Below are 57671 nucleotides of genomic sequence, written 5' to 3' on the forward strand. Positions count from 1 at the left end.
TTGCAAGCCTTTTTCTTTTCACTTTCGTTAATCATTTTAGGAGTTGGATTTTTAAAAGCCAACATTTCTTCAATAGTAGGAGCACTTTATGAAAAAGAAGATATTCGAAGAGATTCCGGTTTTACTATTTTTTATATGGGAATTAATTTGGGTTCGTTTGTTGCGACTTTGTTATGTGGATGGTTAGGGGAAAATTATGGCTGGGGATATGGTTTTGGAGCTGCCGGAATAGGAATGATTATAGGTTTAATAACGTTTATTTATGGGCAAAAATATTTAATGGGCAAAGCTGAGCCTAAGAATCCTGAAATTTTAAAGAAGAAAGTTTTTGCCGGAATTTCAGTTGAATGGTTGATTTACATTTTATCAATTGCCAGTTTGTTTATCATCGCTCAAATGGTACAGCGTCATACTGTAGTAGATTGGATGTTGAGGATAACTGGAGCAATTGCTTTATTAATGATTATTTTTTACAGCATTAAAGAAGAAAAAATTATTCGTGAGCGATTGTTGGCTTTGACAGTTTTGATTATTTTCTCAGTGGTATTTTGGGCTTTGTTTGAACAAGCCTATACTTCTATGAATTTATATGCAGACCGTGTGTTAGATCGTGAACTATTTGGATGGACAATTCCCGGACCGTGGTTTTTAAGTTTAAATGCATTATTTATTATTATTTTTGCTCCAATAGTTGCTAATTTATGGGTGAAACTAGGTAAATATAATCCAAATACAACTGTGAAATTTGCCTTTGCTATTATATTGGTAGGATTAGGATTTGGAATGTTAGTTATTGGTGCAAATGTAACCGCAGATGGAGCTAAAATTGCTATGATTTGGTTAGTGTTAGCTTATTTTCTTCATACAATGGGAGAACTTTGTTTATCGCCGGTAGGTCTTTCGTCAGTTACAAAATTAGCTCCTCAAAAAATAGTAGGCTTTATGATGGGAGTTTGGTTTTTAGCTACAGCCAGTTCAGAATTCATAGCTGCTGTTTTAGCCAATTTAGCCAAAATTGATACAAAAGGAGGAGAAGTTACAGATATTACAGTTGCTTTAACTAGTTACACCGATTTATTCTCAAAATTATTCTGGGTAGGATTAATCTTTGGAGGAATATTATTGTTGCTTTCACCACTTGTTAAAAAATTAATGCACGGAATTAAATAAAAATTATGGAAACAAACTCAACCGATCAATTTTTCAAAAGCACAGTTCTTGGTCATCCCGCTGGACTTTTTGTATTGTTTTTTACCGAAATGTGGGAACGTTTTTCATTCTATGGAATGCGTTCGTTACTCGTATTATTTTTTATGGCTTCACTCACTGATGGTGGATGGGGTTGGGATCAAGCGACTGCCTCTTCGCTTTTCGGTTCTTACGTTGGTTTGGTATATTTATCTACCATGCTTGGAGGTTATTTTGCTGATAAAATTATTGGTTACAGATGGGCTGTAGTTGTTGGAGCACTATTAATGACTTTAGGTCACTTTGCAATGGCTTTTGAAACACAGTTTACAATTTATTTAGGTTTGGTTTTATTGGTTTTTGGTAATGGATTTTTTAAGCCTAATATGACTTCAATCGTATCTGAGATGTACAAAGACAGACCGGAGAAAAAAGATGGAGCGTACACCATTTTTTATATGGGAGTAAATGCCGGAGCCTTTTTTGGTATTTTATTGTGTGGTTATTTAGGCGAAAAAGTAGGATGGGGTTACGGATTTGGATTAGCCGGAATATTTATGTTTTTAGGTTTAGTTCAATTTTGGTTGTCTCAAGATATTTTTGGAAATATTGGTTTAAAACCGGTTAAAAAAGATCAAATTGTAGTTGATGTTAATGATACTGATATCAGAGTTCCGTTTTCCAATTGGCAAATGGGTATCATCGCAGCATCAACTTTATTGGGATTATTATGGATTATTAATGCTCCGGCTTCAAAAATTTCTAAATTATCAGGAGGATCATTTGATGTATTTGGATTTTTAGGTGAAAACGGGAATAATATAGCCATTTTAACTGCATTAGTACTTTTTATAATTCTTTTGGTTTACAGATTACTACAGTATTCCAAAACAACGCGTGAGAAACTTATTGCTGTAACTTTCTTCGCATTTATCACTATATTTTTCTGGGCAATTTTTGAACAATCGCCTAACAGTTTGACAGTTTTTGCAGAAAAATATACCAATAGAATCTTAACAGGAAATTCAAGTATTATTTTCTTGGTGGTAAATTCACTTTTAACGTTAGTTCCTTTATTAATAATTAATTGGGTAATGTATCTTTTGTTCAAGAAAACGTTTGCAAAGTATTCTGTGGCAAACATTGTTCTCAGTATAAGTTTTGTAATTGTTTGGATTATTGCTATTTGGATGTTAGTGAAAGATTATTACACCGCGGGTTATTTAACTCTTTCCGATAGTACGTTAGAATTTTTAAAAATCGAAAAAACAACCATTCCACTTACTGAAGTGCCGGCAACATGGTTTTCAACACTAAATTCATTATTCATTATTACATTAGCACCTTTATTTTCTAAAATTTGGGAAAGTAAATATAATCCAAGTGCGAATGTAAAATACGGATTAGGGATGATTTTACTCGGATTAGGAATGGTTGCCGTTGCTTTTGGAGCAGATGGAATTGCACCCGGAGCACAAACTGCCTCAGTTAGTATGATTTGGTTAATTTTAGTATTTTTGTTTCATACGATGGGTGAATTATGTATCTCTCCTGTTGGATTATCCTATGTGAGTAAATTAGTTCCTGCCAGAATGATTGCTTTTATGTTCGGAGTTTGGTATCTTGCCGTAGCAATTGGTATGAAAGGGGCTGGTATGTTTGGTGAAGAAGTTGAAGCAATTGCAAATGAAAAAGGAATTAGCTATTTCTTTTGGATGTTAGCAATTATTTCCTTCATTTTAGCAGCTTTTTCTATAGCAATGGGGCCGGTCATCAAAAAACTAATGCACGGTGTTCGATAATTTTCGGCATCATTTTTGAAAATAAAGAATTTAAAATAATTTAATATGAAAAAGGTATTCTTGCTTATTGCTTTTATAACGGTTTCTTTCGTACAAGCACAAGAAATTAAATGGATGTCATTTGATGAAGCAATGGCTTTACAAAAGAAAAATCCAAAACCAATTTTTATGGATGTATACACCGATTGGTGTGGGCCATGTAAAATGTTGGATAAAAATACGTTTCAAACCAAAGAATTTGCAGACTACATCAATGCTAATTATTATGCTGTAAAATTTAACGGAGAAGGCAATAACGAAGTAAATTACAAAGGTAAAAAATATGCCAATCCGGGCTATGATGCTAATAGAAAAGGAAGAAACAGTATGCATGAATTTACCGGATTTCTAAAAGTTGAAGGATATCCTTCAATGTATGTTATGGATAAAAAAGGTGAAATTGCCAAAGTAATTGTAGGTTATTATCAAGCAGATCAATTATTAGCAGAACTAAAAGAAGTTAAATAATGAAAAAGGCGATTTTATTTTTACTTTTTCTTTGTGCAGTAAACACTGTTTCAGCACAAGAATTAACTTGGCATACAGATGTGAATAAAGCCATAGAAATATCATCTAAAACCAATAAACCAATGCTTTTGTTTTTCACAGGAAGCGATTGGTGCGGATGGTGTATCAAACTACAAAAAGAAGTTTTCTTTAAACCAGAATTTAAAGAATGGGCTAATAATGTTGTGTTGGTAGAATTGGATTATCCTCGTAAAACAAAATTAGAACCGGCATTGGCTCAACAAAATGCTCAAATGCAGCAAATTTTTCAAGTTTCAGGATATCCCACAATTTGGTTAGTTTCGCCTCAAAAAATCGGAGAGCAAATCAATCTTCAACAGTTAGGAAAAACAGGTTATGTAGCTGGCGGACCAACAAAGTGGATTGAAGTTGCCAATCAGTTTTTAGTAAAATAATAATTAGTCTAAACTAATTCGATAATATCCCTTTTCGCTGGTAGAGTGAAAAGGGATATTTTTTTTCTGACAGGTTTTCTCCCAATATTCAATTAACGTTTTGTAATTACTACCGTCTGCAATAATTATTTTAGGGTCTAGTTCTATAAGCAATCGCTCAAAATTAATTTTTGGAGATTGTGTTAGCAAAACGATTTCCGGTTTATAAGGAAGTTTATAAATGCCTTTTTCATCAATAACTAAAATCTTCGTTTTATTAATCCAATATACATTTTGAAGGGTTGAAACACTGTCAATTTTACCAAAATTGTTTTGGATATAATTTTTAATCACATAATTTGAGTTTATCAAAGAATCGTTACTATGCAATATAATCTCATTATTTTCCTTACTCGCCAGAATGGTCTTTTTTGGATATTGAAAAATGATAAATTCGTTTTGATTTTTATGAAATTCCATCGAAACAATAATTGAAATTTGAAAAATAAAAACAGTCATCAACGCCAAAATAATTCCTTTTGAAGTTGGTTTTTTGATATAAAGAATGATACAAATAATTGCCAAAAGTGAACTTAGTAAGATGTAATAATTAAACGGAATATCTTTTATAATAAATTGTTCAAAAGAGGAAACTAAACTCACATAGCCATTCATAAATCCTATTAATCCTGAAAGAAATTCAACCAAAAGCGAAAAATAAATCCCAATGGCAGATAGAAGAATACTTACCATTCCTGTCATCAATATTAACGTTAGCAATGGAATGATAACCAAATTGGTAACAAAAAACAAACCAGGAAATTGATGAAAATAATAAATGCTTAACGGCAATACTCCAATTTGAGCAGCAAATGAAACGGTTAGAATATCATAAAAATACCCAACAATTTTATTTTTAGGAGTCCATAATTTACTCAGTAAAGGTTGAATAGTTACGATAGAAAAAACCGCACAATAACTCAATTGAAAACCAACATCAAAAATAAAATTGGGTTTAAATAGCAGCAAAATTAGAATTGACGAACCTAATGTGTTGTAAATATTCGTCTCTCGGTTCATATACATGCCGATACTCACAAACGTGAACATTGTTACAGCTCTCACAACTGAAGCCGATAAACCTGAAAGCATTGCAAAAGTCCACAATATGACAATTAAAAGAATTGGCGTAATAATTCTTCCATGCCTAATTCGTTCGACTGGTTTTAATAATGCTTTAAAAAAATAAAGTAAGATTCCAATATGTAAACCCGAAATAGCTAAGATATGAATGGCTCCAGATTTAGAATAATTATCTAACGTTTCTTGTTCAATGTTTTGTCGTTGTCCTAAAAACAAAGCTTTGATGATGTTTATTCTTTCGGTTGGAATGTTTTCATTTTCAAAAAAAGCAACGACTTTGTTTCTTGTTCTTTCTAATAAAAAATTCAGGTTTTCCTGTTTGGCAATTACTTTATAATTCTGATTTTCTAGATATAATTGATCAAAAACATCTTTCTTTTCCAAATAAGCAGCATAGTCAAATTGATACGGATTGTGCGGTCTGATGATGGGTTTCAGTACTGAATTGGCTAAAATTTCATCACCAATTTCAAATTCTTTTTCCGCATCTTTCTTATTCAAAATAATTAAAAGTTTTCCTTTTGTTTCTTTTTTATTGACGGATTCAACTTCCATAAAATACTTAAATGAAAATTGATTGGGTTTTAGCTTTTCTGAAATCACACCCTTAACCAGACACTTTTCAGAAGAAATATAATTAGAATTTGAATAATGAGAAGCTTGATTTTTAGGATAGTGCAATGCAAAAAGAAAAATTCCAATTGTAAAAGCTAAGACATAAGATGAGATTCCGAAACTTAATCGAAATTTCAAATTTGTTCTAAGAAAAAAGTATAAAATCAAAAACGGAACTAATGCAACTAAAACAATTAGCAATGCCAAATACACATCCGGTTTGATTTCATTAGAAACTAAAATTCCTAAAATCAAACAGATAGTAATAACAATAGTAGGAAATTTTATCACTTTCATGGAAACGAAAGTAATAAAAAATTTAATTAGTAAGAAAATTTACGGTAAAATTTTAGAACTAAAAATGTTCTTCAGATAAAACCCGATTTGCTTGGGCAAAAGTTCTTTGATAATAGGCTTCTTTGGTAGAAGAAATAATCACACCTCGTTGAACAGAAGAATGAATAAACAAAATTTCATCGTCACGTACTTCGGTAACTAATCCAACATGATTAATAACGCCGCGACTGCTGGTTTTAAAAAAGACCAAATCGCCTTTTTTAACGTCTTTTAGCTTCAATTTTTGACCCACTTTAGACATGTCAATGGAACTTCTTGGTAGTGAAATATCATACGTTTTAAAAACAGTGCTTACCAAACCGGAGCAATCCATTCCGGCCGTTGTAGTTCCGCCACCACGATAGCGAACACCTTCGTATTGCATTGCAGAACTGATGAGCTGCTTTACAAAATAGGAGGTATTGTCGTCATCCGGAACAAAATCTTCATCGTCTGATTCTGTAATTCTGGATTTTTTTGAAGTTTTTGCAGTTTCAGTAGTTTTTCGCGTGTTTTTTGCAACAGCTTTCGAATGTTTTGGAGCAGTGTAAATACCTTTTTTCTCGGCTTCACTCTTACTGGTAACAATGCTGGAGGAGGTGGATTTACATCCCACCAAAAAGAACAACAAAAAAGATATAATGACTGCGTTTTTCAAAAATTTTGATTTTTACAAAGTTAAAAAATAGAATGTTTAGAATCAAGAAATATGTGCAACAATTAATTTAGCTACTTTTTCACTTGCTCCTTCGCCACCTAATTTTTCTTCTAAAAGATGGTATTTTTCAATTAAATTCTGGCGGTAATTCTCATCCAAAATTTTACTTAGTTCAGTTTTAATATTTTTTGAATTACATTGACTTTGAATCAACTCGGTCACCACTTCTTCATCCATAATTAAATTCACAAGCGAAATGTATTTTAATGTAATAATTCTTTTAGCAATTTGGTACGAAATCCAATTTCCTCTGTAACAAACCACTTCAGGTACTTTGAATAATGCTGTTTCCAAAGTTGCTGTTCCTGATGTAACCAATGCAGCATGAGCAAAACTCAATAAATCATACGTTTTATTCGAAATAAAATGAACAGCTTTGTTGGTCAGAAATTGCTGGTAAAATGAATAATCTTGTCCAGGAGCTCCGGCAATCACAAATTGATAATTCGGAAAATCATTCACAATAGCCAACATTTCATGCAAAAGTTTGCTAATTTCCTGTTTTCTGCTTCCTGGTAAAAGAGCAATTATGGGTCTTTCGTCTAAATTGTGTTCTTTTCTAAAGGTTGATTCGTCCACTTTTGTTCGGTTATGAATCGCATCAATCAACGGATGACCAACAAATTCAACCGGAAAATGATGTTTCTTCTCATAAAAATCTTTTTCAAACGGAAGAATCACATACAATTTGTCAAAATCACGTTTGATATTTTTAATTCGATTTTCTTTCCAAGCCCAAATTTGCGGAGAAATATAGTAATGAGTGGGAATTTTTTTCTTCTTAGCCCATTCGGCAATTCGCATATTAAAACCGGGATAATCAATAAAAATAATTACATCGGGATTAAATTGCTCAATGTCTTTTTTGCAAAAAGTGATGTTATTTAAAATGGTTTTTAGGTTAAAAATCACTTCAGCAAAACCCATAAAAGCTAGTTCTTTGTAATGTTTTACTAAAGTTCCGCCAGCTTTTTGCATCAAATCTCCACCCCAAAACCGAATGTCAGCTTGAGCATCTTCTTTATGAAGAGCTTTCATTAAGTTTGATCCGTGTAAATCGCCCGAAGCTTCGCCGGCTATAATGTAGTACTTCATTTTAAACAAATATAGTGACAATAGTTAAAGCAATTGTTGCTAAAACAACTCCGCGAGCCATCAATTCTTTGTTGTATTTTAATAGCACAAAGAACAAAATTACGTTGATTACGGCTCCGAGAGCAATTAATTTCCCTAGGGAATTCTGTGTTTTTAAAGCAATTATTCCATCGGCAAATTCAAAATCTGTTGCTAATGAAATGAAAAGAAATACACCAATAAAAGCACCAATAATTCCTAAAATGAATCCGATGAGTAAATCTGTTTTTTGCATTATAAATTGAATTTATACGTATTTAATTTTTGAATAGCATGGTGAGCTGTCAAGTCAAATTGAACGGGCACAATTGAAATGTATCCATTTTCAAGAGCCCATTCATCAGTGTCTTCACCTTTATCTTGGTTGATAAATTCTCCTGTGAGCCAGTAATAATCTTTTCCTTGAGGAGTTTTACGTTTGTCAAATTCTTCTTTCCAAAAAGCTTTGGCTTGTCGGCAAACTTTCATTCCTTTTAAATCTTTTTCTTTTAATTTTGGAAAGTTAACGTTTAAAATCACACCTTCGGGCAATCCATTTTCCAAAACTTGTGAAGCAATTGTTTTGATTGAATTTTTAATCGGTTCAAAATCGGCATTCCAATCATAATCTAATAATGAAAAACCAATGGCTGGAATTCCTTCGATTCCGGCTTCAACAGCTGCACTCATCGTTCCTGAATAAATGACATTTATCGAAGAATTTGAACCGTGATTCACACCAGAAACACACAAATCCGGCTTTTGTTTCAAAATTTCATTCACAGCCAATTTTACACAATCTACCGGAGTTCCGGAACAACTGTATTCTTCTTTTACATCCGAATCAAAATTTACTTTATTAATAAAAAGTGTGTTATTGATGGTGATGGCGTGACCCATTGCACTTTGAGGACTGTCGGGAGCAACTACCACAACATCGCCCAATTGTTTCATTACATCAATCAAGGCTCTGATGCCTGGAGCAGAAATTCCGTCGTCGTTGGTTACTAAAATTAGAGGTTTTTTACTCATTACGAATGATTAATTTTGAATTTATCTTGAATATAAACCACAAATTTAGTTTTATCATATCCTAAAGAAAACAAAATTAACTCTTTTTAAGATTTTGAAGCCTAACAAATTTCATAACTTTGTTTGGTTAAGTGATTTTTTTGAAATTAATTTACTTAAAAATTGAACCTATAACAGAAGTGGCATAATTTTTATGACTACTTATAAAGAAAGATAATGAAAACTATATTGCTATTTATGAAAAGAAACTTAAAATTGGTGTTATTGACAGTTGTTTTGTCGGTTGCACTGTTGGCATTTAATGCTATAGATTCAAAGAAAAGTGAGAGCTCCGATCCTGAAAAAGATAAACTTTTAATAGATTTATTGACTTTTGTAATAGAACGTGGCCACTATGATCCTGCTGCAATTGACGATAATTTGTCAAAAGGGATTTATAAAGATTACATTGAGGCATTAGATCCTTCAAAACGATTTTTTCTGCAATCGGATATTGATGAGTTCTCAAAATATGAGACGTTAATTGATGATCAAATTAAAAACAAAGATTTGTCATTTTTTGATTTGACATACAATCTTTATTTAAAGAGAATGCAAGAAAGTCAGAAGTACTATAAAGAAATTTTAGACAAACCATTTGATTATACTGTTGATGAAACCATCAATACAGAATATGAAAAACTTCCTTATGCTAAAAATACGGCTGAATTAAAAGAACGTTGGAGAAAGCAAATTAAACTATCTACTTTGTCATCTTTAACAGATAGAATTAAGTTGCAAGAGGACGAAAAGAATGGTGTTATTGATGAAAAAATCAACGATATTGATGATGAAAAGCTGAAAGAAAAATTAAAAGCAGAAAAGGATAAAAAGAAAGAGGAAAAACCAAAAACGCTTGTAGAACTTGAAAAAGAAACTAGAGAAAGTTCTTTAAAATCGTTAGATGATTACTTTACTTTCATCAAAGAATTGGATAGAAACGATTGGTTTGGCGTTTATGTAAATGCCATTGCTTCCCGATTTGATCCACACACTAACTATATGGCTCCTGATGATAAAGAACGTTTTGATGTAAGCATCAGCGGTAAATTTGAAGGAATTGGAGCTCGTTTACAAAAGAAAAACGATTTAACCGAAATCACCGAATTAATTTCTGGTGGTCCGGCTTGGAGAGGAAAAGAATTAGAACCGGGTGATATTATTTTAAAAGTAGCTCAAGGTAGTGAAGAGCCGGTTGATGTGGTAGGAATGCGATTGGATAACGTAGTTAAAAAAATCAAAGGTCCAAAAGGAACTGAAGTTAGATTAACTGTTAAAAAAGTAGACGGAACAATGAAAGTTATTTCATTAATTCGCGACATGGTTGAAACCGAAGAAACGTATGCCAAATCAAGTGTAGTTGAAAGAAACGGAATGAAATACGGTATTATTTATTTACCTAAATTCTACATCGATTTTGAAAACCAAGACAGTCGTGATGCCGGAAAAGATGTGGCAATTGAAGTGGAACGTTTGAAAGCCCAAGGTGTAAACGGAATCATTATGGATGTTCGTGATAATGGCGGTGGTTCACTAAAAACAGCAGTTGACATTACAGGATTATTTATTGAACAAGGACCGGTGGTTCAAATTAAATCGGCAGGAACAAAAAAAGAAGTTTTATACGATAGAGATCCAAAAATTCAGTGGGACGGACCTTTAGTAGTGATGGTGAATAATTTCTCTGCTTCGGCTTCAGAAATTTTAGCTGCAGCAATTCAGGACTACAAAAGAGGTGTTGTGATTGGTAGCAAACAAACCTACGGAAAGGGAACGGTTCAAAATGTGATTGATTTAAATCAATTTGTACGTGGTAATAATGTTGGCGATTTAGGAGCTTTAAAAACAACTACTCAAAAATTCTACAGAATTAATGGAGGTTCAACACAATTAGAAGGTGTAACCAGCGATGTTGAAATGCCGGATCGTTATTCCTATATCGATATTGGTGAAAGAGATTTGGACAATGCCATGCCATGGACAAAAATTGACCCAGCTCCATTTACCATTTGGGATAAACAAACTAATTTTGATCGTGCTGTTCAAAATAGCAAAGCAAGAATGGCTCAAGACGAACATTTTCAATTAATTGAAAAAAGTGCACGATGGACAAAAGAAAGAAGAGATGCTTCGGTTTATAGTTTAAAATTAGATGCTTTTACGGCTGAACAAAATAGTTTGGAAGAAAAAAGCAAACAATTCAAACCGATTTCAGATTATAAAAATGATTTGGTATTTAAACCAATTCCGCAAGATTTTGAATTGATGAATAAAGACGAATCTTTTAAAGAAAAAAGAGAGCGTTGGTTTGAAAGTCTTTCAAAAGATATTTATGTTGAAGAGGCTTTAAATGTGTTGGATGATTTACAATCGAAACCGGTTGTAAAAGGAAAAGTAGATTTAAAGAAAAAAATTGTAAAATCATAAACGGCAAATTGTATCTTTGAGCAATAGTTGAAAAATAAACTAATGTCCAAAAGTAATCAGTCGTTAACTAATATAGCACTTCAAAAATTCCGAAAGAATTTTTGGGGTGTTTTTAGTTTTGCTTATATCGTACTGATGATTTTTTTGGCACTATTTGCGTATGTTTTGGCACCGAATAATTCAGAAAATGCTAATCAAATGCATCTGTCTATTCATTCAAAATCGCCTGGTTTTGAAGTGCAAATGTTAGCTGTTCCATCTGAGAAAATTGCTTCCAAAACCTTAAAAGGATACTTTTTCGGTCATCCAAATCAAGTAACAGAAATTCCGATTTTGGAATATAAGATTATTGGAAATTCAATTCAATATACAGAATATACCGAAGATGCTGAACTAAAACAAATCAAAGAAATTAGTTTAGATAAGTTTATTGGTTTTTCATCGATTCAAGAAGTTGAAAAAGAGTTGATTACCACAAAAAAATTCCACCTCGGTACAGATAAATACGGTCGTGATTTGTTGAGTAGAATGTTGGTTGGCTCACGTGTTTCCATTTCTATCGGCTTTGTTGCGGTTTTAATTTCAGTTATTGTTGGATTGTTTTTTGGTTCTCTCGGCGGATATTATGGCGGAAAAATTGATGCCATGGTCATGTGGTTAGTGAATGTAATTTGGTCTATTCCCACACTTTTATTGGTTATTGCCATAACGCTTGCTCTCGGAAAAGGATTTTGGCAAGTTTTTGTGGCGGTAGGTTTAACCATGTGGGTGGAAGTTGCCCGTGTAGTTCGTGGTCAAATCATCAGCGTAAAAGAAATGCAGTACGTCACCGCGGCAAGAGCATTAGGTTTTTCGGATATTCGAATTATCTTAAATCATATCATTCCAAATATTATGGCTCCGGTAGTTGTAATTTCTGCGGCTAATTTTGCTTCTGCTATTTTGGTTGAAAGCGGCTTGAGCTTTTTAGGTTTAGGAGCACAGCCACCCATTCCAAGTTGGGGCGGAATGATTAAAGATCACTACAGTTACATCATTTTAGGAAAACCCTATTTGGCATTAGTACCAGGGACAGCCATTATGCTCATCACGTTGGCTTTTATGATGACCGGCAATTCGCTGCGAGATGCTTTGGATGTAAAGCAATAAAAAAACCACGCTTTCACGTGGTTTAATTTGTTAGTTTCTAACTTTTGATAATTTTTGTTGAGCACTTTCAACGTCCATTTCAAGTTCTTTGATCTTGATTTGTTGTTTACTGATTTTGATGTTTTCTTTTTCAACCTCAATTTCAGTCAATTTTCCTTTTCGTTTCTTTTTTTCAAATCGCTCCATGTTTTTTTGAAGTGATTTTTTCTCTCTTGCTACCCTGTCATTAGCTCTCGAAACACTTTTTTCTGCTGAGGCAACTTTACTTTGTTGTCTTTCAAATTGTCTAACCTCTTTTTCATGTTTTCTTTGATCTTTTGCCAATTGTTTAGCCTCTTTATCTGCACGATTTTGAGCTTTTTCTGCATCTCTAACTGCATTTTCTCGTTCTTTTATTGCTTTTTCTTCTGCTTTTCGAGTAGCTATTGCTGCAGCTTCTTTTTCCTTTAATGCCTGCTCTTGGGCAATTTTAACTTCTTCTAGAGTTTTGGTTTCTTCAACAAGAATCCCTGTTTTAATCAAGGTGTCTGCGGTGGTTGTTTTTGTTTCCTGAGCTTGGCTCATAAAAGAGATTAACAAAATCAAAAGGGTACTAATTTTAAATTTCATAATGGTGTATAGTTTAATTAAACGAATTAATGTATGTCAAAAGAATTTCTTTTTTTTATACATTTACAAAGTTAGCAATAATCATTCCTTTTTGTTAAAATTAATCTATCTTTTTGAATGAGTAAATCAAGTTTCATAACTATATTATCTTTTATTTTTTTGCTATGTATTTCATGCAGAGATGATTATCTGTTAAATGATTTTAATTCTGACAGTCAAGTCAGTAATCTAGAATCAACTAAAATAAACTGGAATAAATTTGATTTTTATCCAACTTCAACAACCGGACAAATCATCAGACATGATTATTATACACTTTCGTATGATGAAGAACATGAACAAGCAGAATGGGTTGCTTATGAATTAAAATCTGGGGTTTCCTCTTATTCAGATTTAAAAAGACCATATTTTATTGAAGATCCAAAAGTAAAAACTAGTTCTGCTAATTGGAGGAATTATAAAAATTCCGGTTTCGACAAAGGTCATTTGTGTCCGGCCGGAGACATGAAATTTTCCAAAAAAGCCTATAATGAAACATTCTACACTTCTAATATTTCACCGCAAAAATCAGATTTTAATGCTGGAGTTTGGAATCGTTTAGAGCAAAAAGTTCGCTATTGGGCCGATAAATATGATGGTTTGTATGTGGTAACTGGTGGTGTTTTGGAAAACAATCTCAAAACCATTGGTCATGAAGATGTTTCTGTTCCGGATTATTTCTATAAAGTTCTGTTTGATGTTTCAAATGATAAACCTAGAATGATTGCTTTTTTAGTTCCTCATATAAATAGCAGTCGACCGCTTTATGAATTTGTGGTTTCTGTTGATGAATTGGAGGAATTAACCGGAATCGATTTCTTTCATCATTTGCCAAATGATATTGAAAACCAAATTGAAAAAAGTACCGATTATAAATCGTGGAGTTTTAATTAATGAATATGAAAAAGATAATTTTAGTTGTATTGATGATGTTATCTAATCAATTTTTTGGTCAAGAAGTAAAAGTAATGACCTATAACATTCGTCTTGATTTATCCAGTGATGGCGAAAACAGTTGGCCAAACAGAAAAGAAAAAGTTTCCAATTTAATTCAATTTTACGAACCGGACATTTTTGGAATTCAAGAGGGATTGCCACATCAAGTGCAGTTTTTAGATTCTGCCCTAACAGATTATAAAGTGTTTGGAGAAGGAAGAGATGGTCAACAAAATGGAGAACATAGTTCTATTTTCTATAAAAGCAGTAAGTTTGAATTAATTGAGTTTGATACGTTTTGGTTATCTGAAACACCGGATGAAGTTTCAAAAGGTTGGGATGCGGCCTTGAACAGAATTTGTACTTATGGATTATTTAAGAATAAAAAAACTAAGCAATTCTTTTGGGTTTTTAATACTCATTTTGATCATGTTGGAGAAACAGCCCGAACAAAAAGTGCTCAATTGATTCATCAGAAAGTCTCACAAGTAAACACAAAAAATTATCCAATAATAATCATGGGTGATTTTAATTTAGAACCGAGTTCTGAAGCTATTTTATTCTTATCCAATCAATATGTTCATTCAAAAAGTGCTTCAAAAATGAATTACAATTCAGGGGGAACATTCAATGCGTTTGAATTTCATAAACCAATTAGTAGTGAAAGAGAAATAGATCATATTTTTGTTTCAAAAAAATCATTCGAAATTAAAAAGTATGCAGTTTTAACAGATAGTTATTTGTGTAAATATCCTTCAGATCATTTTCCGGTATTGGTTGAGCTAAAGTTTTTAAAATAAACTACCATTCATTTACTTTATTGGCATCTAATTTTAAGAAAACAAACAATAAAATTGTAAACGACCAAAGACTGGATCCTCCATATGAAAAGAAAGGTAGTGGAACACCAATTGTTGGAAATAATTTGATGAGCATGGTAATGTTAACAAAGAAATGAGTAAATAAAATCGTGGCAACACAATATCCGTAAACCCGACTAAATTTTGTTTTTTGTTGTTCGGCTAAAAAAATAATTCTAAACAAAAGCGTCACAAAAAGAAGAATTACTACTGTTGAACCTACAAATCCCCATTCTTCACCAACTGTTGTAAAGATATAGTCGGTGTGTTGTTCCGGTACAAAACCACCTTTGGTTTGAGTACCTTCCATAAAACCTTTTCCAATTAATCCTCCTGAACCAATTGCAATCATTGACTGGTTGAGGTTATATCCTTCATTTTTTAAATCGACGTTGTCACTAAATAGTACATTTATTCTATCTTTTTGATGGGGTTCTAATACGTTATCAAAAACAAATCCAACAGATAAAACAAAAGAAGTTGCAGCAACAAAAACAATTAAATAGGCTAACGGATTTCTATCTACTCTTCTGGCTCTTATGTAGTGTAAAATCATCAAAAGAACAATGCCAATTAAAAGATACATGGGTTGAATGAGTAGTGCTGTAAAAAAGAGTACAATTGCAATAAAACCTGTCCATAGATACCATTCAGGTAATCCTTCACGATTTAGAACCAATATTAGCGATAAAAAAATCATGGCACTTCCCGCATCCGGTTGCATTAATATCAGTAACACGGGAACTAAAATTATTGCAAATGCGAGTAACTGATGGTTGAGATTTTTTAAAAAAACTTGCGAATCACTAAGGTATTTTGCTAGTAATAAGGATGTTGCTGTTTTTACAAATTCTGAAGGTTGGAACCCAAATGATCCAAATCCGTACCAGTTCGTTTGTCCTTTTACAGTTTTTCCGAAAACAAAGAGTCCTAATAAAAGCACAATGCCAAAAATATAGAATACAAAGGAAAATTTTTCGTATATTTTAGCGTCTATACTCAGTATAACAGTAATTAATGGAATACTCAACAGGATGAAAATTAGTTGTTTTCCATAGTAATCACTAAAGTCAAACGATGTGAATTCAATTGGAATAGACGTTGAAAATATATTTAACCATCCCATAACAACCAAAGTTGCATAAATCAAAACAGTTGTCCAATCGAGATTGCTGGTTACACTTTGATTTCTCATTACAAATTAATTCTAAAAGGTTGACCACTAATTACTTTAGCATACTCACTTTCTAAACTTGAATTAAACATTTTTTTCTCCAAATCAGTTCGGGATATTTTTCCTTTCAAATATTTTTCTATCATTAAACTGGCAATCGGTCCTGCGATTCGAGCACCCCAATAACCGTTTTCAACAAACACCGCAATAGCAATTTTGGGGTTATCTTTTGGTGCAAACGCCACAAAAATAGAGTGGTCGGTTAATTGCACACGTTGACCGTTTATTTTGGTAAAATTTTCTGCTGTTCCGGTTTTTCCGCAAATTTCAATTCCTTCTACTTGCAAACGAGAAGCTGTTCCTTTGTTATAAACGTCGAATAAACCTTGAATAACAGGAGGAAAATATTGTTTATCAATTGTTGTTTGATGTTTTGTAGTGAATTTTTTATCAATGGTATGGTTTTTTATTTTCTTGATAACGTGAGGGGTGTAGTAATAACCTTGATTGGCAACTGCACACATCACATTGCACAATTGAATTGGCGTCATCAAAACTTCTCCTTGACCAATGGAGTTCGATATAATGGTAGTACTTTTCCATCCTCCGGCAGAATAATATTTGTCGTATAATTTTGAAGTAGGAACATTTCCTTTTCGTCCGGGAGGCAAATCATAACCCATAAAATTCCCTAATCCAAAACTTTTTAAATGATTGCTCCAAGCATCTACACCATAAGCCGGTTTTGGATATTTTTCAATAATTTTTTTATACGTATTGGCAAAATACGTGTTGCAAGAACTGTAAATTCCGGCATTTAAACTAAATCCTCCCGAATCGTGGCATTTCATAAAGCGATTTCCGTAGCTAAATCCTCTTCTGCAGAAAAAAGTAGTTTGTTCATCAATTACTTCTTCTTGCAAACCAATTAAAGCAGTTAAAATTTTAAATGGTGAGCCTGGAGGATATTCTGCTAATAAACTCCTGTCGTACAATGGGTTAGCAATACTGTCGTTATAAAGTTGAGTATAATTTTTAGACCGTTGTCTTCCAACTAAAAGAGCAGGATCATAGGTTGGAGCAGATATTAACGCTAAAATTTCGCCTGTGTTTGGCTCAATGGCAACAATTCCACCCCGTTTATTCTTCATGAGTTCTTCGCCATATTTTTGAATATCAATATCTAACGTAAGCGTAATGTCTTCGCCTTGTTTGGATATAGTGTCATAAATACCTTCTTTATACGGACCAATATCTCGGTTGAATTTATCTCTTTGGATGTATTTTACACCTTTTCTCCCTCTTAAAAATTCTTCATATTGTTCTTCAACACCTTGTTTTCCAATTAAATCACCACTTTTGTAATACGGATTTTTTTCAACCATTGCAGGATTAACTTGAGTGATAAATCCGAAAACATTGGCACCTACACTCACTTGATAATCTCTTAATGAGCGTTTTTGAATATAAAAGCCTTGAAATTTTCTAATTTTTTCTTGAAATGCTGCAAATTCTTTTTTGTTTAATTGAGGTAAAAATACAGAAGGAAGTCGCGGACTATAAATTATTGCTTTTTTGAGCTTTTTGTCAAATTCTTCTTTCGTTATATCAAGTAAATCGCAGAATTTTAAAGTGTCTAAATCTTTAATTTCCTTCGGCACAACCATGATGTCATACGAAGGCTGATTAGCAACCAAAAGTTTCCCTTTTCGATCATAAATATAACCGCGTTCCGGATATTCGTAAACGATTTTAATAGCGTTATTGTCTGATTTTAATTTGTATTCGTCGTCAATTATTTGCAAATAAAATAACCTTGCCAAAATGGCAACAGTTACAAAAATTATTAAAGAGGGTAAAATAGCTTTTCTCAATTTTTACTGGGCTTAAACATATAGATGAGTAAAATACAAAGTATAAGTGTAAAGATAGTACTCAAAATGGTTCTAAGCAATATATCCCAAAAAAAACTGAATCGGAATATTTCCAATAAAAAAAGAATGATGTGATGAGTTAGCACCGAAATTAACAGGAATGAAAACCTTTCTGGAGTTAGTCTTTCATTAATTTTTACTGTTTGATATTCATAACTCAAACCAAAAGAAAATTTAAAAAAAGAAGGTCGCAGGTAGGCCAATGATACGCAAGATGCCGCATGAACACCTCCTGAATTGTTGAACATATCCATTGTTATGCCAAGCAAAAAACTAGCCAATAATAGTCCGTTTTTGTTTCCGTTAACTGGATATAAAACAATAAAAAGAATGTATGGAAACGGATTGATGTAGCCCAAAAAATTTATCTTACTAAAAATAGCCACTTGAGCCAAAATCAGTAAAATAAATCTGAAAATATTGATGATTAGCGTGCTATTCATTTTGGTTTTGGGCTTCTAATTCTATTATTTCCTTGCGGTCTTTATTTTCAATGATGTAAACATGACCTAAACTCGTCATGTCGTTAAAGAGTTTTATATCAATGGTAAAATAGTTGGTTTTATCATCGGTATAAATTTTATGAATTGTTCCGATATTTATATTTTCCGGAAAAATTATTGATTGAGCTCCAGTAACAATTGTATCTCCTTTTTTAACAGAGGCCAATCTGGGAACATCAATTAATTGAACATATCCTGTGTTTTTTCCATTCCAAGTTAATGTTCCAAAGTGACTTGTTTTTTTAATCTTAGCATTTATTCGTGATTTTACATTTAAAATACTAATCACGGTGGCATAACTTTTTGATGTATTTTCTACAATTCCAATAATTCCTTTGCTGTTTACAACGCCCATATCGGTTTTAACGCCTTTAGCACTTCCGGAATTGATAGTTAAGAAATTTTCGTGAACATTATACGAGTTATTGATGATTTTTGACTGAATCACTTTGTAGTTTCCAAAACTGCTAAGTAATTCTTTGTCTATGATTTTGGTAGTATCTTTTCTGTTGTAAAGTAAGCTTTTTAAACGAGCATTTTCGTTGGCTAAACCTTCGTTTTCCGTTTTTAAATTCAAATATTCATTCACTGAATTGATGCGTTCATACACACCTCCGGTAACAAAATTAGCCGAATTAATTACTTTACTTCGATGATACGAATGCGATTGAATTGTGAGCGATAACGAAATGACCAAAAGCAGCAAAAACAGTAGCCTTGTACTGTTTTTTATGATAAAAATAAATATCTGCTGCATGTTTCAGTGATTCAGATTGGTAATTCCGTTAGCGTAAATATCAGTAAAACTGATTATTTGATTAAAATACTTCTGAACTTGTTGATGTTTTTTAATGCAATTCCGGTACCACGAACAACGGCTCTCAACGGATCTTCGGCAATATAAACCGGTAAATCTGTTTTAAGCGAAATTCGTTTGTCTAACCCGCGTAACATTGAACCACCACCAGCAAGATAAATCCCGGTGTTGTAAATATCAGCGGCTAACTCCGGTGGAGTTTGCGATAAAGTTTCCATTACAGCATCTTCAATTCGTTGAATTGATTTGTCTAATGCTTTGGCTATTTCGCGATAGGAAACATCAACCTGTTTTGGTTTTCCGGTTAATAAGTCACGACCTTGAACCGACATTTCATCCGGTGGAGTGTCTAACTCTTCGATAGCGGCACCAATTTCAATTTTTATTTTTTCTGCTGTACTTTCTCCCACAAACAAGTTGTGTTGTGTACGCATGTAGTAAACAATATCATTTGTGAAAACATCACCGGCAATTTTAACCGATTTGTCACATACAATTCCACCTAAAGCGATTACGGCAATTTCTGTTGTTCCACCACCAATATCCACAATCATATTTCCTTTTGGTTGCATAATATCAACACCAATACCTATTGCTGCTGCCATTGGTTCGTGAATCAAATAAACTTCTTTTCCGTTTACGCGTTCACAGGATTCTTTTACAGCACGCATTTCTACTTCAGTTATCCCGGATGGAATACAAACAACCATGCGAAGAGCTGGAGTAAACAAGCGTTTTTTAAGAGCCGGAATACTTTTGATAAACATACTGATCATTTTTTCAGATGCATCAAAGTCGGCAATTACACCATCTTTTAGTGGCCTAATTGTTTTAATGTTTTCATGCGTTTTACCTTGCATTAAGTTGGCTTCTTTTCCAACAGCGATAATTTTTCCCGATATTCTATCACGAGCTACAATCGACGGAGAGTCAATCACCACTTTATCATTATGAATAATTAAGGTATTTGCGGTACCAAGGTCAATGGCGATGTCCTCGGTCATGAAATCAAAAAATCCCATACGTTTGTTTAGGGTTAATTAGGTTTATAAAATTGTAACGCACAAAGGTAAAAAAATTAATGTTTAAAATGACGTGTTCCTGTAAATACCATTGCAATTTTATTTTCGTTGCAATAGTTTATACTCAATTCATCTTTAATTGATCCGCCCGGTTGAATAACAGCGGTTATTCCGGCATGATGAGCAATTTCTACACAATCCGGAAACGGAAAAAATGCATCACTTGCCATCACAGCACCATTTAAATCAAAACCAAAAGTATTCGCTTTTTCAATTGCTTGTTTCAAAGCATCTACACGCGAAGTTTGTCCTGTTCCGGAAGCAATTAATTGTCCGTTTTTGGCAAATACAATTGTATTCGACTTCGTGTTTTTGCAGATTTTTGAGGCGAAAAGTAAATCTTCAATTTCTTGATCAGTAGGTGTTGTTAGGGTAACGGTTTTTAAGCCTTCTTTATTGTCTGTAATATTGTTTTTATCTTGAATTAATAATCCGTTCAAGCAAGTTCTAATTTGTTTGGTTGGTAATTCAACTTGGTGCTGAACTAAAATGATGCGGTTTTTCTTTTCCTGTAAAATTGCAACTGCTTCATCGTCATAACTTGTTGCTATAACAACTTCGCAAAATAATTGATTAATTTCTAAAGCAGTTTCTTTGTCAATTTTTCCATTGGCAATTAAAACTCCTCCAAAAGCAGAAGTTGGGTCGCCTGCCAAAGCATCTAAATAGGCTTGTTTCATTGAACTTCTTGTTGCAATTCCGCACGCGTTATTGTGTTTTAAAATTGCAAAAGTGGGGTCATTTTCTTTAAATTCTAAAATCAAATTCACAGCCGCATCAACATCTAATAAATTGTTATAAGACAATTCTTTTCCGTGCAATTTGGTGAACATTTTATCAAAATCGCCAAAGAAAAATCCTTTTTGATGCGGGTTTTCGCCATAGCGAAGTACTTGACCATTTTCGATACTTTCTTTATAAATTGTTTCGTCTGTATTGAAATAATTAAAAATAGCCGAATCATAATGCGAAGAAACATGAAAAGCTTTGGTTGCCAAATGACGTCTTTGTTCTAAAGTTGTTGAACCATTTTGAGAAGAAATCAATTCCAACAAATAATTGTATTCATTCACAGAAGCTACGATAATCGTGTCTTTGAAATTTTTTGCAGCAGCACGAATTAACGAAATACCACCAATATCAATTTTTTCGATGATATCTGCTTCTGAAGCACCGGATGCAACTGTTTTTTCAAACGGATACAAATCCACAATTACCAAATCTATTTGCGGAATTTCGAAGGCTTTCATTTCTTCCACATCACTCGGATTGTCTTGACGATTCAAAATTCCGCCGAAAACTTTTGGGTGAAGCGTTTTTACTCTTCCTCCCAAAATAGACGGATAAGAAGTAACTTCTTCTACAGGAACTACCGGAATATCTAAATTTTTTATAAATTCTTCCGTTCCTCCAGTCGAATAAATAGTTACATTTTGTTGGTGTAATTGTTTTACAATTGGCTCTAATCCGGTTTTGTCAAACACTGAAATTAAAGCAGATTGAATGGTTTTTGTAGTTGTCATTGTGTTGTTGTTTTTTGAAGGTGCAAAAGTACTATTTGTCTGTTTAACTATCAAAGGAATGCAAGATTAGTTTTTTCTTTTTTTTGATAATTTTTACAGTTGAAAATAACTTCATTTTTGGTTGAATTTTGTCAAGCTTTAGTGTGACATAGTGTTCGAGCGAATGAACACAAAAAACACATATTTTTTTGTAACAAAATAGCAACTTAAACTACCAATAACTATATTTACAATTAAGAAAAATTCTATGCTTCTTTATCTCCGTTTACTCAAAGAAAGTTTCAATTTTGCAATGAATGCGTTGCGAAACAATAAATTGCGTACTTTTTTGTCGTTGTTGGGAGTAACAATTGGAATTTTTTCAATCATTGCCGTCTTGGCTGCTGTAGATTCTTTAGACAAAAAAATTCAAGGAGATTTAGGCGATTTGGATAAAAATACGGTTTACTTATTACGTTTTCCATTTGGTCCAAGTGAAGTGCCGAGTTGGAAAAGAGAGCAATTTCCAAATGTAACGTATGAAGAATTTGACTATTTGAAGAAGTCATTAAACGGTGTAGATAAAATTGCGTTTAATCTTTTTACCCGAAACGAAAATATAAAATTTGAAGACAGAACGGTAAGCTCTGTTCGTGTTACGCCAACCACCAACGAGTTTGAAGGAATTGACGGAATTAAAATTGACAATGGACGCTTTTTTAACGAATCAGAATCTAATGCCGGAACGGGAGTAATTATTTTGGGTTACGAAGTTTCAAATGGTTTGTTTGATAGTCCTGAACAAGCTATTGGAAAAAAAATTCGCATGTATGGTCAGCGTTTCACGGTGATTGGCGTTACTGAAAAGCAAGGATTTTCTACTTTTGGTGATAGTCGAGATAATGCGGTTTTTATCCCAATGAACTTTATTAGAAGATTATACGGAGAAAATAGTGATATGTTAACACCAGCCATATTGATAAAACCTGAAAAAGGTATTGATATGGAAGGTTTTAAAGGCGAAATCACTCAAAAACTCAGAAATTTTAGAGGATTAAAATCTTCTGAAATCGATAATTTCTTTATCAATGTGCTTTCCGGTTTTACCGATATGATTGATGAAATTGTAGGTGAATTGAATATTGTAGGTTGGATTATCTCAGGATTTTCACTACTTGTTGGTGGTTTCGGAATTGCTAATATCATGTTTGTCTCTGTTAAAGAAAGAACCAATTTAATTGGAATTCAAAAATCATTAGGAGCTAAAAATAAATTTATTTTGTTTCAGTTTTTATTTGAAGCTGTAATTTTGTCAGTAATTGGTGGAATTATCGGTTTAGTTATGGTGTGGCTCATAGCAATGGTGTTATCCAAAGTGTTGGATTTTGAATTCGTTCTTAGCTTCGGAAACATGATGCTTGGTGCAGGTTTAGCTGGATTTATTGGTTTGGTTTCCGGAATTATTCCGGCGATTTCAGCTTCAAAATTAGATCCTGTGGAGGCGATTAGGAGTGGGATGTAATTAATGAAAGAAAAATTATTCATAAAAAAAAATCCCGATTTCTCGGGATTTCATTTTATCTAACATCTTCATTTAAAATTAAATCTAAATAGAGATTTACTTTATCTTTTAATTCTTTTCGGTGGGTAATAAAATCCAAGAATCCGTGTTCTAACAAAAATTCAGAGGTTTGGAAACCTTCCGGTAAATCTTTTCCAGTCGTGTCTTTTACAACTCGTGGTCCGGCAAAACCAATTAATGCTCCCGGTTCACCGATATTGATGTCGCCTAACATCGCATAAGATGCTGTTGTTCCTCCCGTAGTTGGATCGGTACATAATGAAATGTAAGGAATTTTAGCTTCGGCTAATTGAGCTAATTTTGCTGAGGTTTTGGCTAATTGCATCAATGAAAAAGCAGCTTCCATCATTCTGGCTCCACCTGATTTTGATATCATCACAAACGGAACGTTGTTTTTGATAGAATAATCAATTCCTCTGGCAATTTTTTCACCTACCACAGCTCCCATAGAACCGCCGATAAAGGCAAAATCCATACAACAAACGACCAAATCTTTTCCTTTTGATTTTCCTACGGCTGTTCGAACCGCATCTTTCAATCCGGTTTTGTCGTAAGCTTCTTTTAATCGGTCGGAATATTTCTTCGTATCTACAAAATGCAAAGGATCTTTTGAAGTCATTTTTGCATCTAATTCTTTGAATTTATTGTCGTCAAACAAAATTTCAAAATATTCTTTACTGCCAATTCGCACGTGAAAATCGTCATCGGGACTCACCCAAAGATTTTTGGCTAATTCATCCTGATCAATAATTTTTCCGGTAGGCGATTTATACCAAAGTCCTTTTGGAACGTCTTTTTTATCTTCCGTAGCGGTTTGAATTCCTTTTTCTGTTCTTTTAAACCAAGCCATATTTCTTAAATTTAGAAATCAGAAATCAGAATTTAGAATTTAGAAACCTTCTGCTCTAAATTCTAAATTCTAAATTCTAAATTATTATAAAGTGTTTACGTTGTTCAAATCAGCAAACGCTTGTTCTAATCTTGTGTTGAATGTAACTTCACCTTCGCGAATCCATTTTCTTGGATCGTAATGTTTTTTGTTTGGAGAATCTGCTCCGTCCGGGCTTCCGATTTGCGTTTTTAAGTAATCAATTTTATTGACCATATAATCACGAATTCCTTCTGTGAAAGCAAATTGTAAATCAGTATCAATATTCATTTTGATTACACCATAAGAAATAGCTTCTCTAATTTCTTCTATAGTAGAACCTGATCCACCGTGAAATACAAAATCAATCGGATTTGAATCAGTGTTGAATTTTTTCTGAACAAATTCCTGCGAATTTTTCAAAATAATCGGCGTTAATTTTACATTTCCGGGTTTATAAACGCCGTGCACATTTCCAAAAGCGGCTGCTATGGTGAATTTCGGACTCACTTTCATTAATTCTTCATAAGCATAAGCTACTTCTTCCGGTTGAGTGTATAATTTTGAGCTGTCAACATCCGAATTATCAACACCATCTTCTTCACCACCGGTTACACCTAATTCAATTTCTAACGTCATTCCCATTTTACTCATTCGAGCTAAATATTCTTTACAAATATGAATATTTTCCTCGATAGGTTCTTCAGATAAATCAATCATATGCGAAGAAAACAACGGTTTTCCTGTTTCTGCAAAATGTTTTTCAGATGCATCCAACAGACCATCAATCCAAGGCAATAAATTTTTTGCACAGTGGTCTGTATGAAGAATCACTGTTGCTCCGTATGCTTCCGCTAAAGTATGAATGTGTTTTGCACCTGCAATTCCACCTAAAATGGCCGCACGTTGCCCTTCGTTTGAAAGACCTTTTCCTGCATTATACGATGCTCCTCCGTTTGAAAATTGAATAATCACAGGAGCGTTTAATTTTGCTGCTGTTTCTAAAACGCCATTGATTGTGCTTGATCCGATAACATTTACAGCCGGTAAAGCAAATCCTTTTTCTTTAGCATAGTTAAAAATTTCTTGAACTTGATCTCCGGTTGCTACACCCGGTTTTATGTTGTGTGCCATTTTGCTTATATATTAGTTAAGAGAACAAAAATAAGAATTAATCGAGTGAACAAAAAATAAATAACTATAAAATCGATGCGTTTACGGTTAGATTTATCTAAAAATTACGATAACGTTTTAGAAAGGATAATTAATTCCCACATTAAACACTGTGTTGCTGAAATTATATTCTCTAAACCATCTTTTGCCAACTTCATGAGCTGGGTTATAGGTTTTAAATCCAAAATCGAAGCGGGCAACCACAAATCCAAAATCATATCTAATTCCGAAACCGGAACCTACGGCAATATCTTTCAACGATTCTAATCTGTCAAAAACAAAATCTTCATCTTCCACATTATCCAAAACGTTCCAAATGTTTCCGGCATCAACAAATAGTGCACCTCTCAATTTTCCGAACATTTTAAAACGAAATTCAGCATTCACCAAGATTTTCATATTGGCTTCGTTAAAATCATTTCTTGCTCCACTGCTTCCGGGTCCAAGGCCATAGGGTCGCCAAGCTCTGTTGTCGTTTGAACCTCCTCCAAAATAACTTCGTGAAAACGGAATACTATTTGAATTTCCGTACGGAATTGCAATTCCAAAAAATGTTCTGGTTGCAAAAACCATGTTGTTTCTTAGGTCAAAATGTTTAATGTATTCAAATTCGGCTTTTACATATTGTGAAAACTCGATGTCAAAAAATGTTTTATTACCATTTGGTCCTAATGGTTGATTGGAAGCATCTGCAATGAGTGATAATATATTTCCTGCGGTTTCTAATTTTGTTCGAAGCACATAGAAATTATTGTCTAACAGGTTTGTTTTTGTTGTTTTAGAAAAACTATAGCTTGAGGCAATAATAAGGTTGTTCTCTGTTAATCTGTTTCTTCTCTCGTTTATGCTTCGTATGGTATTAAAGTCCGATAAAGTTGGAACTATAGAAGGGTTAGTGTCTAAAACTTCATTTATAAAGCCGTTTGTTCCGAAAGGAATAGTTAAGTCGCCGTTTTGGTCTAAATAGATTTCATCAACATCATAATTATTGGCTATATCGTTTAAAGCACCGTAGGAGGAACGATAGACATTAAAATAATTATTTCCATTGATGTTTTTAATGTATTGAATGTTGAACAAATCAAAGCGAACAGCATTGTATCGTTTTGGAGTCCAATTGTAGGTTAGAGATCCGGTAAAATTTTCTTTATCCAAACCAATATTTTCCTGTTTGGCAAAACCCAAACTAATTTGAGTGGAAGGAATCATCTCTTTTGGAATAATTTTACTTGTTTTTACAGGAAAAAATACTCTTGGAAAATTAAGTCGCATATCGGCACCATATTCAGAAATATTGAAAAAAGTGTTATCAGGATTCGCTAAATCTTGAGAAGAACCGATGTTTCCTCTTCCTCCAATTTCCAAGGTTTCGGCACCATTAAAAATATTCCGGATAGTAAAAGAAGCATTCCCAGCTAAACCAAAATCTTGAATATTTGAATGTAAAGCATCAAATGAAGCACCAAAACTGTATTTTTTTCTGGGGCTAAGATAAATATTAGCAATCAATGAGCTGGCTAAACTATCTCTCGGATCTATCTCGTATTGAATTGATGGATAGGTAAATACCCTAAAATTATTGAGCGAACGAGAAGTTAGGTTGTTTCTAAAATCGGCATATGTTCCTCCTTTGCTAATAAAAACCGCATCTGTTATTGCTTTTGGGCGGTATTTCAATTTGTCGATACTGTAAAGATTATAGTTGTTATAAACCACACTATCGGCAATTTTTACTTTGTTTTTAGACGATGGATTATCAGTGTAAATATTAACTTCACTTATTTTATAAATTTTAAATGGTGTTGTGGCTAGTGTATCACCATCGCGATAGGAATAATCACTAATCAATAAATCTACATTTGCTTTGTTGCCTGTTTTAATCGTGTCAACATCAAAATTGATATAATTCTGTTGAAAATTATATACTCCATTGTTTCTAAAATAATTAGTAAGTCTATTTCTTTCTTCTTCAAAATTGTCTGATTTGTATTGTTGACCGGTTTTAATGACAGACAATTGTGCAGTTCTTTGATAAAGCGAATCTAAAACCGGGGAGCTTATTTTACGATTAATAGAATCTAGAATATAAGGGTTTCCTAGGGTTACAGTATATTTTGTAGCAGCTTTTTTTACACCTATTGTATCAGTAGTTGCAGTAGCGTTTACTTTGAAATAGCCTTCGTTAAAATAATGGGCCTTAAGTTTTGTAATAGATTTTTTTGTTTTTGCCTCATCTAAAATCACAGGAGCTTCACCAGTACTCTTTAAAAAATTGTGAATGCCAGAATACCAAAAAGATTCTCCTAAACGATACACTTGTTTTGATGATAAAATTTTTGATGTTCTATTGAATCGAATAGAATCTTTGATAAATTTTTCGGCGAATAGTGAATCATGATTAGGTTTTGCCCAGTTATAAACATACAGACTTAAAGGTAAATTCAAGAATCTTGTATTGGTTTTTTGAGTTATTAATTCAGTGATATCATCACTTTTAACTTTTTTTCCATCAACAATAATATCCGACTTTGCGAGTAGGTTTTTGCCTTCCGGGACTCTTTTTACAGAATCACAGGCATAAAAAAACAGTGCAATTAAAATTATAAATGATATTTTTGCAGAACTCTTTTTCAATTGAATTAGAAATTTAGTTCAAAAGTACATTATTTTATGGTTAGTAAAAACCAAATTAAACGAATTACCGGATTGCATCAAAAAAAGTTTAGAAATGAACAACAACTTTTTATTGCAGAAGGGTTTAAAGTGATTCAGGAATTGTTTCATTCGCATTACGAAATTTTGGAATTTTATTCTACAGATGCTACTTTACAATTGAACAAAGAAGTTAGACCAGAGATTATTTCAGAATCGGATTTAAAAAAAATAAGTTGTTTAATAACGCCTAATACTTGTTTAGCGGTTTTTAAAATTTCACCATCAAAACCAATAAAATACGAAGGTTTGACTTTGGTTTTAGATGATATTCGAGATCCGGGAAATTTGGGAACAATAATCCGTTTATGCGATTGGTTCGGAATTGAGCAATTAATTTGTTCCGAAGAAACAGCAGATGTTTATAATCCAAAAGTAATTCAAGCAACAATGGGCTCAATTGGTAGAGTTAATGTGGTTTATACTTCTTTGGAAAGTTTTTTAAAGAAAACAGATCAACCCATTTATGGTGCTTTTATGGATGGCGAAGTTGTGTATGAAGCTGAATTGCCTCCCAATGCAGTTTTGATTATGGGAAATGAAGCCAATGGAGTTAGTGCAACTGTTGAAGCCTTGATTCAGAAAAAAATCAGCATTCCTCGTTTTGGAAATTTACAAAAAACAGAAAGCCTGAATGTGGCTACTGCAACCGCTATTTTGTTAAGTGAATTTCGGAGAAATCTTAGTGGAAAGTAAAATTCACAAAGAAACCTCTTGTTGACATAGAACTAACCGATGAAGTCCACGGACTGTTTGGATCATTGTCACGAATTAATTCATCGTTTAATCCAAACACACCTCTAATTGATGGAGAAAATTTGAAGTACTCTAAATAAATATCGATTCCAAAACCAACTTCGTAGAAATTACTCCATTGCGTCATTCTAAAACGATTATTAGAATTATCGTCTTGAGCTTTTGAATTACTTGATAAATTGAGTGAAGTTGAAACGCCACCAACCAAATAAGGTCTAATATTTCCCAAACGTTGCGATGAAAATTTCAACAATAAAGGAAAATGAATATAAGTTGATTTTACTTCCCGCATTGCATCAAATTGATTTTCAAAATTTGGGAAAGTTAAATTTCGTTGAGTGTAATATAAACCTGGTTCAAATCGTAGGTTTATATTTTGATGCAAACGCAAATCGCCAACCAAACCAACATTAAAACCGGTTGTGGATTCAGATAAAATTTCTTCTGTATCAATGTTTTGATCAATTTTAAAATCATATGAATTAAATCCCAAAAAGTAACCCCAATGCACGCGTTGTTTGTCAAAATTTTCAAGATGAATAATCGGGTCTTTACCGAAAATTCCGCTAAACTGGGCATTAGTTTGGATGCTTATAAAAAAGATTATGGCTAAAAATACTGTTCTCATTTTATTTTTTTGATGCTGAATAAATAGTTGCAACACCAAATGTTTGAGGCATTGCTACTACGTCTATAAACCCAACTTTTCTCAAAATATTGTTTAAAGCTTCTCCATATGGAAAAACTGAAGCTGATTCAGATAAATAGGAGTAGGCAGAATTGTCTTTGGAAAATAGCTTTCCAATAAGTGGTAAAATGTTTTTGGTATAAAAATAATAGCCTTGTTTAAACGGAAATTTTTTTGGTACTGAAGTTTCTAAAATAACAAATATTCCATTTGGTTTTAAAACACGAAGAATTTCTGCTAATCCTTTTTCTAAGGTTTCAAAATTTCTAACGCCAAAAGCAACTGTGATTGCGTCAAAACTATTATCTTCAAAAGGAATGTTTTCAGAATCACCCAAAACCATTTCAATTTTATTTGAGAGTTTTTTTTGTTCAATTTTTTTTCTTCCCACATCAAGCATTCCGGCAGAAATGTCTAAACCAACAATTTTATTAGCGTTTGTTTTTGTCATCAAAATAGCTAAATCGCCTGTTCCTGTGGCAATATCAAGAATTGTATCCGGGTTTTTTGAAGAAACCATTGCCAAAACCTTTTTACGCCATTTCACATCGGTGCCAAAAGAAATTACACGATTTAATCCGTCGTAATTGCCCGAAATGTTATCAAACATTTGAGCAACTTGTTCTTTTTTACCTAATGAGGAGTCTTTATAGGGTGTAACAGATTTTGACATAAATAAATTTTAGGCAAATATAAACTATTCTGTAATCATGGCAATAATTGAATGATTTAATTTGTTTAGCATTTTTAGTGAAAAAATAAACAAAAACTCACTGTTTCTAGTGATATAAAAAAAATCACTAGAAGTGGGTATTGTGTATGTGTTTGATAATGTGCAATTTTACCACATGAATCAAATGTTAAACATCATGTTATCAAGAATTGTTAAGGCTGAACTAAGATGGATACTATTGGCACTAGTTATCACATTTTTTCTTGTTAGCAGTATCGACAGTGTTGCTTTAATTAGCAGTTCTGAAGTTGGGGTGCCACAAACGTTCTTAGGGTTAAATTTGTTTTTGGAAATTTTAGTTTTTTTCGCTTTTAGTACCTTTGTGGTATTTGGTATTAAAGGCTTCTTTGAGATGTATTCTCAAAGGTTTGCCAATGTCGTAATCTTCATTTCTGGAGTATTTTTGGCAGTGGTGATTTTTATATTAAGTTATCAGATACTGATGCTTGAATAGGCCAATTCATACATGATACATTGATTCTAAACATCCCGAAAGGGATGTTTTTTTATTTACGAATGTAAGTTTGATAAGTAAAGTCAACTGCATGTTTTTCATCTTTTGGATGATATTCTTCCTCAACTAATTGCCAATTATCCGGTTTTATTTCAGGAAAATAAGTATCAGCATCAAAGGAGTCGTGCACACGTGTTAGTTCTATAACATCAGCATATTCTAAGGATTGTTTGTAAATTTCACCACCACCAATGATAAAAGCATCTTCGTCTTCGGGAACAAATTCGAGAGCTTTTTCAATACTATCAACAACAATACAATGTTGAGGTTGAAAATTTTTTTGTCTAGTAATTATAATGTGAGTTCTATTGGGAAGTAGTTTAGGAAAACTTTCAAATGTTTTTCTTCCCATGATAATATGATGACCGGATGTAAGCTCTTTAAAACGTTTAAAATCGTCCGGCAAGTGCCAAACTAAATCATTGTTTTTGCCCAATGCATTGTTTTCTGCTGCAGCAGCAATCATAATAATCATATTTATATTTCTTTTTTAGAATTTATTTCGTTTTCTACTTTTTGTTCCAATTGCTTGATTCGTTGTTCTTGTTTGGCCATTAAACGATCAATTTGTTCTCTCTCCCATTCCTTATTCATAAATCGGTCGGTTATGTATACTTTAATAAAATGAAGAATAAATAGAAAAAACCAGATGGTTACAGCCCATAAATACCAACCTTCAAAAGGTTGAATGTCAAAAATTTTTTCGATTAAGAAAAAAAACAAACTACCGATTAAAAACAAAACAAAATGATAGTACAATCTTTTTTTCTGTTTAATTCTTCTCCGAGCATATTCGTATTTTTCGTGTTGCTCTGTATTTAGGTCCATATAGTTTATTATTTTTTGGTCTTGAAAGGTATTATTTTTTTGAAATATAAAAAAATGAATTTACGTATAATGAAATACGAAACCGTTTTCCTGTTTATTAATTGCAAATGAACGAGTTATAAATTAGTAATTTAACTATTTTTTTGTAATGTTTTTATTAATATGGTAAAAATTAAGCTAACTCTTTGATTTTCATTATTCTATTTGTTTCTTTGTGGCATAATTCTAAAAATTAGATAGTTATGGCAATCAAGAAACAATTTATAAAAACAAAACCTGTTTGTAAAGTTACATTTTCAATTGAAGCAAAAGAAGCTACTACTGCAGCTGTTGTTGGTGATTTTAACAATTGGAATCCAAAAGAAGGTGAATTAAGCAAATTGAAAAACGGAACATTTAAAGCTACGTTTGAATTACCTGCTTCAAATTCATACGAATTCCGTTATTTAGTTGATGGAGAATTCGTAAACGATGACCAAGCTGATGCTTACAAATGGAATGATTTTGCGGCTGCGGAGAATAGCGTTGTGGCTGTATAATCAATTTTACAGAAAAATTTAATCCGTTTGATTTTTGTCAAACGGATTTTTTTTTAAACAGCTACAGCACCTTTAATATGTGGATGAGGATCATATCCTTCCAACGTAAAATCATCAAAAGTAAAGTCGAAAATGGATTTAATTTCCGGGTTCAAAATCATTTTTGGTAAAGGTTTTGGCTCACGGGAAAGTTGTAATTCCAATTGTTCAATATGGTTATTGTAAATATGAGCATCACCAAAAGTGTGAATGAATTCTCCAGGTTGTAAATCGCAAACTTGAGCAATCATCAACGTGAATAATGCATACGAAGCGATGTTAAACGGCACACCTAAAAATATATCGGCACTTCGTTGATACAATTGACAGCTCAATTTTCCATCAGCAACATAAAATTGAAAAAAAGCGTGACAGGGTGGAAGTGCCGCTTTTCCATTCGCTACATTTTCTGAAAATGATTTGGAAGTGTCGGGTAAAACAGAAGGATTCCAAGCGGAAACCAACATTCTCCGACTATTTGGGTTCTTCTTTAAGGTTTCGATTAATTCTGTAATTTGATCGATTTCTTCGCTGTTCCAATTTCGCCATTGATGACCGTAAACCGGCCCTAAATCACCGTTTTCATCGGCCCAATCATCCCAAATTTTTACACCGTTTTCTTTTAAATAACTAATATTTGTTTCGCCTTTGATGAACCAAAGCAATTCGTGTATAATCGATTTTAAGTGTAGTTTTTTGGTAGTAACCATCGGAAAACCATCGCTTAAATCAAAACGCATTTGGTAACCAAAAACACTAATTGTTCCGGTTCCGGTTCGGTCACCTTTTTGTGATCCGTTTTCTAAAACGTGTTTAACAAGGTCGTGGTATTGTTTCATTTTTTTCTTATTCTGTAATTATTAAATGTTTTGACTAAACTTGTTTCATATATGATAACAAGTGTTGGAATACTAATAATTGCTGTTGAAATGATTATAAAATTCTCCAAAACAAAGAATAATATAACACTTAAAAATAATCCAATGCAAAATCCAATTATCAAGAGGGTTTTTGATACTTTACCAAAAATATCATTTATATGAGTTTTTTCTTTTCTCAAACAACCAGTACAAGTTGTGTGTTTAAAATCACCATGTTGCATTTGATATGTTCCTCTATCGCTTTCGCTTATAGAAATTTTATTTTCATGCTTGCAATGGTTACAAATAAAATGATGCGTCATAATTTATCCTATAATCATCCCCGCAATAGTAGCCGACAATAAAGAAGCTATACTTCCTCCAATTACTGCTTTTAAGCCAAATTCTGAAAGTGTTTTGCGTTGTCCGGGAGCCAATGACCCAATTCCGCCAATTTGAATTCCGATCGAAGCAAAATTAGCAAAACCACATAACATGTAGGTTGCCATAATTACTGATTTGTCATAGGTAAAATGGATTGCATTGGCTGCATTTTTTAATTCAGCTAGTTGAATATATCCCACAAATTCAGAAGCAGCTAATTTGATACCTAATAATTGACCCATCAACATTACATCTTCTTGAGCAACGCCAATTAGCCACATTAAGGGTGCAAAGACAATTCCTAAAATGGTTTCTAATGAAAATTTGGAATAGGGTGTGTTTGCAGCAATAACTTCATTTAATCCAGTTAAACTTCCGATTTTGCCCAGTCCGTAATTAATCATCGCAATAAAAGCAATAAAAACCAATAACATTGCTGCAACATTGGCGGCTAATTTCAAACCTTCTGTTGTTCCTGTAGCAATGGCATCGAGAATATTTGAACCGATTTTATCTTTCGAAACTTCTACATTGGTATCTATGGATTCTGTCTGAGGATACAATATTTTAGAAACAACAATAGCTCCGGGAGCTGCCATTACTGATGCTGCAAGTAAATGTTTAGCAAATTCCAATCGTAAAGCAGGATCATTTCCTCCTAGAAAACCTATGTAAGCTGCTAAAACTCCTCCGGCTACAGTGGCCATTCCGCCGACCATAACCAAAAGGATTTCACTTTTATTCATTTTTTCCAAATAGGCTTTAATCATTAGTGGAGCTTCTGTTTGTCCCAAAAAAATATTACCTGCAACTGATAAACTTTCTGCTCCAGAAATATTTAATATTTTGGTTAAAAGCATCGCTAAACCTTTTACAACAATTTGAATTATTCCTAAATAAAATAATAACGAAGTTAATGCAGAAAAGAAAATAATAGTTGGTAATACCTGAAATAAAAAGATGAAGCCGAAGTTGTCAACATTCATCATTCCGCCTAATAAAAATTCGCTTCCGGCTCTTGTAAAGTCTAATACTTTTACGAATAATCCACCAACAAATTCAAATATGTTTTTTACAAAAGTAACTTTTAGAACTCCGATTGCTAATATCAATTGTGCAAAAATTCCAATCCCAACCGTTTTCCAATTAATAGCTTTTCGATTAGCACTAAAAACATAAGCTAAAGCCAAAAGTGATAGCATTCCTAAAACTCCTTTCCATAAACTCGTCATCGAAAAACCTTCACTGGCAATAAGTTTGGCTTGATTTTGAACGGGTTTTATTTTATTGGATGAGAAAAATGAATACGCTTTATCCTTTGATTTCAATGTCAAAAGGGAATCTGATTTTGAAGTAATGGTAAATCGTTTGGTTGGTGCATCAGAACCATTTTCAAACAAAAAAAGAAAATTATCTTGAACTAAATAATCTCCTTTTTGAGTGAGACTGTCAGAACTGATTTTGAGTTCATAACCGCCTTCTTTTAATTCTAAATAATCTGTTTTGGATGAACTTAATTGCCATTTTTTTTCAAGTTCTTGTGCACTTAAACCAACTGAAAACAGCACAGTTAAAGCAAGTAAAAATAATTTTTTATACATTTTATAAGGTATAGGTGATGGATTATTTAGGATTCTTTTTTTGAAATTTCGTCTCTAATCTTAGCCGCTTTTTCGTAATCTTCGTTTTGCACCGCTTCGTTTAACAATTCATATAATTCTTGAACACTTTTTCCGCTGTAACTGTCTTTTGGTGTGGTTTCTTCAGCACCAAAGGTTTCGGGCGTGCTCAAAACACCATCGTTATCTTCGTTTGCATTTTCAGGTTCCATTGTATTGCCTTTTAGATAAACTCCGGCTTTGTCCAAAATATTTTTGTAAGTAAAAATAGGAGCATTAAAACGCAAAGCCAATGCAATAGCATCGGATGTTCTGGCATCGATAATTTCTTCAATTTTGTCACGTTCACAAATGATACTCGAATAAAAAACCCCATCCACTAATTTATGAATAATCACTTGTTTGACTACAATATCAAATCGGTCGGCAAAATTTTTAAACAAATCGTGGGTAAGTGGGCGAGGGGGTTTTATTTCTTTTTCCAACGCAATGGCAATGGATTGAGCTTCAAAAGCACCGATGACAATGGGTAATTTTCGCTCTCCATCTACTTCATTTAGAATCAATGCGTAGGCACCGTTTTGGGTTTGACTGTAAGAAATTCCTTTTATGGCTAGTTTAACAAGACTCATATTGTGATGTTATAATGCTCTAAAAATAAGGCATTTATGCTTAATTAGTAATAAAAAAATGGACTATCCAAACAAAGATACAACTATCTCAATTTAGATAGCCCAATGAGGGCACAATTTATAAAAAATTATGAATTTTGAGCTTTAAATTCTTTTAATTTTTGAGTCAATTTAGGAACAATCTCAAAAGCATCACCAACTACACCATAATCGGCTACTTTAAAGAAAGGAGCTTCGGGGTCAGAATTGATAACTACTTTTACTTTAGACGAGTTGATTCCGGCAATATGCTGAATTGCTCCTGAAATTCCAATCGCAATGTATAAATTCGTTGCAACAGGTTTTCCGGTTTGTCCAACGTGCTCACTGTGAGGTCTCCAGCCTAAATCGGACACCGGTTTTGAACAAGCCGTTGCAGCACCTAGAACAGCCGCTAAATCTTCAACTAATCCCCAGTTTTCAGGACCTTTTAATCCGCGACCACCTGAGACTACAACTTCTGCATCGGCAATCGTAACTTTTCCGGTTACTTTTTCTACGTTTTCAACTTTTACATTAAAATCAGCATCGTTTAAACTTGGAGAAAAATCTTCGGTTGATAAAGTTGAAGTACTTTCAACCAAACCATACGAGTTTTTAGCCAAACCTAACACTTTTACATCAGTTGAAATTTCTGTGATATTAAAAGCTTTATTTGAAAAAGCATTTCTTTTTACTTGAAATGGCGAAGTGCTCAAAGGCAATCCAACCACATTAGATGTGTAACCTGCTTCTAATCCAACCGCAACCAACGGAGCAAGATAAATGCTGTCTGTTGTTGATGGAAGTACAATCACTTTTGCACCTTCTTTTTGAGCCGCTTGTTTGATCACATCAGCGAATGCTTTTGCATTAAAAGGCGACAATTTATCATTGCTTACTTTTAATACTTTATCTACTCCATATTTTGATAATTCTGAAACATCAGCTGTATTTACCGTTACGGCAGTTACCGTTGTTCCTAATGATTCTGCTACTTTTTTTGCATAGGAAGCTAATTCGAAAGCAACTTTCTTAAATTTTCCTTCAGCCGATTCTGCATATATTAATAATGACATAATTTTTTGTTTAAAAGTTTAATAATGGTTTAAGAGTTTAAGTGTCTGAACACTAAAAACTGAACACTGTTCACTAGATAACTTTAGCTTCGTTGTGTAACAAGCTCACTAATTCATCCAAATTTTCAGCACTTACTAATTTTACAGCTGATTTTGGAGCCGGTTTTTCAAATTTTACTGCTTTCGTGCTATTATTTGCATCAATTGGTTCCAAAACCGTTAATGCTTTTGTACGAGCGGTCATAATTCCTCTCATATTTGGAATGCGTAAATCTTTTTCTTCCACTAATCCTTTTTGACCACCTATTACCAATGGTAAAGATGCCGAACTAGTTTCTTTTCCCCCATCAATTTCTCTGATTACTTTGGCTGTTGAACCATCCACTTTTAAATCAATACAAGAACTAATAAAATTATAACCCAATAAACCTGCTATCATTCCAGGAACCATTCCACCATTATAATCCAATGATTCTTTTCCACAAATTACTAAATCATATTGACCTTGCTTAATTACTTCGGCTAATTGTTTGGCTACAAAAAATCCGTCGGTTGGTTTGGCATTTATTCTGATGGCTTCATTTGCACCAATTGCTAATGCTTTTCTCAAAGTTGGTTCCGTATCAGGTCCGCCCACATTTACAACAGTAACATTGGCTCCTTGTTGCTCTTGAAACCAAATTGCTCTTGTTAAACCAAATTCATCATTCGGATTGATAACAAACTGAACACCATTCGTGTCAAATTCAGAATCGCCGTTTGTAAAATTAATTTTTGAAGTAGTATCAGGTACGTGACTGATGCAAACTAATATTTTCATATAATAGATTTAGATTATTTTTCGGTTACGAAATTACGAATTATTTTTCAAATTTTAGTATGCGTGCATAATATTTTTTCAGTATTATATCGTTTTCGTAAGTAATATTATTGATTTTAGAATTTTTTGCAATTTTTTTTTGCAATTTATATTTAGAAAAACAGTTACTGTTGCGAATTATTTTAGCGATAAATTATGCATTAAAGTAATTTAAAATATTTATTTTTGCCTTTCGATAAAAAGACTTAAGAAATTAGAAATATGAGAACAATTCAATTCAGAGAAGCAATTTGTGAGGCCATGAGCGAAGAAATGCGTCGTGACGAAAGCATTTATTTAATGGGTGAAGAAGTGGCAGAATACAACGGAGCCTACAAAGCTTCAAAAGGAATGTTAGATGAATTTGGACCAAAACGTGTAATCGATACGCCAATTGCCGAACTTGGATTTGCAGGAATTGCAGTAGGTTCAGCCATGAACGGATGTCGTCCGATTGTAGAATTTATGACCTTCAACTTCTCGTTGGTTGGAATTGATCAAATTATAAACAACGCAGCAAAAATGCGTCAAATGTCGGCCGGGCAATTTCCTATGCCGATGGTTTTTCGTGGTCCAACTGCTTCTGCCGGACAATTAGGGGCAACTCATTCTCAAGCTTTTGAAAATTGGTTTGCAAATACACCGGGTTTAAAAGTAGTAGTTCCATCAAATGCGTATGATGCAAAAGGTTTATTAAAAGCTGCCATTCGTGACAATGATCCTGTTATTTTTATGGAATCTGAACAAATGTATGGTGACAAAATGGAAGTTCCTGAAGGAGAATATACCATTCCACTTGGTGTAGCAGATATTAAAAGAGAAGGTTCTGATGTAACGATTGTTTCTTTCGGAAAAATTATCAAAGAAGCTTTTGCAGCTGCTGATGAATTGGCTAAAGAAGGAATTTCGTGTGAAATCATCGATTTAAGAACCGTTCGTCCGATGGATTATGATGCCATTTTAAAATCAGTTAAAAAAACAAATCGTTTAGTAGTTTTAGAAGAGGCTTGGCCATTTGCCAGTGTTGCATCAGAAATTACGTATATGGTTCAAGAAAGAGCTTTTGATTATTTAGATGCTCCAATTCAACGTATTACAACAGCGGATACTCCGGCACCTTATTCTCCTACCTTATTAAAAGAGTGGTTGCCAAATTCAAATGATGTAGTAAAAGCAGTTAAAAAAGTTTTATACAAATAATCAAATTATCCACTATATTTGAAACTTCATCAATCCAATTTTTGATGAAGTTTTTTTTTACAAATTGCTATGAAAATTAAAAGCCTATTTATATTATTTTTTCTTTTTTCAGCCTCAATAATGGCTCAAACAAAAGTGAGCGGGATTGTTGTAGATGAAAATAATGAACCTATTCCGTTTGCGAATGTCTATTTCAAAAATTCAACCGAAGGTGTAATTACTAACGAAAATGGCCGATTTTATTTAGAATCTGAAAAAAATCATGCTGTTTTAGTCGTCTCATTTATTGGCTATACCGCTCAAGATGTTAAACTTGAAAAATCGGTTACGTATAATATGAAAGTTACTTTAACCGAAGGCGAAACGCTTCGTGAAGTGGTTCTAGTTTCCGGTAAATTATCTAAAAAAAATAATCCTGCGATTGACATTCTTCGGAAAATTTGGGAAAGAAAACGAAAAAATGGCTTGCGACAATTCAATCAATACCAGTATGACAAATACGAAAAAGTTGAATTTGACTTAAACACCATCGATAGTGCCACCATGAAAAGTCGTGTTTTTAGAGGAATGGAATTTGTCTTTGAACAAATGGACACTTCGGCTATCACAGGAAAAACATATCTGCCAATATTTATAAATGAATCACTTTCAGAAGTTTATGGAGATAATGCTTCCAAAAAGGAAAAGGAAATTCTAAAAGCGAATAAAAATTCAGGTTTCAGTAATAATCAGCAAATTATCGCTTTCGTAAAAGACCTTTATGCCGATTATGATATTTACGATAATTACCTGAAATTTTTTGATAAAGATTTTGTAAGTCCATTGTCCAGAACCGGAATTGATGTTTACAATTATGCTTTAACCGATAGTATGTATATTGATAATAAATGGTGCTACAACATTGTTTATTATCCAAGAAGAAAAGGTGAGTTGACTTTTAAAGGTGATTTTTGGGTGAATGATACCACATTTGCTATCAAAAACATCAACATGGCAGTGACCAAAAGTGCTAACATTAACTGGGTAAAAGAAATTTATATTGAACAAGATTTTGAAGTTGTAAATGATTCGGTGTTCTTACTAAAAAGAGACCACATGATGTCCGATTTCGCTTTCAACAAGAAAGAAGAATCACAAGGAGTTTATGGTAAAAGAACAACGTTATTCAAAAATCATAAATTCAACGAAGAAAAACCAAAAGAATTCTATAAACAAGAAGTCAATTTTATTGATAATGAGGTCTATAGCCGACCGGATGAGTATTGGCAAGAAAACCGATTCGAAAATTTAAGCAAAGATGAATTAGGGGTTTATAAAATGCTTGACACACTAAAAACTGTGAAAAAATTCAAGCAAATGTATGATTTGGTTGCCATTTTAGGAAGCGGTTATATTCAAAAAGGAAATTTTGACATTGGTCCTATTTTTTCAACTTTTGGTTATAATGAAGTGGAAGGTTTTAGATTGCGAGCAGGTGGAAGAACCTACTTTGGTCAAAATGATCCGTGGCGTTTGCAGTTTTATACGGCCTACGGGTTTGATGATAACCAATTCAAATATGGCGTTTCCGGAAAAGTATTATTGAACAAACGAAATAGGCTAATTCTCGAAGGAGGAAATAGGCGTGATATTGAACAAATTGGAGCCAGTTTAACCACAACAAACAACGTGCTTGGCAGAAGCTTTGCCTCAAACGGATTGTTTATGTCCGGAGCCAATGATAATTTAACGAGTATCAATTTAAGCATGGTTTCATTAAATATGGAACCCATAAAAAACCTAACTTTTGAAACCGGATTTTCCTATCGAACCCTCAAGCCGGCTTGGGAAAAATTTAGTTTAGATTATTTTTCACCCGATTCGCCAAGCGGCATTAAAAGTGAAGTAGCTCAATCGGAAGTTTATATGTCGGTTGATTATACTCCAAGAAGAAAAACTGTTGGTTATGGTGTAGAAAGAAGCATAGTTGATAGTCCGTTCACAAGAATATTTCTTAATTACAGTCAAGGTTTAAAAGGTGTTTTTGATAGCGATTTCGATTATCAAAAAGTACAATTATACATCAAGCAACCCATTTTAGTGGGTGGTTTTGGAAGATTAAATGTTATCACAGAAGTGGGCAAAACATTCGGCGAAGTTCCATTAGGATTAATGAGTGTTGTGCCCGGAAATCAATCGTATTTCTTAATCGAAAATACATTTAACAACTTGAATTTCTACGAATTTGTAACCGATGAATATGCAACATTGCAATTAGAGCATCACTTTTTAGGAAGAATTTTATCAAGAATTCCAGGTTTACGACAAATGAATTTAAGAGAAATAATTGGCGTTAAAGCAGTTGTTGGTTCAGTGTCTGATGAAAATAGAGCACTAAATGCTTCCACATTAACTTATTTAGCTCCCGATAAACCGTATTGGGAATATAGTGTTGGAATCGGAAATATTTTCAAAGTCTTCCGAATTGATTGTTCTTGGAGAGGAAATTATAGAAATTTACCTGATGCAAATAATTTCACAATCAAAGGTTCATTTGGGTTTTACTTTTAAATCAAAAATAAATTATTCGTTTTATTTCTTTCTTATCAAACTTTTAGGCTGATTGCTATTAATTTCTTAAAAAGCATTGAGGAAATTCCACTTGTCATTTTAACAACTTACCTTTGCAGTCCTAAATATTTTGAAAAGAAAATAAACTTATGAGTCCAGCAAAACAAAATACTTTTGATGTATTAATTGAAATACCAAAAGGAAGTAGAAATAAATATGAATACGATTTTGAATTAAAAAAAATACGTTACGACAGAATGATTTTCTCATCGATGATGTATCCTGCCGATTACGGATTTATTCCTGAAACATTAGCACTAGATGGAGATCCTTTGGATGTATTGGTTTTAGTAACCGAACCAACTTTCCCAGGTTGTGTGATGGAGGTAAAACCAATCGGTGTTTTCCACATGGCAGACGAAAAAGGACCGGATGAAAAAGTGATTTGTGTGCCGGTTTCCGATCCGGTTTGGAACAAATTAAACGATTTGTCCGATGTAAATCCACATTTATTAAAAGAAATAGAACATTTTTTTCAAGTTTATAAAGATTTGGAAAACAAAAAAGTTGACGTAGAAGGTTGGGGAGATGTGAATGAAGCCAAAGAAATCATCGTAAAATGTGTCGACCGCTTTGCTAATTTGGAAAACAAAGTAGCAGGTTTATTTAGTATTCGTTAAAGAATTTAGTATTTTATTAAAAAAAGCAACATTCAATTTAGAATAGTTGCTTTTTTTTATTCCTATTTTGTTACTTTTGCAACTGTTAAAAAAATTATAAAGTACATTTTTATGGATTCAATTATGATTTACGTGCCAATTGTAATGGCATTAATTGGTTTGGCTTTTATGATGGTCAAAAGAGCTTGGGTTTTAAAACAAGATGCCGGTGATGGAAAGATGAAAGAAATTTCAGATTACATCTACGAAGGTGCCTTGGCCTTTCTTAAAGCCGAATATCGATTGTTGACTTTCTTTGTTATTGGAGCGAGTATCGCTTTAGCAGGAATTTCATATATCGTTCCAACAACACATATATTAATAGTAGTAGCATTTATTTTCGGTGCTGTTTTTTCGGCTTTAGCTGGAAATATGGGGATGAAAATTGCTACAAAAACAAATGTTAGAACAACACAAGCCGCTCGTACGAGTTTGCCACAAGCTTTAAAAGTTTCTTTTGGTGGTGGAACCGTAATGGGATTAGGTGTTGCCGGTTTAGCCGTTTTAGGTCTAACAGGTTTCTTCATTATATTGTTTCATTACTTTATGAATGGAACGTGGACTTCTACAGATGATATGACTATTGTTCTTGAAACATTAGCAGGATTCTCGCTTGGTGCTGAATCAATTGCCTTATTTGCTCGTGTTGGTGGTGGTATTTATACTAAAGCTGCCGACGTTGGTGCCGATTTAGTAGGTAAAGTAGAAGCCGGAATTCCTGAAGATGACCCCCGTAATCCTGCAACAATTGCCGATAACGTTGGTGACAACGTTGGTGACGTTGCCGGAATGGGTGCCGATTTATTCGGTTCGTATGTAGCAACTGTTCTTGCTGCAATGGTTTTAGGAAATTATGTGATCAAAGATATGGGCGGTTCAATTGATGATGCTTTCGGCGGAATCGGTCCAATTTTATTACCAATGACAATTGCCGGTTTTGGAATTTTATTCTCTATCATCGGAACAATGTTGGTGAAAATTAAAGATAATAATGCAAAAGAAAAAGAAGTTCAAGGAGCTTTAAACTTAGGAAACTGGGCTTCAATTGCTTTAACAGCCATTTCATGTTTTGTTTTGGTAAAATATATGTTGCCTGAAACAATGAATATGGAATTCTTTGGTGAAGGTTTAAAAGAAATTTCATCAATGAGAGTATTTTATGCTACCATTGTTGGACTATTTGTTGGAGGTGTTATTTCATCTGTAACAGAATATTACACAGGATTAGGTACAAAACCGGTTTTGGCAATTGTACAAAAATCATCAACCGGAGCAGGAACAAACGTAATTGCTGGTTTAGCAACGGGTATGATTTCTACATTCCCAACGGTTTTAATTTTTGCAGGTGCTATTTGGGCTTCGTATGCTTTAGCTGGTTTCTATGGTGTGGCTTTAGCTGCTTCTGCGATGATGGCTACAACTGCAATGCAATTAGCAATTGATGCTTTCGGACCAATTTCTGATAATGCCGGTGGTATTGCTGAAATGAGTGAATTACCAAAAGAAGTTCGTACGCGTACCGATATTTTAGACTCTGTTGGAAATACAACTGCTGCAACTGGTAAGGGTTTTGCAATTGCTTCTGCAGCGTTAACTTCGTTAGCATTATTTGCTGCTTATGTAACGTTTACAGGAATCGACGGAATCAACATTTTTAAAGCTCCGGTTTTAGCGATGTTGTTTGTGGGTGGAATGATTCCGGTGGTTTTCTCTGCTTTGGCAATGAATTCAGTTGGAAAAGCTGCGATGGATATGGTGTACGAAGTGCGTCGCCAATTCAAAGAAATTCCTGGAATTATGGAAGGAACTGGTAAACCTGAATATGGTAAATGTGTTGAAATTTCTACAAAAGCCGCTTTACGCGAAATGATGTTACCTGGAATTTTGACTATTGGTTTCCCTATTTTAATTGCGGTTTTACCAATGTTGATTGGATATGATAACAAATTAATCGCTGAAATGTTAGGTGGTTATATGGCTGGAGTTACTGTTTCGGGTGTACTTTGGGCTGTGTTCCAAAACAATGCAGGTGGTGCTTGGGATAATGCTAAAAAATCTTTTGAAGCCGGTGTAATGATTAATGGCGAAATGACATATAAAGGTTCTGATGCTCACAAAGCAGCCGTAACCGGAGATACTGTTGGAGATCCATTTAAAGATACTTCAGGTCCATCGATGAACATCTTAATCAAATTAACTTGTTTAATTGGATTGGTTATTGCTCCAATTTTAGGTGGTCATGATGCGGTTACAGTCACAGAAGAAGTGGAAGCTATTGAAGTTGTTGACCCAGTTGTGAAATCTGAAAACAAAGAAATTTCAATTGATAAATCAAAAGCTGCAGATGGTGTTGTAACCGCAAATGTTACTATTAACACTACTGTTGATGGTGAAACAAAAACTTCTACGCAAACTTTTACAGGAACAGATGAAGAAGTTACTGCAAAAATTGAAGAATTTAAAAAGCAATAACGATAATTTTATCTACAAAAAATCCCGCTTCTGTTATGGAAGCGGGATTTTTTTGTACTAATTTCAGAAAAATATACGACTAAAACAATCCATTAATTTCCGCATCAATTCGATTAATAATCATTCCTAAATCTTCAGGATTATCAACAAAATTAATATTATCTACATCAATAATAAGCAGTTTTCCTTTGTCGTAACTTTGAATCCACGCTTCATAACGTTCGTTCAAACGACTCAAATAATCAATTGAAATTGTGTTTTCATATTCTCTTCCTCTTTTGTGAATCTGGCTCACTAAATTAGGAATAGAACTTCTCAAATAAATCAATAAATCCGGAGCTTGAACCATACTTTCCATTAATTCAAACAACGATTTATAATTATTAAAATCTCTGTTTGTCATTAATCCCATTGCGTGAAGATTGGGAGCAAAAATATGTGAATCTTCATAAATCGTTCGATCCTGAATAATTTTCTTTCCGCTTTCTCGAATTTGCAAAACCTGTCTGAATCTGCTATTTAAAAAGTAAATCTGTAAGTTAAACGACCAACGTTCCATCTGATGGTAAAAATCGTCCAAATACGGGTTGTCCACCACATCTTCAAAATGCGGTTCCCATTTAAAATGTTTGGCTAATAATCTGGTTAGGGTGGTTTTTCCGGCTCCAATGTTGCCTGCTACTGCTATGTGCATTATGGTAAATTAATTTGATAAGTTCTAATTTCGCTGTTGGTAAAAATAATCAAAAATTGGTCTTTAATTCGAAATTTTTCAACGATTTTTTCATCTAAATGAATTATTGAACTTTTATTCTCTTTAAAATAGTGATAGAACAATTGATTTCCACTTTGATAAACCATTATTTCATTAGAAATAATTTGTGCCGAATCAAATTGAGGAATTTTTCCTAAAGTTGAAATTTTTCCAAATACATCGCAAAATGATACAATTCCGTCTGAATCAATCCAATAAAAGTGATTGTAATCGGTTTGATAAAATTCAATCGGGTTCTGAAAAGGTTGTGACAAGGACTGAAAAACCTGCTTGTTAAAATCATATAATCCTAACTGCATTTGTAACGAATTGAAAATCCACAATCGGTTTTGAGAAGCTAATCCCACTGCCGAAGCCACAATCGGATTGTTTTGAATTTTAGAAAAGTTAAACGATAACGTTTCATTTAATTGATTATCTAACGTAATAACCGAATTAAAACCTTCATAAAAAAGAATAATTTTTAACGGATTTTGCAAATCAACCCGCTTTATTTTTCCCAACGAAAGATTTTTATATTGAAACAATTCATTTTCTTTTTGCTTGTAAAAAACATTCCCTTTTATGTAATAATAATAGCCAAATGAATCCATATTTACAAATTCTTCTGCCGCAAGCTGTTGCGAGGAAAGTAAAGTTGGTGCAATTTTCTTTTCTTGCGAAAATCCAATCGCAACAAATAATATCCAAAAACAAATATTTATTTTTTTCATATTGGCTAAAGTACAATTAAAACGATAATTTTTTAGTCAGAATACCTTGTTTTTTAACAAAATCTTGGTAACAAAAACACAAATAACTCGTCATATTTGTTCTATCAACATTAAACGTTTTGCGATGAAAACTATTGTAGTTACTTTACTTACTTTTTTTGCGGCTGTAATCAGTGCGTTTGCACAGGATTTTCAAGGAATGGCCGTGTATGAATCGAAAACCAGCACAGCAGATGCTAAGGCTACTTTAGCCGGAAATCGAGAGATTACGCCTGAAATGCAAAAGATGATAGAAGAACGCATGAAAAAAATGTTTGAAAAAACGTTTATTTTAAATTTTGACAGAAACGCATCAATTTATAAAGAAGAAGAAAAGCTAGATGCTCCCGGTCAAGGTGGCGGAATGCGAATGATGAGCAACATGATGGGCGGCGGCGGAACACATTATAAAAATGTGAAAGAAAAAGTGTTTACAGTTGATAAAGAGGTTTTTGGTAAGGAGTTTTTAGTAAAAGATACGCTACCTAAATTAGATTGGAAACTAGAAGGAGAAACCAAACAAATTGGCAATTATTTGTGTTTTAAAGCCACGGCAGTAAGACCGGTTAGTCAATCTGATTTTAGAAATTTCAGAAGAAAAAAAGAGGAAGAAAAAAAGGATGATAAAGAAGTTGTAAAAGAAGAAAAAAAGGAAGAAACCAAAACAACTAATTTCATGGACGGTTGGGAAATGCCATCAGAAGTGCAAATTACAGCTTGGTACACGCCTGATATTCCAATCAATCAAGGTCCGGAAAATTATTGGGGATTACCGGGTTTAATTTTAGAAGTTACAGATGGAAAAACGGTTATACTTTGTTCTAAAATTGTAATGAATACGAAAGATAAGAAAGAAATAAAAGCCCCTAAAAAAGGTAAAGAAGTCACACAAGCTGAATATGATAAAATTGTCATGGAAAAAATGGCTGAAATGAGAGAAATGAACCAAGGTCAAGGTGGAAGAGGTGGAACACAGTTTAGAATTGGCGGATAGTTTGATGATTTAATTTTAGGCATATTTCAACATGATGAAAAAATATTTAGTAGCTCTTTGCTTATTGGCTTCGATGTTCTCTTTTGCACAATCAGTCAGAATGGAAGGTTTTGTGCAAGATTCTTTGCAAAAACCACTTGAAATGGCCAATGTAATGGCTGTGAATCAAGTCACAAAAGCAATGGATTCGTATGCAATTACGAATGATAAAGGGAAATTTCAATTAAGTTTAAAGTCAAATTCAACATATAAAATCAAAGTAAGTTACATTGGTTATCAGCCTTTGGATATTTCGGTTGAAACGAAAGAAGATGATATTCAAAAAATATTAATTCTTAAAGAAGGAGGTTTTGATTTAGAAGGTGTAGAAATTGTACAGGAAATGCCTGTTTCTATTAGTGGCGATACTATAATTTATAACGCAGATTCTTTTAAAACAGGAACCGAAAGAAAACTAGAAGATGTGCTCAAAAGACTACCCGGAGTAGATGTAAATGCCGATGGTGAAATTGAAGTAGAGGGAAAAAAAGTAAGTCAGTTACTCGTTGATGGGAAAAAGTTTTTTGAAGGCGATACCAAATTGGGAGCCAAAAATATTCCGTCTGATGCGGTGGATAAAGTGCAAGTGTTGCGAAATTACACTGAAGTGAGTCAGCTTCGTGGATTAGAGAATAACAACGATGATATTGCAATCAATATAAAACTCAAAAAAGGAAAAAATAAATTTTGGTTCGGAGATATTGCTGCCGGAATAGGTCCGGATGAGCGATATATTATCAATCCAAAATTATTTTACTACAGTCCGAATACGAGTATAAACGTACTTTCAAATTTTAATAATATTGGTGATGTTCCTTTTTCACTACGTGATTATTTTAGGTTAACCGGCGGTTCCAGAAATACCATTAGCCGAAGTGGAACCAATTTTAATGTTTCCTCTAACGATTTAGGAATTTCAACACAGCGAAATAATCGTGCAGCTGAAATTGATACAAAATTTGGAGCAGCAAACGTAACTCAGCAAATTACTAAAACATGGAATGTAAGTGGTTTTGCTGTTTTCACATCCGATAAAACGCAAACTAATACTCAATCGCGTTATGAATATTTTTTGCCCAACTCTACAGAAGTCGCAACGCGGGAAACTAGAAATGATGTTTCTAATTTAACTAATAATTTGTCTATTATAAAATTGGGTTCAAAATTTAAACCCAATACAAATTTTCAGTTTGACTACGATGTTTCCTTAAAAAGGTCTAATCAAGAAGAAGCTAATTTGGTAGAAACTAATGAAAATTCATTTGATGGAAGTCAGAGTTTCAACAGTATAAATTCATTCAAAAAGCAAGATCCACTTACACTTAACCAAAGCTTGAATATGTTTTGGACTCAAGATGAAAAAAATACGTGGGCTTTAGAAATGCAGCATTTGTATCAAGATGAAGATCCGCTCTATAATCCAAATTTGTTAAATGAACCTTTTGAAGAATTAGGACTTTTTGATGTAAATCAGAGCAGCTTCAATATTAATCAAACTCGATTTGTTAAGACCAATAAATTAGATGCAAAAATTGATTATTACTATTCGCTTACAGCAAAAAGCAATATTAATATTACTTTAGGCAACACAAATTCATACCAAAGTTATAATTCCGGAATTTTTCAATCATTGGATAACGGAACTAATTTAGTTTTGGATTCAGACGATTATAAAAATGACGTTCGGTATAGTTTTAATGATGCTTATCTAGGAGTTCATTACAAATTTATTACGGGTAAATTTACATTTAATCCTGGTGTGAGTTTTCATCGATATAACACATTTAATGATCAGTTAAATTCTAGAGTGAGAGATGATTTTTCAAGAATTCTTCCGGATGTTTTTGCTCAGTATCAGATAAAAAAATCAGAATCGTTGACATACAATTATAGAATGAATAATGTTTTTAGCGATGTAAATTCTTTTGTGCAAGGGTTAACATTTAGCAATTTCAACTCATTTAATAGAGGTAATCGTTTGTTGGAAAACGCTTTACAACAAACTCATTCGCTAAGGTATTTTAAATATAATCTATTTAATTACACAACTATTTTTGGTAATTTAAATTATACCAGAACTTCTGATCCTGTTGTAAACAGAGCTTTTTTCAACGGAATTTATCAATTAAGCGAAAGAGCCAATTTAGATGTTGAAAATGAAAGTATCAACGGAACAATTGGTTATCAACGCACGTTTGCAAAATTTTATAAGGCAAATATTGGAATGAATTTAAACTGGTCAAAATTTAATACACTTCGTGTGATTGATATTAATGACTTTCAAACTGAATTTATTCAAACAACAGAATCGTTTTCACAAACGTATCGAGCTTCACTTGGAACACAATTTAAAACGTGGCCAAATATTGAAATTGGATACACTATTTTGTTGAACGATTATGAGAACACAACTTTTAAAACCCAACAACCGTTTGCTCGTTTAGATTATTTCTTTTTGGATGGATTTTCATTCAATGCAGAATACGATTATTATAATTATTCAAATTCAAGCGGAACTATTTCCAACGAATATGATTTTTTAAATACAAGTTTGAGTTATCGTAAAAAAGATGCTAAAATGGAATATCGGGTAGGTGTAACCAATTTATTAGACACTAAATCATTAAACGATGATAGTTTTAATCAATCATTCTACTCAACTTCGCAGTATATTGTTCAACCGAGATATTTAATCTTTAGTTTGAAATATAACTTATAAAAAAGCAAAAACCCTGACTTAAAAGAAAGTCAGGGTTTTTTATGGTTGAGTTAGTTTTTTATAATCCAAAGGCTTTTTTCACCGGCTCAATAAAATCTAATTTTTCCCAAGTAAACAATTCTACTTCAACAGTTTTTGATAAACCACCTGGTGCATTAAATGTTTTGGTAACAGTTTCGGGAGTTCTTCCCATGTGACCATAAGCAGCAGTTTCACTGTAAATTGGATTTCTTAATTTTAAACGTTGCTCTATAAAATAGGGACGCATATCAAAAATGCTTTCTACAATTTTACTGATTTCGCCGTCTTTCAAATTTACTTTTGAAGTTCCATATGTATTCACATTAATTGAAGTTGGTTCAGCAACTCCAATTGCATAGGAAACTTGTACTAAAATTTCATCTGCAACACCCGCTGCGACCAAATTTTTAGCAATATGACGAGTTGCATAAGCAGCACTTCTATCCACTTTTGATGGGTCTTTTCCTGAAAAAGCACCACCTCCGTGAGCTCCTTTTCCACCATAAGTATCTACAATGATTTTTCTTCCGGTTAAACCGGTATCTCCGTGAGGACCACCGATTACAAATTTCCCGGTAGGGTTGATATGGTATTTAATTTTGTCATTAAATAAATGAGCATATTGAGGATTTTTTGCAATAACCCTTGGAATCAAAATGTCAATTATATCTTTCTTGATTTTTGCCAACATCGTTGGTTCATCTGCAAAGTCATCGTGTTGCGTAGAAACTACAATGGCATCAATTCGAACCGGTTTGTTGTCATCAGAATATTCTAAAGTAACTTGCGATTTCGCATCAGGACGTAAATAGGTAATTTCATTGTTTTCTCTACGTAAATCAGCTAAATCTTGCAATAATTGATGTGATAATTTCAATGCCAACGGCATATATTCTGCGGTTTCATTTGTAGCATAACCAAACATCATCCCTTGGTCACCCGCACCTTGTTCTTCTTTACTGGCTCTGTCTACACCTTGATTAATATCGGCAGATTGTTCGTGAATAGCAGATAAAACACCGCAGGAATTGGCTTCAAACATGTATTCACTTTTGGTGTAACCAATTTTTTTAATTACTTCTCTGGCAATGGTTTGAACATCTAAATAAGTATTTGATTTTACTTCACCGGCAAGAATTACTTGACCTGTTGTAACCAAAGTTTCACACGCCACTTTTGATTCAGGGTCAAATGCCAAAAAATTATCGATTAAAGCATCACTAATTTGATCTGCTACTTTGTCCGGATGTCCTTCACTTACAGACTCTGACGTAAATAAATAAGCCATAAATATAATTTAAATTTTACTGAATTTTTTCAGAATTAATACTATAAAATAGCGGAAAAAGTAGATTGCAATGGAATAACTAAAGAAGAATTCTGCTTTAGCATTTTTTTACGAGGTTGCAATCAGTACAAATTTTTCCTCCACAAATTCGCAGCAAAAATACACAAAAATAAAACACCATTTGAAATCATTTTTTTTTTAACACTCTTTTCAAACAAAAAGCCACTTAGAAATCTAAGTGGCTTTATATTATTTATTGTTAAATTTATTTTGTAACAAATTTTACTGTTGTAGTTTGACCATTAGATATTTCTATTTTAGAAACATAGACACCTGATGATAGATTGTTTAAATTAACAATGCCAGAAGTAGAATTCATTTTATGTGAAGCTACTAATTGTCCAATGTTATTGTAAATAGTAATGTTACTTACTTCAAATTCGGAAACAAAGTTTAAACCATTAGCATCTACAAAGTGTTTGAATGAATTAAGATTAAAATCATCTGTAGACATTGTTTCGTCATTAATCTTGATGTTGTCTATAAAAGCAGTTCCACCATAGTTATCATGAACAATTCTTAAACCTGTAAAATTTTCAACTTCTGTTATAACATTGTAAGAAGATAAAAGTACTCCATTAATAGAATAGGATACTTGATTTCCAGAAAATTCCATTTTTACATTGAACCATTCTCCTTCAGTCCAAGTAGGTCCAAGATTTACGAATGATGTACCATTAACTCCTGCAATATTCCCATTGAATCTAACCTGAGTAATTGCAGAATTGAATATTTCACCCATATCATCAGGTCCAGTAAGTGCGAAACGATAATCATTGCCATCTAAATTGAAACCATCTGTAATTTTAAAATCAAAAGATACAACTGCACCTTCACGTGCAACTGGACTTGAAAAATTATAAAAACCACCAATTACTGGGTTTTGTTGAGAAGGGAAAGCATCTTCCGTTACCAATTTAAATGAGTTAGTGCCTTGAGATGCTTCTTCTGAAGAAATCTCTTGGTTTTCTATAAACGTAGTTCCCTCAGCGTTAGTTGCTGTAGTGACCCAACCATTTTGTGTATTGATGTTTCCCAGTGTGAAGCCTTCTGAATTTTCAAAAGAAATTGTTTGTTGAGCAAAACTAAAATTAAGAGCGAATGCAAATGCTAGTGATAGTAATGTTTTTTTCATATTTAAATAATTTATAATTTTGGATAAATTTATTAAAAAAAAAGATGTCCAGCACTCGTAATTTGTTAAAATTTTATACAAATTAATTAAAGTCAAATTTTTCGGTTGGATTAGTTGATTTTTTCTTTCTTTTTTCGAATTATTTTAAGATTGTTAAATAATAATCAATTTATTTTTTAATGTTAGTTAATACTTTTGATTAAATGTAGTTGTCGTTATATTAATATTGACAATGCTTGTGCTTGACACAAAATCAAATAACAATAATTCTTATATTTCAATCTGAAAATCCGGACTTAGTTCCGGATTTTTTTTAATTTATTTTTCCGTATCATTTCAAAAATTTAGAATATAAATCTATTAAATTGTTTTAATATAACAAAATTTAGAAAAATAATCTAAAATATTTTTTTATTTAGAAAATATTTCTACATTTGCCAAATCAAAATCTGAATAATGAAATTTACAATTTGCAATATGTGTTGTCGTATGATGTGGAAATCACCGCAGAGAACACCTATTGCATAATTTTAATTTTTTAAAATATATACAATTGAACCTCTGCCCAAAAGCAGAGGTTTTTTTATATAAATATCTCAGCAACTCAGAATCTCAGTAACTAAAAAAAAATGAAAACAACAAAAAAAATAACAATGGACCGTATGATGATGCACATCTGTTGCATCACAAACCCTCATTGCCAAAAGCGAAAGACATAATCTAGTTATACACTTGTTTTAAAGTCCTTTTGGTAAGCCATCCAAAAGGACTTTTTTTTTATCCAAAAATCTAAAAATCAAATAATCTTAATACTAAAAATCATGAGCACACAAAAATTCGCAACCAACGCATTACACGCAGGACACGACGTAACCAAAAACGGTGGAACTAGAGCTGTCCCAATTTATCAAACAACTTCGTATGTTTTCAACAACTCGCAACACGCAGCCAATCTTTTTGGTTTAGCCGAAGCCGGTTTTATCTACACACGTCTAAACAACCCAACCAACGACATTCTTGAGCAACGTTTAGCTGCACTAGAAGGCGGAATCGGAGCCGTTGTCACCGCATCAGGAACTGCCGCAATTGCCACAACATTCTTAACGTTATTAAAAGCTGGCGATCACATAGTCGCTTCCAACAGTTTGTATGGTGGAACCTATAATCTATTGAGTGTAACCTTACCAAGATTAGGCATCACCACCTCATTTGTAGATCCATCAAATCCCGAAAATTTCACCAAAGCTTCGCAAGAAAATACCAGAGCTTACTTTGTTGAAAGTCTTGGTAATCCAAAATTAGACGTTCTCGATTTAAAAGCCATTTCAAAAGAAGCAAAAGCGTTCAAAGTGCCTTTTATTGTTGACAATACCGTGGCAACTCCTTATTTATTAAACCCAATTCAGCACGGAGCAGACATTGTTATTCATTCCTTAACAAAATACATCACTGGTAATGGAACTTCTTTGGGCGGAGTTATCATCGATGCCGGAAATTTCGATTGGAGCAACGGAAAATTCCCCGAATTTACAGAACCTTCAGCAGGTTATCACGGATTAAAATACTACGAGGTTTTAGGAGCAGCATCGTTTATCGCTAAAGTTCGTATTGAAGGTCTTCGTGATTTTGGTGCTGCTTTGAGTCCGTTCAACGCATTTCAAACCATTCAAGGATTGGAAACTCTGGAAATACGAATTAAAAAACACAGCGAAAATGCATTTGCTTTAGCCCAATGGTTGCAAAGCCAAGAACAAGTGGCTTGGGTAAATTATCCCGGTTTGGAAACTTCAAAATACAAAACCTTAGCCGATGAATATTTACCTGAAGGAAAAAGCGGCATCGTAACATTCGGACTCAAAGGCGGTTTTGAAGCTGCCAAAAAAGTAGCCGATGAAACCAAATTATTTTCGCTTTTAGCGAATATCGGAGATACAAAATCATTGATTATTCATCCGGCAAGCACTACGCATCAGCAATTATCGGATGCCGATCAAGAAGCAACTGGCGTGACTAAAGATTTAATTCGTCTTTCTGTTGGTCTAGAAGACATCGAAGATTTAAAAGCCGATTTAAAAGCGGTATTTCAAACCATAAAAACTCCTCAATTAACTTAACATGAATCATAAAATAGTAAACGTTTTAGGATATGCCAAAGCCAATAATCAATTTGTTGTAAAAGCACAAAATTTTGATGTGCGAATCAGTAAAAATGAAAATTTTCCCGAATTAGAAGGGCCAAGTCCGCTTGAATATTTGCTCGCCGGTTATGCCGGTTGCATTAATGCGGTTGGAAAATTAGTAGCTAAAGAACAAGGAATAACCTTAAAATCACTTCAAGTTGAAGTTTCCGGAACCCTAAGTTTAGACAAATACCAGGGAAAAATTAGCTATGAAAGAGCCGGATTCAAATCAATTCAAGTGGTGGTTAAACCTACTTCAAATGCTAGTTTAGAAGAATTAAAAAATTGGATTGAAGCCGTTGAAAACCGCTGTCCCATTCAAGATAATCTGATTAATCCCACTCCGGTTGAGCTGACTTTGTTAAAAGAATTCTCAGCCACAGAAGCAGCATAATACAACTTTTATGTTTGTATAGGTTTTGTTTGTTTGTTTAAAGCTGTCTTTTTTCCACGTTTGAAAAAAGACAGTTTTTAAAAAAAAGCCAAAAAAGATTACTATGAAAAACTTAAAAAAAATAGATTTATTTAATTTCAATTTAGAAATTAGAAAAGTCAGACCCTATATCCCGCTCTATTATGAAACGTTCGGACAAACCGTCGGTTCTGCTCCGGTAGTTTTGGTCAATCACGCCTTAACCGGAAACTCAACAATTACGGGGGAAAACGGTTGGTGGAACGATTTAATCGGTGAAAATAAAACCATTAATACAAATGATTTCACCATCATCGCTTTCAATATTCCCGGAAACGGCTGTGACAATGTTTTCGGAAATCTAATTTCAGATTACAAAGATTTTACCATTCGTGATATCGCAAGAATTTTTTGGGAAGGATTGTTTCATCTTAATATCGATAAACTTTTCACCGTCATCGGCGGAAGTTTAGGCGGAGCAATCGCTTGGGAAATGGCTGCACAACATCCTACCAAAATTAAAAACCTAATTCCAATTGCAACCGATTGGAAAGCGACTGATTGGGTGATTGCCAACGTACTCATTCAAGACCAAATTCTTAATAATTCAGATGATCCAATTGCCGATGCTCGTTTGCACGCAATGTTACTTTACCGAACTCCGGAATCTATAAATCATCGTTTTCAACGCAAACAAAACAACGTTTTTGAAGTTGAAAATTGGTTAACAAATCACGGTTCCAAACTAAAAAATCGCTTTCGATTATCATCCTATAAATTAATGAATCATCTGCTAAAAACGAATGATATTACCAAAAACAGAAAAGATTTTGTAACAGTCGCAAGTCAAATTCAAGCCAATATCCACATCGTTTCTGTCGATACTGATTATTTTTTCATCGCCGAAGAAAATCGTGAAACCTATCAAAACTTAAAAAAAATAAAAGAAAATGTATTCTATCACGAAATTCAATCCATTCACGGTCACGATGCTTTCTTAATCGAATTCAATCAATTAGCCACTTTTTTATCACCCATTTTCAATACTCAAAACACTCAAAAATATGTCAACGCTTAGAATAAATGTCATCCTCTTCGGAATCGGAAACGTAGGAAGCACGCTCATCAATCAAGTTTTGGAAAGTCAGCAATTTTTTCTCGAAAAAAGAAATATCGATTTGCGATTTCCAATCATAACCAATTCAACCGTAGCATTCTTCGAAAAAGACGGCATTAAAAACCAATGGGAAAGCAATTTTCAATCCACCGCTTTTCCTTATTCCATCGAAGATATCGTCGATTATGTTCAAACCAATAACCTTGAAAATCTCATCGCCGTCGATGCCACTGCCAGCGAAGAGTTGATTAAATTTTACGTTCCGCTCATTCAAAACGGATTCAGCATCGTAGCCGCTAATAAAAAAGCGAATACATTGCACAATGATTTTTACAAAGAATTACGCCGAAATCTTCAAAAATTCGATCAAACTTTTCTTTACGAAACCAATGTCGGTGCCGGCTTACCCGTCGTTCAAACTATCAACGAATTATACCTTTCCGGCGAAAAAATCACTAAAATCAGAGGCGTTTTTTCAGGTTCGTTAAGCTATATTTTCAACCGATTTGGAAACGAAAACACCGCTTTTTCATCCATTTTAAAAGAAGCCGAAAAATCCGGTTACACCGAACCCAATTCCAGAGAAGATCTTTCCGGTAACGATGTCGCCAGAAAATTACTCATCTTAGCCAGAGAAATCGGCATTCAAAAAGAATTTTCAGACGTGCAAATTTCATCCCTTTTATTGCCCGATTTAAACGAAGAAAACACCAAGGCCGAATATTCTTCCAACAAACAATTGCTCGATAAACCGTACGAAATAGCCAAAATCACCCAATCCGAAAACCACGTACTTCGTTACGTTGGCGAACTCGATGTAACTAACCAAAAACTCGAAGTCAAACTCATTTCAACACCAATAAATTCAGCACTCGGACAACTCAAAGGAGCCGATAATCTCATCGAAATTTACACAAAATCCTATGGCGAAATCCCAATCGTCATTCAAGGTGCCGGTGCCGGAAAACAAGTAACTGCCAGAGGAGTTTTAAACGATATTCTCAAAATTGCCGAAAAAATCAAGTTAAAAGAATCAGTTTTTAATTAATTTTAACCAATTAATTAATTGCCATAATCATTATTTATAGAATATTTTTCTGTCAAACAACAAATTTTAATAAAAAACAGAAAAATATTCTATAATCCCAAATTACTCATTATATTTGCCCCGTTCATACACATACTGATCGTTATCACGAAAGCCGGAGGGACTAGACCCTGTGAAAGCTTAGCAACCCTGCAACTGTAGAAGGTGCTACATTCTATTCGCCACGGCGAAAAAGATAACCCGTTTATTTCCTCTATTTCCTGATAATTTTTTTAGTTAGAAGCTAATCCCGCTATTCGTTACAAGCTTTTTTGTCTTGTTGCTTTTTTCTAAGTCAAAAAAGGAGCT

General features: G+C 33.3%; 50 protein-coding genes and 1 riboswitch (1 of these 51 running past the window's edge). Of the genes, 22 read left to right on the forward strand and 28 right to left on the reverse strand.

Annotated features, from left to right (window positions below; all coding sequences use genetic code 11):
- The 4 genes in view from AC23MC_RS06965 to AC23MC_RS06980 are tightly spaced (at most 45 nt apart) and all read left to right on the forward strand, a layout consistent with a single transcriptional unit that may run on beyond the window.
- Positions 1 to 1170: the 3' portion of a peptide MFS transporter gene (locus tag AC23MC_RS06965; RefSeq protein ID WP_487567682.1), read on the forward strand. It extends 366 nt beyond the left edge of the window; 1170 of the gene's 1536 nt are visible here — the last part of the coding sequence; its start codon lies off the left edge, out of view; it ends in the stop codon at positions 1168 to 1170.
- Positions 1171 to 1175: 5 nt separating this feature from the next.
- Complete coding sequence (locus tag AC23MC_RS06970) at positions 1176 to 2990, forward strand: peptide MFS transporter (RefSeq protein ID WP_487567683.1); 1815 nt, start codon at positions 1176 to 1178, stop codon at positions 2988 to 2990.
- 45 nt (positions 2991 to 3035) lie between these two features.
- Positions 3036 to 3497 (forward strand): thioredoxin family protein, encoded by a 462-nt coding sequence (locus tag AC23MC_RS06975; RefSeq protein WP_487567684.1) that lies wholly within the window; start codon positions 3036 to 3038, stop codon positions 3495 to 3497.
- Positions 3497 to 3952: a thioredoxin family protein gene (locus AC23MC_RS06980; RefSeq protein ID WP_487567685.1), complete on the forward strand. Its 456-nt coding sequence runs from the start codon at positions 3497 to 3499 to the stop codon at positions 3950 to 3952. The genes AC23MC_RS06975 and AC23MC_RS06980 overlap by 1 nt, the downstream gene beginning before the upstream one ends.
- Before the next feature lie 3 nt (positions 3953 to 3955).
- Here AC23MC_RS06980 and AC23MC_RS06985 read toward each other — a convergent pair whose 3' ends face one another.
- The 5 genes from AC23MC_RS06985 to surE are packed head-to-tail and all read right to left on the reverse strand — an operon-like array spanning position 3956 to position 8888.
- Entirely contained in the window at positions 3956 to 5986 is a 2031-nt protein-coding gene (locus tag AC23MC_RS06985) for a ComEC/Rec2 family competence protein (RefSeq protein ID WP_487567686.1), read from the reverse strand.
- A 58-nt stretch (positions 5987 to 6044) separates the two neighbouring features.
- Positions 6045 to 6683: a C40 family peptidase gene (locus AC23MC_RS06990; protein WP_487567687.1), complete on the reverse strand. Its 639-nt coding sequence runs from the start codon at positions 6681 to 6683 to the stop codon at positions 6045 to 6047.
- Positions 6684 to 6725: 42 nt separating this feature from the next.
- Positions 6726 to 7838: a lipid-A-disaccharide synthase gene (lpxB, locus tag AC23MC_RS06995; RefSeq protein ID WP_487567688.1), complete on the reverse strand. Its 1113-nt coding sequence runs from the start codon at positions 7836 to 7838 to the stop codon at positions 6726 to 6728.
- A 1-nt stretch (position 7839) separates the two neighbouring features.
- Entirely contained in the window at positions 7840 to 8112 is a 273-nt protein-coding gene (locus AC23MC_RS07000) for a hypothetical protein (RefSeq protein ID WP_487567689.1), read from the reverse strand.
- A complete protein-coding gene (gene surE / locus AC23MC_RS07005) occupies positions 8112 to 8888 on the reverse strand; it encodes a 5'/3'-nucleotidase SurE (protein WP_487567690.1) in 777 nt (258 codons plus the stop codon). Before surE ends, AC23MC_RS07000 begins: the two co-directional genes overlap by 1 nt.
- 216 nt (positions 8889 to 9104) lie before the next feature.
- On the opposite strand from surE, the gene AC23MC_RS07010 reads away from it, so the two are divergent.
- The gene (locus tag AC23MC_RS07010; protein WP_487567691.1) at positions 9105 to 11354 is read left to right on the forward strand and encodes a carboxy terminal-processing peptidase; all 2250 of its coding nucleotides are present in this window, start codon (positions 9105 to 9107) and stop codon (positions 11352 to 11354) included.
- 42 nt (positions 11355 to 11396) lie between these two features.
- The gene (locus AC23MC_RS07015) at positions 11397 to 12503 is read left to right on the forward strand and encodes an ABC transporter permease (RefSeq protein ID WP_487567692.1); all 1107 of its coding nucleotides are present in this window, start codon (positions 11397 to 11399) and stop codon (positions 12501 to 12503) included.
- 30 nt (positions 12504 to 12533) lie between these two features.
- On the opposite strand, the gene AC23MC_RS07020 is transcribed toward AC23MC_RS07015, so the two are convergent.
- Entirely contained in the window at positions 12534 to 13112 is a 579-nt protein-coding gene (locus AC23MC_RS07020; RefSeq protein WP_487567693.1) for a hypothetical protein, read from the reverse strand.
- Between the two features lie 117 nt (positions 13113 to 13229).
- Between AC23MC_RS07020 and AC23MC_RS07025 the strand changes: the two genes are divergently transcribed.
- Both AC23MC_RS07025 and AC23MC_RS07030 read left to right on the forward strand, forming a co-directional pair.
- Positions 13230 to 14045, forward strand: a complete 816-nt coding sequence (locus AC23MC_RS07025; RefSeq protein WP_487567694.1) for a DNA/RNA non-specific endonuclease — start codon at positions 13230 to 13232, stop codon at positions 14043 to 14045.
- A 5-nt stretch (positions 14046 to 14050) separates the two neighbouring features.
- Complete coding sequence (locus AC23MC_RS07030; RefSeq protein ID WP_487567695.1) at positions 14051 to 14887, forward strand: endonuclease/exonuclease/phosphatase family protein; 837 nt, start codon at positions 14051 to 14053, stop codon at positions 14885 to 14887.
- A 1-nt stretch (position 14888) separates the two neighbouring features.
- On the opposite strand, the gene rodA is transcribed toward AC23MC_RS07030, so the two are convergent.
- From rodA to purH, 6 genes are read right to left on the reverse strand one after another with little or no spacing between them, the layout of a single operon-like run.
- The gene (gene rodA / locus AC23MC_RS07035; RefSeq protein WP_487567696.1) at positions 14889 to 16142 is read right to left on the reverse strand and encodes a rod shape-determining protein RodA; all 1254 of its coding nucleotides are present in this window, start codon (positions 16140 to 16142) and stop codon (positions 14889 to 14891) included.
- Complete coding sequence (mrdA, locus tag AC23MC_RS07040; RefSeq protein WP_487567697.1) at positions 16142 to 17995, reverse strand: penicillin-binding protein 2; 1854 nt, start codon at positions 17993 to 17995, stop codon at positions 16142 to 16144. Before mrdA ends, rodA begins: the two co-directional genes overlap by 1 nt.
- The gene (locus tag AC23MC_RS07045; protein WP_487567698.1) at positions 17992 to 18498 is read right to left on the reverse strand and encodes a rod shape-determining protein MreD; all 507 of its coding nucleotides are present in this window, start codon (positions 18496 to 18498) and stop codon (positions 17992 to 17994) included. The genes mrdA and AC23MC_RS07045 overlap by 4 nt, the downstream gene beginning before the upstream one ends.
- Complete coding sequence (gene mreC / locus AC23MC_RS07050; protein WP_487567699.1) at positions 18491 to 19315, reverse strand: rod shape-determining protein MreC; 825 nt, start codon at positions 19313 to 19315, stop codon at positions 18491 to 18493. Before mreC ends, AC23MC_RS07045 begins: the two co-directional genes overlap by 8 nt.
- 53 nt (positions 19316 to 19368) lie before the next feature.
- Positions 19369 to 20397 (reverse strand): rod shape-determining protein, encoded by a 1029-nt coding sequence (locus AC23MC_RS07055; protein ID WP_112084823.1) that lies wholly within the window; start codon positions 20395 to 20397, stop codon positions 19369 to 19371.
- Positions 20398 to 20453: 56 nt separating this feature from the next.
- Positions 20454 to 21980 carry a bifunctional phosphoribosylaminoimidazolecarboxamide formyltransferase/IMP cyclohydrolase gene (gene purH, locus AC23MC_RS07060; protein ID WP_487567700.1) on the reverse strand — a complete coding sequence of 509 codons (1527 nt, stop codon included), beginning with the start codon at positions 21978 to 21980 and terminating at the stop codon, positions 20454 to 20456.
- Between the two features lie 247 nt (positions 21981 to 22227).
- Between purH and AC23MC_RS07065 the strand changes: the two genes are divergently transcribed.
- Positions 22228 to 23481 (forward strand): ABC transporter permease, encoded by a 1254-nt coding sequence (locus AC23MC_RS07065; RefSeq protein WP_487567701.1) that lies wholly within the window; start codon positions 22228 to 22230, stop codon positions 23479 to 23481.
- 55 nt (positions 23482 to 23536) lie between these two features.
- Here AC23MC_RS07065 and accD read toward each other — a convergent pair whose 3' ends face one another.
- The 3 genes from accD to tamL all read right to left on the reverse strand — a co-directional run bounded on the left by accD (position 23537) and on the right by tamL (position 28216).
- Positions 23537 to 24391: an acetyl-CoA carboxylase, carboxyltransferase subunit beta gene (accD, locus tag AC23MC_RS07070; protein ID WP_248432768.1), complete on the reverse strand. Its 855-nt coding sequence runs from the start codon at positions 24389 to 24391 to the stop codon at positions 23537 to 23539.
- A gap of 84 nt (positions 24392 to 24475) precedes the next feature.
- On the reverse strand, positions 24476 to 25543 hold the full coding sequence (fbaA, locus tag AC23MC_RS07075) for a class II fructose-bisphosphate aldolase (RefSeq protein ID WP_487567702.1): 1068 nt from the start codon (positions 25541 to 25543) through the stop codon (positions 24476 to 24478).
- Between the two features lie 117 nt (positions 25544 to 25660).
- Positions 25661 to 28216: a translocation and assembly module lipoprotein TamL gene (tamL, locus tag AC23MC_RS07080; RefSeq protein ID WP_487567703.1), complete on the reverse strand. Its 2556-nt coding sequence runs from the start codon at positions 28214 to 28216 to the stop codon at positions 25661 to 25663.
- Between the two features lie 36 nt (positions 28217 to 28252).
- On the opposite strand from tamL, the gene AC23MC_RS07085 reads away from it, so the two are divergent.
- Positions 28253 to 28990, forward strand: coding sequence for a TrmH family RNA methyltransferase (locus AC23MC_RS07085; RefSeq protein WP_487567704.1), 738 nt, complete (start codon positions 28253 to 28255; stop codon positions 28988 to 28990).
- Here AC23MC_RS07085 and porT read toward each other — a convergent pair.
- Together porT and ubiE are read right to left on the reverse strand one after the other, a co-directional pair.
- Complete coding sequence (porT, locus tag AC23MC_RS07090) at positions 28977 to 29678, reverse strand: type IX secretion/gliding motility protein PorT/SprT (protein ID WP_487567705.1); 702 nt, start codon at positions 29676 to 29678, stop codon at positions 28977 to 28979. The genes AC23MC_RS07085 and porT overlap by 14 nt on opposite strands.
- Position 29679: 1 nt before the next feature.
- Complete coding sequence (gene ubiE / locus AC23MC_RS07095) at positions 29680 to 30411, reverse strand: bifunctional demethylmenaquinone methyltransferase/2-methoxy-6-polyprenyl-1,4-benzoquinol methylase UbiE (RefSeq protein WP_487567706.1); 732 nt, start codon at positions 30409 to 30411, stop codon at positions 29680 to 29682.
- A 196-nt stretch (positions 30412 to 30607) separates the two neighbouring features.
- Between ubiE and AC23MC_RS07100 the strand changes: the two genes are divergently transcribed.
- Positions 30608 to 30925 carry a hypothetical protein gene (locus AC23MC_RS07100; RefSeq protein ID WP_487570639.1) on the forward strand — a complete coding sequence of 106 codons (318 nt, stop codon included), beginning with the start codon at positions 30608 to 30610 and terminating at the stop codon, positions 30923 to 30925.
- A 52-nt stretch (positions 30926 to 30977) separates the two neighbouring features.
- Here the strand turns inward: AC23MC_RS07100 and AC23MC_RS07105 are convergent, their stop codons facing one another.
- Complete coding sequence (locus AC23MC_RS07105; protein ID WP_487567708.1) at positions 30978 to 31460, reverse strand: dihydrofolate reductase; 483 nt, start codon at positions 31458 to 31460, stop codon at positions 30978 to 30980.
- 2 nt (positions 31461 to 31462) lie between these two features.
- A complete protein-coding gene (locus AC23MC_RS07110; protein WP_487567709.1) occupies positions 31463 to 31813 on the reverse strand; it encodes a 2TM domain-containing protein in 351 nt (116 codons plus the stop codon).
- A gap of 242 nt (positions 31814 to 32055) precedes the next feature.
- On the opposite strand from AC23MC_RS07110, the gene AC23MC_RS07115 reads away from it, so the two are divergent.
- Entirely contained in the window at positions 32056 to 32352 is a 297-nt protein-coding gene (locus AC23MC_RS07115) for an isoamylase early set domain-containing protein (RefSeq protein ID WP_026711043.1), read from the forward strand.
- 53 nt (positions 32353 to 32405) lie between these two features.
- Here the strand turns inward: AC23MC_RS07115 and AC23MC_RS07120 are convergent, their stop codons facing one another.
- From AC23MC_RS07120 to AC23MC_RS07140, 5 genes are all read right to left on the reverse strand, one after another.
- On the reverse strand, positions 32406 to 33230 hold the full coding sequence (locus tag AC23MC_RS07120; protein WP_487567710.1) for a thymidylate synthase: 825 nt from the start codon (positions 33228 to 33230) through the stop codon (positions 32406 to 32408).
- Between the two features lie 347 nt (positions 33231 to 33577).
- Positions 33578 to 35236: a NupC/NupG family nucleoside CNT transporter gene (locus AC23MC_RS07125; RefSeq protein WP_487567711.1), complete on the reverse strand. Its 1659-nt coding sequence runs from the start codon at positions 35234 to 35236 to the stop codon at positions 33578 to 33580.
- A 26-nt stretch (positions 35237 to 35262) separates the two neighbouring features.
- A complete protein-coding gene (locus AC23MC_RS07130) occupies positions 35263 to 35886 on the reverse strand; it encodes a bifunctional nuclease family protein (RefSeq protein WP_487567712.1) in 624 nt (207 codons plus the stop codon).
- A 128-nt stretch (positions 35887 to 36014) separates the two neighbouring features.
- A complete protein-coding gene (locus tag AC23MC_RS07135; RefSeq protein ID WP_487567713.1) occupies positions 36015 to 36983 on the reverse strand; it encodes an electron transfer flavoprotein subunit alpha/FixB family protein in 969 nt (322 codons plus the stop codon).
- Between the two features lie 73 nt (positions 36984 to 37056).
- Positions 37057 to 37803, reverse strand: a complete 747-nt coding sequence (locus AC23MC_RS07140; protein WP_487567714.1) for an electron transfer flavoprotein subunit beta/FixA family protein — start codon at positions 37801 to 37803, stop codon at positions 37057 to 37059.
- A gap of 261 nt (positions 37804 to 38064) precedes the next feature.
- Between AC23MC_RS07140 and AC23MC_RS07145 the strand changes: the two genes are divergently transcribed.
- The 4 genes from AC23MC_RS07145 (at position 38065) to AC23MC_RS07160 (ending at position 44783) form a co-directional block, all read left to right on the forward strand.
- Positions 38065 to 39042, forward strand: coding sequence for a pyruvate dehydrogenase complex E1 component subunit beta (locus AC23MC_RS07145; RefSeq protein WP_487567715.1), 978 nt, complete (start codon positions 38065 to 38067; stop codon positions 39040 to 39042).
- 69 nt (positions 39043 to 39111) lie between these two features.
- The gene (locus AC23MC_RS07150; RefSeq protein ID WP_487567716.1) at positions 39112 to 41592 is read left to right on the forward strand and encodes a DUF5686 family protein; all 2481 of its coding nucleotides are present in this window, start codon (positions 39112 to 39114) and stop codon (positions 41590 to 41592) included.
- Between the two features lie 149 nt (positions 41593 to 41741).
- A complete protein-coding gene (locus AC23MC_RS07155; protein WP_487567717.1) occupies positions 41742 to 42272 on the forward strand; it encodes an inorganic diphosphatase in 531 nt (176 codons plus the stop codon).
- A gap of 111 nt (positions 42273 to 42383) precedes the next feature.
- On the forward strand, positions 42384 to 44783 hold the full coding sequence (locus AC23MC_RS07160) for a sodium-translocating pyrophosphatase (RefSeq protein ID WP_487567718.1): 2400 nt from the start codon (positions 42384 to 42386) through the stop codon (positions 44781 to 44783).
- A gap of 79 nt (positions 44784 to 44862) precedes the next feature.
- On the opposite strand, the gene AC23MC_RS07165 is transcribed toward AC23MC_RS07160, so the two are convergent.
- Positions 44863 to 45477, reverse strand: a complete 615-nt coding sequence (locus AC23MC_RS07165; protein WP_248432786.1) for a deoxynucleoside kinase — start codon at positions 45475 to 45477, stop codon at positions 44863 to 44865.
- Entirely contained in the window at positions 45477 to 46271 is a 795-nt protein-coding gene (locus AC23MC_RS07170) for a hypothetical protein (RefSeq protein ID WP_487567719.1), read from the reverse strand. The genes AC23MC_RS07165 and AC23MC_RS07170 overlap by 1 nt, the downstream gene beginning before the upstream one ends.
- Positions 46272 to 46395: 124 nt before the next feature.
- Here AC23MC_RS07170 and AC23MC_RS07175 point away from each other — a divergent pair, with 124 nt between their 5' ends.
- Together AC23MC_RS07175 and AC23MC_RS07180 are read left to right on the forward strand one after the other, a co-directional pair.
- Entirely contained in the window at positions 46396 to 47304 is a 909-nt protein-coding gene (locus AC23MC_RS07175) for a GLPGLI family protein (protein ID WP_487567720.1), read from the forward strand.
- A gap of 34 nt (positions 47305 to 47338) precedes the next feature.
- The gene (locus tag AC23MC_RS07180) at positions 47339 to 50062 is read left to right on the forward strand and encodes a carboxypeptidase-like regulatory domain-containing protein (protein WP_487567721.1); all 2724 of its coding nucleotides are present in this window, start codon (positions 47339 to 47341) and stop codon (positions 50060 to 50062) included.
- Between the two features lie 58 nt (positions 50063 to 50120).
- Here the strand turns inward: AC23MC_RS07180 and metK are convergent, their stop codons facing one another.
- Positions 50121 to 51371 carry a methionine adenosyltransferase gene (gene metK / locus AC23MC_RS07185; protein WP_487567722.1) on the reverse strand — a complete coding sequence of 417 codons (1251 nt, stop codon included), beginning with the start codon at positions 51369 to 51371 and terminating at the stop codon, positions 50121 to 50123.
- 265 nt (positions 51372 to 51636) lie between these two features.
- Positions 51637 to 52566, reverse strand: a complete 930-nt coding sequence (locus AC23MC_RS07190; RefSeq protein ID WP_487567723.1) for a T9SS type A sorting domain-containing protein — start codon at positions 52564 to 52566, stop codon at positions 51637 to 51639.
- 821 nt (positions 52567 to 53387) lie between these two features.
- On the opposite strand from AC23MC_RS07190, the gene AC23MC_RS07195 reads away from it, so the two are divergent.
- The 4 genes from AC23MC_RS07195 to AC23MC_RS07210 all read left to right on the forward strand — a co-directional run bounded on the left by AC23MC_RS07195 (position 53388) and on the right by AC23MC_RS07210 (position 57323).
- Entirely contained in the window at positions 53388 to 54680 is a 1293-nt protein-coding gene (locus AC23MC_RS07195) for an O-acetylhomoserine aminocarboxypropyltransferase/cysteine synthase family protein (RefSeq protein WP_487567724.1), read from the forward strand.
- Between the two features lies 1 nt (position 54681).
- Entirely contained in the window at positions 54682 to 55140 is a 459-nt protein-coding gene (locus AC23MC_RS07200) for an OsmC family protein (RefSeq protein WP_487567725.1), read from the forward strand.
- Between the two features lie 103 nt (positions 55141 to 55243).
- Entirely contained in the window at positions 55244 to 56236 is a 993-nt protein-coding gene (locus AC23MC_RS07205) for an alpha/beta fold hydrolase (protein ID WP_487567726.1), read from the forward strand.
- On the forward strand, positions 56223 to 57323 hold the full coding sequence (locus AC23MC_RS07210) for a homoserine dehydrogenase family protein (RefSeq protein WP_487567727.1): 1101 nt from the start codon (positions 56223 to 56225) through the stop codon (positions 57321 to 57323). Before AC23MC_RS07205 ends, AC23MC_RS07210 begins: the two co-directional genes overlap by 14 nt.
- A 139-nt stretch (positions 57324 to 57462) precedes the next feature.
- Positions 57463 to 57565, forward strand: a riboswitch (SAM riboswitch).
- Positions 57566 to 57671: the final 106 nt, after the last annotated feature.

Source organism: Flavobacterium sp. T50_26, from assembly GCF_057652995.1.

Bases quoted from the DNA above. Each gene is read 5' to 3' on its own strand.
- lpxB (WP_487567688.1), bottom strand. From the start codon at position 7,838: ATGAAGTACTACATTATAGCCGGCGAAGCTTCGGGCGATTTACACGGA.
- AC23MC_RS07110 (WP_487567709.1), bottom strand. From the start codon at position 31,813: ATGGACCTAAATACAGAGCAACACGAAAAATACGAATATGCTCGGAGA.
- AC23MC_RS07190 (WP_487567723.1), bottom strand. From the start codon at position 52,566: ATGAAAAAAACATTACTATCACTAGCATTTGCATTCGCTCTTAATTTT.
- metK (WP_487567722.1), bottom strand. From the start codon at position 51,371: ATGGCTTATTTATTTACGTCAGAGTCTGTAAGTGAAGGACATCCGGAC.
- AC23MC_RS07140 (WP_487567714.1), bottom strand. From the start codon at position 37,803: ATGAAAATATTAGTTTGCATCAGTCACGTACCTGATACTACTTCAAAA.
- AC23MC_RS07175 (WP_487567720.1), top strand. From the start codon at position 46,396: ATGAAAACTATTGTAGTTACTTTACTTACTTTTTTTGCGGCTGTAATC.
- AC23MC_RS07010 (WP_487567691.1), top strand. From the start codon at position 9,105: ATGAAAACTATATTGCTATTTATGAAAAGAAACTTAAAATTGGTGTTA.
- AC23MC_RS07145 (WP_487567715.1), top strand. From the start codon at position 38,065: ATGAGAACAATTCAATTCAGAGAAGCAATTTGTGAGGCCATGAGCGAA.
- AC23MC_RS07125 (WP_487567711.1), bottom strand. From the start codon at position 35,236: ATGTATAAAAAATTATTTTTACTTGCTTTAACTGTGCTGTTTTCAGTT.
- AC23MC_RS07045 (WP_487567698.1), bottom strand. From the start codon at position 18,498: ATGAATAGCACGCTAATCATCAATATTTTCAGATTTATTTTACTGATT.
- AC23MC_RS07015 (WP_487567692.1), top strand. From the start codon at position 11,397: ATGTCCAAAAGTAATCAGTCGTTAACTAATATAGCACTTCAAAAATTC.
- AC23MC_RS07170 (WP_487567719.1), bottom strand. From the start codon at position 46,271: ATGAAAAAAATAAATATTTGTTTTTGGATATTATTTGTTGCGATTGGA.
- AC23MC_RS07100 (WP_487570639.1), top strand. From the start codon at position 30,608: ATGTTATCAAGAATTGTTAAGGCTGAACTAAGATGGATACTATTGGCA.
- AC23MC_RS07160 (WP_487567718.1), top strand. From the start codon at position 42,384: ATGGATTCAATTATGATTTACGTGCCAATTGTAATGGCATTAATTGGT.
- AC23MC_RS07030 (WP_487567695.1), top strand. From the start codon at position 14,051: ATGAAAAAGATAATTTTAGTTGTATTGATGATGTTATCTAATCAATTT.
- accD (WP_248432768.1), bottom strand. From the start codon at position 24,391: ATGGCTTGGTTTAAAAGAACAGAAAAAGGAATTCAAACCGCTACGGAA.
- AC23MC_RS06970 (WP_487567683.1), top strand. From the start codon at position 1,176: ATGGAAACAAACTCAACCGATCAATTTTTCAAAAGCACAGTTCTTGGT.
- AC23MC_RS06985 (WP_487567686.1), bottom strand. From the start codon at position 5,986: ATGAAAGTGATAAAATTTCCTACTATTGTTATTACTATCTGTTTGATT.
- AC23MC_RS07195 (WP_487567724.1), top strand. From the start codon at position 53,388: ATGAGCACACAAAAATTCGCAACCAACGCATTACACGCAGGACACGAC.
- rodA (WP_487567696.1), bottom strand. From the start codon at position 16,142: ATGAGAAATCAAAGTGTAACCAGCAATCTCGATTGGACAACTGTTTTG.
- porT (WP_487567705.1), bottom strand. From the start codon at position 29,678: ATGAGAACAGTATTTTTAGCCATAATCTTTTTTATAAGCATCCAAACT.
- AC23MC_RS07105 (WP_487567708.1), bottom strand. From the start codon at position 31,460: ATGATTATTATGATTGCTGCTGCAGCAGAAAACAATGCATTGGGCAAA.
- AC23MC_RS07200 (WP_487567725.1), top strand. From the start codon at position 54,682: ATGAATCATAAAATAGTAAACGTTTTAGGATATGCCAAAGCCAATAAT.
- AC23MC_RS07180 (WP_487567721.1), top strand. From the start codon at position 47,339: ATGAAAAAATATTTAGTAGCTCTTTGCTTATTGGCTTCGATGTTCTCT.
- AC23MC_RS07205 (WP_487567726.1), top strand. From the start codon at position 55,244: ATGAAAAACTTAAAAAAAATAGATTTATTTAATTTCAATTTAGAAATT.
- AC23MC_RS07025 (WP_487567694.1), top strand. From the start codon at position 13,230: ATGAGTAAATCAAGTTTCATAACTATATTATCTTTTATTTTTTTGCTA.
- mreC (WP_487567699.1), bottom strand. From the start codon at position 19,315: ATGCAGCAGATATTTATTTTTATCATAAAAAACAGTACAAGGCTACTG.
- AC23MC_RS07115 (WP_026711043.1), top strand. From the start codon at position 32,056: ATGGCAATCAAGAAACAATTTATAAAAACAAAACCTGTTTGTAAAGTT.
- AC23MC_RS07120 (WP_487567710.1), bottom strand. From the start codon at position 33,230: ATGAAACAATACCACGACCTTGTTAAACACGTTTTAGAAAACGGATCA.
- AC23MC_RS07130 (WP_487567712.1), bottom strand. From the start codon at position 35,886: ATGAGTCTTGTTAAACTAGCCATAAAAGGAATTTCTTACAGTCAAACC.
- AC23MC_RS07210 (WP_487567727.1), top strand. From the start codon at position 56,223: ATGTCAACGCTTAGAATAAATGTCATCCTCTTCGGAATCGGAAACGTA.
- AC23MC_RS07055 (WP_112084823.1), bottom strand. From the start codon at position 20,397: ATGGGATTTTTTGATTTCATGACCGAGGACATCGCCATTGACCTTGGT.
- AC23MC_RS07155 (WP_487567717.1), top strand. From the start codon at position 41,742: ATGAGTCCAGCAAAACAAAATACTTTTGATGTATTAATTGAAATACCA.
- AC23MC_RS07165 (WP_248432786.1), bottom strand. From the start codon at position 45,477: ATGCACATAGCAGTAGCAGGCAACATTGGAGCCGGAAAAACCACCCTA.
- AC23MC_RS07135 (WP_487567713.1), bottom strand. From the start codon at position 36,983: ATGTCATTATTAATATATGCAGAATCGGCTGAAGGAAAATTTAAGAAA.
- AC23MC_RS07085 (WP_487567704.1), top strand. From the start codon at position 28,253: ATGGTTAGTAAAAACCAAATTAAACGAATTACCGGATTGCATCAAAAA.
- AC23MC_RS06980 (WP_487567685.1), top strand. From the start codon at position 3,497: ATGAAAAAGGCGATTTTATTTTTACTTTTTCTTTGTGCAGTAAACACT.
- surE (WP_487567690.1), bottom strand. From the start codon at position 8,888: ATGAGTAAAAAACCTCTAATTTTAGTAACCAACGACGACGGAATTTCT.
- AC23MC_RS06975 (WP_487567684.1), top strand. From the start codon at position 3,036: ATGAAAAAGGTATTCTTGCTTATTGCTTTTATAACGGTTTCTTTCGTA.
- AC23MC_RS07065 (WP_487567701.1), top strand. From the start codon at position 22,228: ATGCTTCTTTATCTCCGTTTACTCAAAGAAAGTTTCAATTTTGCAATG.
- AC23MC_RS07150 (WP_487567716.1), top strand. From the start codon at position 39,112: ATGAAAATTAAAAGCCTATTTATATTATTTTTTCTTTTTTCAGCCTCA.
- ubiE (WP_487567706.1), bottom strand. From the start codon at position 30,411: ATGTCAAAATCTGTTACACCCTATAAAGACTCCTCATTAGGTAAAAAA.
- purH (WP_487567700.1), bottom strand. From the start codon at position 21,980: ATGACAACTACAAAAACCATTCAATCTGCTTTAATTTCAGTGTTTGAC.
- AC23MC_RS07000 (WP_487567689.1), bottom strand. From the start codon at position 8,112: ATGCAAAAAACAGATTTACTCATCGGATTCATTTTAGGAATTATTGGT.
- AC23MC_RS07020 (WP_487567693.1), bottom strand. From the start codon at position 13,112: ATGAAATTTAAAATTAGTACCCTTTTGATTTTGTTAATCTCTTTTATG.
- fbaA (WP_487567702.1), bottom strand. From the start codon at position 25,543: ATGGCACACAACATAAAACCGGGTGTAGCAACCGGAGATCAAGTTCAA.